Consider the following 50,144-nt stretch of genomic DNA (forward strand, 5'->3'; position numbering starts at 1 on the left):
GTCTCCTCCACCAGCCGCGCAATCGCGCCGAAGGGGATCTTCTCGTGCAGGAATGCGTCCACCGCAACCTCGTTCGCGCCGTTGAGCACGGCGCAGGCGGTGCCGCCCCGGGCCGCGGCGGCCTCCGCCAGGGCCAGGCAGGGAAAGGCCTCCCGGTCCGGCTGGGCGAAGGTCAGCGGCGGGCAGCCCAGCAGGTCCAGCGGCTCCGCCGGGCTCTCCGCCCGCTCCGGATACGTCAATGCGTAGCGGATGGGCAGGCGCATATCCGGCGTGCCCAATTGGGCCAGCACCGCCCCGTCCCGGTACTCCACCAGGGAGTGGACGATGCTCTGCCGGTGAATCACCACGTCCACCTGCCGAAGCGGCAGGCGGTAGAGCCGCATGGCCTCGATGACCTCCAGCCCCTTGTTCATCAGCGTGGCGCAGTCCACGGTGATCTTGGGCCCCATGGTCCAGTTGGGATGCCGCAGGGCATCCGCCTTCGTCATTTTGCCCACTTCGTCCCAACTCATGCCGTAAAAGGGTCCGCCGGAGCAGGTCAGGATCAGCCGCCTGATCTCCCGGCGGTGGGCGCAGCCCCGGAGGCACTGGAAGATGGCGGAGTGCTCGGAATCCACCGGCACAATCTCCGCCCCGCTCCGCTCCGCCGCGTCCATCACCAGCTCCCCGGCGCAGACCAGCGTCTCTTTGTTGGCCAGGGCGATCCGCTTTTTCTCCCCAATGGCGGCCAGCGTGGGCCGCAGCCCCACCATGCCCACCACGGCGGTCACCACGGTGTCCGCCTCCGGGGCCACAGCGGCCTCCGTCAGCGCCGCCGGGCCTCCCAGCACCTTCGTGCCGGTGTCCGCCAGGCGCACCGCCAGGTCCCTGGCCGCCGCCTCGTCGACCAGCACCGCCAGGCGGGGGGCAAACCGCCGCGCCTGGGCCTCCAGCCGCTCCGCGCCGGTGTTGGCCGTCAGGCACGCCACCCGCACCCCCAGCTGCTCCGCCACCTCCAGGGTCTGGCGGCCGATGGACCCGGTGGAGCCCAGTACTGCTATCGTATTCTTCATAGGCCCATCCTATCTCACAAAGCTTAAAACAATCTCAATGACCGGCGCCACGAACAGCACGCTGTCAAACCGGTCCAGCACGCCGCCGTGCTCCAGAAAGAGCCTGCCGTAGTCCTTGACGCCGAACTCCCGCTTGATGAGGGAGAAGCTCAGATCGCCGATCTGAGCCACCGCGCCGCACACCAGGGCCAGCAGCGCCATGGGGCCGTAGCCGATGCTGGCGCCGAACCACCGGTCCATCACAAAGGCGAAGGCCAGGCCGCAGGCCAGATTCCCCACCATGCCCCCCACGGAGCCCTCCACCGTCTTTTTCGGGCTGACCTTGGGGGCCAGCTTGTGCTTGCCGAAGAGGCGGCCACCAAAGTAGGCGAAGGTGTCGCAGGCGAAGCTGAGGAGGAAGGGCAGCAGCAGATACGCCCGGTGGACGCCCCCCTCCTCCATCCGCACGAAGGCGGCGAAGGAGTAGGGCACGCACACCACGGCGAAGAGTCCGGCCAGCAAGTGGAGCAGCCGGATCTCCCCCGCCTTCACAATGGCATAGAGGAAGGATACCAGGATGTAGAGAAACCACAAAATCACCACGTGCTCCGGCCGGTCGTAAAACCAGCTGACGGAGAACACGGCGCACAGGACGGTCCACCCGTAGAGGTAATTCCCCCGCTCCACGCCCACGCACTTCATCAGCTCCATGGCTCCGATGCCGGAGAGCACGCACAGCGCCGCCATCATCACCAGGGGCGGCGCCCCCAGCACCACGTACACCAGCAGGGGGACGCCCACGGCGGCAACCAGCAGTCTCGATTTCATAGCAGCCCTTCTTTCCTGTGAAGCGTTATTTCTTCACACCGCCGAAACGGCGGTCTCTTTTCTGATACTCCGCGATGGCCCGGTCCAGCTCCGCCTCGTCGAAGTCCGGCCACAGGGTGTCCGTGAAATAGAACTCCGAATAGGCGCACTGCCACAGCAGGAAGTTGCTCAACCGCAGCTCCCCGCTGGGGCGGATGATGAGCTCCGGGTCCGGGATGCCCCGGGAGTCCAGATACCCGGAGAAGCGCCCCTCGTCCAGGTCCTCCGGCCGGCAGGTCCCGGCGGTGCAGTCCGCGGCAAATTGCCGCACCGCCCGCAGGATCTCGTCCCGGCCGCCGTAGTTCAGGCAGACGTTGGCCTGGAAATCGTCGGCGGCCAGATGCTCCGTGATCTCGTCGGTCTCCCGGGCCAGGGCCCGCAGCTCCGGGGAAAGGGGCGTCAGGTCCCCAAAAAAGTGCAGGCGGATGTGGTCCCGCTCCATGGTGTCCACCGCCTCCAGGAGGTAGCGCTTCAAAAGGCCCATGATGACCCGCACCTCGTCGGCGCTGCGCCGCCAGTTCTCCGTGGAGAAGGCGTACACCGTCAGATAGCGGACCCCCCGGTTCTTGCAGTGGGTGGCGATGCGGCGGAAGGTCTCCGCCCCCGCCTTGTGCCCGGCGGTGCGGGGCAGGCCCCGCTGGGTGGCCCAGCGGCCGTTGCCGTCCATAATAATCGCAATATGGCGAGGCAGACACCCTGTCTGCCCCGCCGTATCGCCGTTTTTCCAACTATTTGCCATCAGACCGCCATCAGTTCCTTCTCTTTTTTGGCCAGCAGCTCATCCAGCTTCTTGCAGCTGTCATCGGTGAGCTTTTGCAGGTCCTTCTCCATCTGGGTCAGGTCGTCCTCAGTGATCTCGGAGGCCTTTTCCAGCTTCTTGAAGCGCTCCATGGCGTCCCGGCGGATGTTGCGCACCGCCACCTTGCCGTTTTCGGCGTACTTGTGAATCTGCTTGACCAGCTCCTTGCGGCGCTCCTCCGTCAGCTGGGGGAAGCTGAGGCGGATGTTCCGGCCGTCGTTCTGGGGATTGATGCCCAAGTCGGAGTTCTGGATGGCCTTCTCAATGGATTTCAGGGCGGAGCTGTCCCACGGGGCGATCAGCAGGGCCCGGGGATCGGGAGAGGAGATGGCGGCGATCTGCTGGATGGGGGTGGGGCTGCCGTAGTAGTCCACCATGATGCGGTCCAGCACGGCGGCGTTGGCCCGGCCCGCCCGCACGGAGGCAAAGTCCGCGGCAACGGAGTCGATGCTCTTTCTCATTTTCTCCTCGTATACCTTGTATTCATCCTTCAACATGTTGGGGTCCTTCCTTTCACTTGGTGTTTATGGGAGGTCGCTGACAAACTCAATCCTTGACAATGGTGCCCACCTTCTCGCCGCACAGGGCCCGGAGAATGTTCCGGGGGTCCTTCAGGGCAAAGAGCAGCACGGGGATACGGTTGTCCATGGACAGCGAGGTGGCGGTGGAATCCATCACCATCAGGTGCTGGGCGAGAATCTCATCGTAGCTGATGGTGTCGTACTTGACGGCGCCGGGGTCCTTCACCGGGTCGGCGGAGTAGACGCCGTCCACATTCTTGGCCAGCAGAATCACGTCCGCGTTGATCTCCGCCGCCCGCAGCACCGCGGCGGTGTCGGTGGAGAAATAGGGGTTGCCGGTGCCGGCGCCGAAGATGACCACCCGGCCCTTCTCCAAATGCCGGATGGCCCGGGAGCGGATGTAGGGCTCCGCCATGGCCCGCATCTCCACGGCGGTCTGGACCCGGACGGGGATGCCCTTTTGCTCGCACACGTCCGCCAGCGCCAGGCTGTTCATCACCGTGGCCAGCATGCCCATGTGGTCCGCCCGGGTGCGCTCCATGCGGCCGCCGCTGTTTTTGGCGCCCCGCCAGAAGTTGCCGCCGCCCACCACCAGGCCCACCTGCACGCCCATCTCCAGGCACTCCTTCAGCACGTCGCAGACCTGGCCGATGACCTCGAAATCCAGGCCGGTGTGCTTGTCCCCGGCCAGGGCCTCGCCGCTGATCTTCAGCAGCACCCGCTTATACACAGGCTTTGCCATGACAAAAACCTCCATTGTCTCCTCGGAATTTTCAACGTGTCTATTTTAGCGTATTTTTCCGGGTTTGCATAGAGGGTTCCGCAAGATTTTCCCGAAAAAAGCGGGAGAGGCCCCTTCCTCTCCCGTTTTTCCCCTCACTGCCCGCAGGCGGCGTTTAGCAGCCGCAGCAGGGTCTCCTTGCCGTCGCCCTTTTCGGCGGAGAAGGGCACCAGCGTGTCCTCCTCCCCCAGCTCCAGGGTCTCCCGGATCAGCGCCAGGGCCGGGTCCACCTGGCTGCGCTTCAGCTTGTCCAGCTTGTTGGCCACCACGATCTCCGGGCAGCCGGTCTCGCGGAACCAGGTGTGCATGGTCAGATCGTCCGCCGTGGGCTTGTGGCGGATGTCCACGATCAGCACACCGCAGGTGATGCGCGCCCCGCCCTCTTCGAAGTACTGCTCCATCAGGCGGCCCCAGCGCTCCTTCTCGGTCTTGGAGACCTTGGCGTAGCCGTAGCCCGGCAGATCCACCAGATAGGCCCGCCGGTCCACCAGAAAGTAGTTGATCTGGGTGGTCTTCCCCGGGGCGGCCCCCACGTAGGCCAGGTTCTTCCGCCCCAGCAGCCGGTTGATGACCGAGGACTTGCCCACGTTGGACCTGCCCGCGAAGGCAAACTGGGGCAGTCCGTCCCGCAGGAAGTGGTCCCGGGCGGAGGCGGAGCGGATAAACTCCGCCTTACCAAAATTCAATGCCATGTGTGCTCCTTTTCACTGCCGCAGGGCGGTCTCCCCGGCGCTCTCCCGGGGGATGGGGGCGAAGGCGGTGACCAGCTCCGCCACCTCCTCCCGGATGGGGTCGCTCTCCGGGCAGAGGATCTCGGCGAACACCTGGTCCACCGTCTCCACCGGCACAAACCGCAGCGCGGCGCGCACCGTCTGGTCGATCTCCTCCAAATCCCGCACGTTGTCCCTGGGGATCAGCACGGTGTGGAGGCCGTTGCGCCGGGCGGCCATGGTCTTCTCCTTCAAGCCGCCGATGGGCAGCACCCTGCCCCGTAAAGTGATTTCACCTGTCATGGCATAGCCCGCCTTGATCTTCCGGTCCGTCAGGGCGGAGAGCATGGCGGTGGCCATGGCGATGCCGGCGGAGGGGCCGTCCTTGGGCACCGCCCCCTCCGGGAAGTGCACGTGGATGTCCCGGGTCTTGTAGAAGTCCCCGGGGATGCCCAGAGCCGCCGCCCGGCTCCGCAGGCAGCTCAGGGCCGCCTGGGCGGACTCCTTCATCACGTCGCCCAGGTTGCCGGTGAGCTCCAGCTTGCCGGTGCCCTCCATGACGTTGACCTCCACCTCCAGAATCTCACCGCCGGCCTCCGTCCAGGCCAGGCCGTTCACCACGCCGATCTCCTCCCGCTCCGTGTGGAGGGCGGGGGGATAGGGCTGGCAGTCCAGCAGCTTCGGCAGCATCTCCTCTGTAACGGTCAATCTCTTTACACTTCCCTTCAGCAGGAGCATATCCGTCTTCCGGCAGAGGGCGGCCAGCCGCCGCTCCAGCAGGCGGACGCCGGACTCTCGGGTGTAATCCCGGATGACGGCGCGGAGCACCTCCTCGCTCACCCGGAGGGTACCCCTGGGCACGCCGTGCTCCGCCATCTGCTTGGGCAGCAGGTGGCGCCGGGCGATCTGCACCTTCTCCTCGTCGGTATAGCTGGAGAGGGACAAAACCTCCATCCGGTCCAGCAGAGGCCGGGGGATGGTGTCGGTGGTGTTGGCGGTGGTGATGAAGAGTACCTTGCTCAAATCCACCGGAATCTCCAAAAAGTGGTCCCGGAAGGAGCCGTTCTGCTCGCTGTCCAGCACCTCCAGCAGGGCGGAGGCCGGGTCTCCCCGGTAGTCGTTGCCCAGCTTGTCGATCTCGTCCAGCAGCAGCAGTGGATTCATAGACCCGCTGCGGCTGATGGCCTCGATGATGCGGCCGGGCATGGAGCCTATGTAGGTCTTCCGGTGGCCCCGGATGTCCGCCTCGTCCCGGACGCCGCCCAGGGAGAGCCTTGCCAGCTTCCGGTTCAGCGCCTTGGCCACGGAGATGGCGATGGAGGTCTTGCCCACGCCCGGCGGGCCCACCAGGCAGAGAATCTGCCCCTTGCCCTGGGGGTTCATCTGCCGGACGGCGATGGTCTCCAGAATCCGCTCCTTCACCTTTTCCAGGCCGAAGTGGTCCTTTTCCAGCACCTTCCGGGCGGCGTCCACGCTGACCCGCTCCCGGGTCTCCGTGTTCCAGGGCATCTCCAAGCACACGTCCAGGTAGTTGCGGATCACCGCCCCCTCGGCGCTGCCGAAGGGCTGCTTGGCCAGCTTGTTCACCTCTTTGAGGAGGTACTTCTCCGTGTCTTCCTCCAGGCCCAGGGCGACGATCCGCTGGCGGTAGCCGTCGATCTCGTCGTCGCCGTCCTCGCCCTCCCCCAGCTCGCTCTGGAGGACGCGGATCTGGGTGCGGAGAATCTGCTCCCGCTGGGTCCGCACCAGGTGGTCCCGGACCTTGCCCTCCATCTCGTGCTCAAAGCCCAGGACGTTGCATTCCCGGGCCAGGAAGCCGTTCAGCTTCCGCAGCCGGACGAAGGGGGCCATCTCCTCCAGAATCTCCTGCTTGTCCGAGTGGCGCAGGGCGATGTTCTGGGTGATGAAATCCGCCAGATATCCCACGTCCCGGCTGTCCATCACCGTGGCGACGACCTCCTCCGGGATGCCGCCGGCAAGCTCGGCGTACTCGCTGAACAGGTTCCAGGTCTGGCGCAGCAGGGCCTCCGTCCGGGGGCTGCGGCGGAAGGCCTCGGTGGGGGTCTCCTCCTCCAGCACCTCCACGTTGGCCTGGAGGAAGGGGGTGGTCTGCCACAGGCGGCGCAGGCGGGCCCGCTGCCGCCCCTCCACCACGCAGCGGATGGAGGTCTGGGAGATCCGCAGAATCTGGCTGATGTGGGACACGGTGCCCACGACGTACAGGTCCTTCTCCTCCGGCGCATTGACGCCGATCTCCCGCTGGGTCACCAGGAAGATGTCCTGGTCCGCCTCCATGGACCGCTCCAGGGCGGCGATGGAGATGGGGCGCTCCACGTCGAAGGTCAGGTCCATGTGGGGGAATACCGTCAGGCCCCGGAGGGCCAGGACGGGAATGTTCAGTGTGGTCGGTTCCATAGGAGACGATTCCTTTCTTGGAAGTACAAACAGGGAAAGGGAGACGCCTGCGGCGTCCCCCCTTCTCCCCTCTTAAGACGCCGGTTTGGGGGCGGAGCTGCCGGTGGCCGGCCGCTCACCCTTGCCGGTGTTCAATTTCACGGAATAGCTGACCTTTTCCGGATCCCGGGTCAGCACGGGCTGGGCCTTCCCCTCCACGCACGCCCGGGTGATGACCGCCTTGACGATGGTGGGATCGGAGGGAATGTCGTACATGATCTTGATGAGGATGCCCTCCATCACGGCCCGCAGGCCCCGGGCGCCGATGTTGCGCTCGATGGCCATGTCGGCGATGGCCTCCAGGGCCTCCGGCTCGAACACCAGGTCCACGTCGTCGTATTCCAGCAGCTTTTTGTACTGCTTCACCAGCGCGTTCTTGGGCTCCTGGAGAATGCGCACCAGGTCCTCCCGCCGCAGGGCGTCCAGCGGCGCGATGACCGGCAGGCGGCCCACCAGCTCCGGGATGATGCCGAACTTCAGGATGTCGTGGGGCTGGACCTCCCGCAGGATCTTGCTGGTGTCCTTCTCCTTCTTCCCCTGGACGTTGGCGCCGAAGCCGATGCTCTTCTGGTCCAGCCGGTGCTCGATAATCTTGTCCAGACCCTCGAAGGCGCCGCCGCAGATGAAGAGGATGTTCCGGGTGTTCACCTGGATGAACTCCTGGTGGGGATGCTTCCGCCCGCCCTGGGGCGGAACGTTGGCCACGGTCCCCTCCACAATCTTCAAAAGGGCCTGCTGCACGCCCTCGCCGGACACGTCCCGGGTGATGGAGGTGTTCTCGCTCTTCCGGGCGATCTTGTCGATCTCATCCACATAGATGATGCCGTGCTCCGCCCGCTCCACGTCGAAATCGGCGGCCTGGAGCAGCCGCAGCAGGATGTTCTCCACATCGTCGCCCACGTAGCCGGCCTCGGTGAGGGTGGTGGCGTCGGCGATGGCAAAGGGCACCTTCAAAATGCGGGCCAGGGTCTGGGCGAACAACGTCTTGCCGGAGCCGGTGGGGCCCAGCATCAAAATATTGCTCTTTTGCAGCTCCACATCCTCGCCGCCGCCGAAGAAAATGCGCTTGTAGTGGTTGTAAACCGCCACGGAGAGGGCCACCTTGGCCTCGTCCTGGCCGATCACATACTGGTCCAGTACGGCCTTGATCTCCTGGGGGGTGGGCAGCTGGTCGGGGATGTCCTCCAGAGGGAGGTCCTCCTCCTCGAAGCCGTCGCTCAAAATGCTCATGCAAAGCCGCACGCACTCGTCGCAGATGCGCACGCCCGGGCCCTGGATCATGCGGTTCACCTGGTTTTCATGCTTGCCGCAGAAGGAGCACCGCAGCGTCTTTTTGCCGTCGTCGTTCATGGTATTACCTCGGTTTCTGGGAATTTTACTTCTTGCCGGAGAGAATCTTGTCTACCAAACCGAATTCCTTGGCCTCCTCGGCGCTCATGAAGTTGTCCCGCTCGCAGGCGGCGGTAACCTCCTCCAGGGACTTGCCGGTGTTCTCCGCCAGGATGCGGTTCATCCGCTTTTTGATGATCTCCAGCCGCTTGAGGTGGATGGCCATATCGGTGATCTGCCCCTGGGTGCCGGCGGAGGGCTGGTGGATCATGATCTCCGCGTTGGGCAGGGCGATGCGCTTGCCCTTGGCGCCGGCGGAGAGGAGGAAGGCGCCCATGCTGGCCGCCATGCCCACGCAGATGGTGGACACGTCGCACTTGACGTACTGCATGGTGTCATAGATGGCCATGCCGTCGGTGACGGAGCCGCCGGGGCTGTTGATATAAAGCTGGATGTCCTTGTCCGGGTCCTGGGACTCCAGATACAAAAGCTGGGCAACCACCAGACTGGCGGTAGTGGCGTTGACCTCTTCCCCCAGGAAGATGATCCGGTCATTCAGCAGCCGGGAGAAGATGTCGTAGGACCGCTCTCCCCGGTTGGTCTGCTCCACAACATAAGGGACTAAACTCACTTTGATAACCTCCGTTCTTTTGTGGCTATAAACCATTCTCTCATGATACCACAGGCACCATGAGAGAATGTGTCGAATCTGTAAAAAGTGCCGGGATCGGCTGCCAAATTTTTACTCGGCGTCGGTTTCTGCGGCCTCTTCCGCCTTTTTGGCGGTCTTGCGGGTCCGCTTGGGCTTCTCTTCGCCCTCGGCCTTCTGGGACTCCTCCCCCTCCTCGGCCTTTTTGGCCTTGGCGGCGGTCTTCTTCTCGGGCTTGGTGGCGGTGGCGCTGTCCACCACCACGGCCAGGGCCTTGCGGCTCACCAGCTGGTCCCGCACCTGGTCGGCCTGGAGGTACTTCTTCACCGTCTCCAGATCCATGCCGTACTGCTCGGCCATCTTCTGGAACTCGGCCTCCACCTCTTCGTCGGTGGCCTCCACGTTCTCGGCCTTGATGATGGCGGCCAGGGCCAGGTCCATCCGCACCTGGCGGGCGGCGGGCTCCTTGGCGTCGGCCAGGAGCTTGGCCTCGTCCATGCCGGTGATCTGCATGTACTGCTCATAGGGGATGCCCTGCTGGGAAATCTGCATCTTGAAGTTGTCCAGGAACTGGCGGCACTGGGCCTCCACCATGGCGTCGGGCACGTCGGCGGTGAGGCCCTCGGCCACCTGCTCCATCAGCGCGTCCTCGAAGGCCCGGTCGGCGGCCTGCTGGCGCTCCTCGGTGAGCTTCTTCTTCAGGTCGGCCTTCAGGTCCTTCAGGGTGTCGAACTCGGAGACGTCCTTGGCAAACTCGTCGTCCAGCTCCGGCACTTCCTTCTCCTTCACCTCGTGGACCTTCACCTGGAACACCACGGCCTTGCCGGCCAGGTCCGCGTGATAGTCCTCGGGGAAGGTGATGTCGATGCTCTTCTCCTCGCCGGCCTTCATGCCCACGATCTGCTCTTCAAAACCGGGGACAAAGCTGTGGGACCCCAGCTCCAGGCTGTGGTTCTCCCCCTTGCCGCCGTCGAAGGGCTTGCCCTCCAGGAAGCCCTCGAAGTCGATCACCGCGGTGTCACCCTCCTTGGCCTCCCGCTCCACGGACACCAGGCGGGTGTTCCGGTCGCTCAGCTCCTTGAGCTTGGCGTCCACGTCGGCAGCGGAGACCTTCACCTCGTCCTTGGGGGCGGAGAGGCCCTTGTACGCGCCCAGGGTCACCTCGGGATATACGGGGGCGGTGGCCTTGAAGGTGAAGCCCTCCTTGGTGCACTCGCCCTCCATCTCCACGGAGGGGTAGCCCACCACCTGGAGCGCCTGCTCCTTCACAGCGGCCTCATACGCATCGGGGAACGCAATATTAATGGCCTCCTCGAAAAACACCTCTGCGCCGTACATGCCCTCAATGATCTTGCGGGGGGCCTTGCCGGGGCGGAAGCCCGGCACGTTGATCTTCTTGCGCATCTTCTGATATGCCTTTTCGACGGCGGCTTCAAACTCCGCCGCGCCGACTTCCACGGTCAGCGCGACCTGGCTCTTTTCAAGTTTTTCGCAGTTCTTCACAGTCATGATGTTTACTCCTCCGTTCAATCAGCGGCTAAACGCCGTTGCGAATCAATATTTTAACAGAAAAATCTAGAAAATGCTAGCTTTTTTTCACTTAATCGCAGATTTTTTTTGGAACAAAGCCCAGGTGGTCGGCGGAGATCAGGGAAAAGGCCGTCCGCCCCCAGCTCCCCTCCAGCCGGCGCTTGATGGCGGGGCCGTGGAGATGGCCGTAGCAGCAGCACGCCACGGGGTATTTTTCCAACACCGCCAGAATCTCCGGGCACTGGTAGCCCTGGTAGAGGGGCGGGTAGTGGAGAAAGCAGAAAATGGGCCGCCCCCCCGCCGCCTGAAGGGAGGCCTCCAGCCGCCCCACCTCCCGGCTGAGGACCTTGGCGTTGTGGGGCTTTTGCTCCTCCTCCAAAAACCAGCCCCGGGTACCGCACACGGCGTAATCCCCATAGGGGAAGCTGTTGTTGTGGAGAATGTCGAAGGTGGTGAGGCCCTTCTCCGCGAAGAAGCCCCGCATCTTGGAGGCGGTGGACCACCAGTAGTCGTGGTTGCCCTTCACCAGCAGCTTTTTGCAGGGGAACCGCTCCAAAAAGCGGAAATCCGCCTCCGCCTGCGGAAGGTCGATGCCCCAGGAGGTGTCCCCCGCCAGCACCAGCGTATCGCCGGCGGTGAGGGCGGAGAGGGACGCCTCGATCCGGTCCACATAGTGCTCCCAGGCGGGGCCGAAGACCTCCATGGACTTGTCCGCGCTCAGGGACAGATGCAGGTCCCCGATGGCATAGAGGGCCATGCAACCCCTCCTTTTCAGTCAGTGATTGGGACGGGGCCCCTCCTCCGTCCAGTCGAACCGGGTACCGCACACGGAGCAGAAGGAATTTTCCGCCGCCGTCCGCCAGAAGACCAGGCACCGCCCACAGCCGGGACAGCGCAGGTGGCGGGTCAGGCCCAGGAGCAGGACCGCCACCGCCGCGAAAAACAGCAGGAGGCACAGCACGCCCGCCGCCCCCGGAACCGCTCCGGCCAACACCGCCAAAACCAGCGCCGCCGCCCCGGCGGCCTGGGTCCGGCGGAGCCATTTCCGATCCATCCGCTTCATTCGATCTCCTCCTCGTCGTCGTAGACGAAGGGCTTTCCGCAGCAGGGGCAGTAATACCGCCGCCCAGGCCGCCACTGAGGCCGGGCCACGCCCTTGCCGCAGTTGGGGCAGCCCAGGTGCCGCAGGCGCGCCACCAGCAGGGCCAGCAGCCCCAGCACCGTGCCGCTCACGCCCAGCAGCACAAACACCGGGGACGTGAGCCCCACCAGTCCCGCTCCCCAGGGCAGCAGGGCGCACAGCACCGTCACCCCGGCGAGGACGGTGCACCGCCGGGCCCATTTCCGCTCCAGACGCTTCATTCGATCTCCTCCTCATCGCCGCAGACGAAGAGCTAGCCGCAGCCGGGGCAGTCATGCCGCCGCCCCGGCCATCACCGGGGCCGGGCGGCGCCCTTCCCGCGGTTGGGACGGCGCCGCCAGCATGGCCAGCAGCCCCGGTACCGCGCCGCCCTCGCCCAATCTCACGAACACCGGGGGACGCGAGCTCGACCACCCCCGCTCCCCGGGACGCACGGCACCGTCCCCACGGTGAGGGCGATGCGCTGCCGGGCTCACTTCCGCTCCGGAGTCCTCCGGCCGCTCCCGCGTCTCAGCGGTCCGGCGGCGCCGGAATCTCAGCGCAGGAAGTCCAGCACCACGCCGTCCATCTCCGGCTTTTCGCAGGTCCGGTCAAAGCGGCGGGCCTTGCCCTTCAGCGCCGCCAGGCGCCGGGGCACCGCCACGCCGCTCGCGGCATGGAGCCGGTCCAGCAGCTCCACGCCGTCTCCCGCCGCCGGTTCTCCGATGGCGGCGAGGACGTGGTTGCAGAACTTATAGGGGGAGGCGGTGGAGGCGAAGACCGTGAGGGTCTCGTCCCCGGTGGCGGCCCGGTACTGCTCCAGCACGCTGGCGGCCACGGCGGTGTGGGTGTCGATGAGGTAGCCGTACTCCCGGTAATACCGGGCGATGGCGGCGGCGGTGCCCGCCTCGTCGCAGAAGCCGCCCCAGTACTGCTCCGCCAGGGCCGCCTTCACGGCGGGGCTCACCTCGTACCGCCCCTCTTTCGCCAGGGCCTCCATGTAGCCCCGGACCTCCCTGTCGTTCTCCCCGGAGAGGTCGAAGAGCAGCCGCTCCAGGTTGGAGGACACCAGAATGTCCATGGAGGGGCTCATGGTGGTGTGGAAGGGCCGGTTCCGGTCGTAGACGCCGGTGCGGAGGAAGTCCGTCAGCACGTCGTTGCGGTTGGAGGCGCAGATCAGGCGGCCCACCGGCAGTCCCATGCGCTTGGCGTAATAGGCCGCCAGAATGTCGCCGAAGTTGCCCGTAGGGACGCAGAAGTTCACCTTCTCCCCCATGCGGACCACCCCCTGGCCCAGCAGGTCGCAGTAGGCGGAGATGTAATAGACCACCTGGGGCAGGATGCGGCCCCAGTTGATGGAGTTGGCGGAGGAGAGGAAGTACCCCCGGTCCGCCAGGGTCCTGCGGATGGCCGCGTCGGAGAAGATGCGCTTCACTCCGGCCTGGGCGTCGTCAAAATTGCCCGCCACGGCGCAGACCCCCACATTCTCCCCCTCCTGGGTGAGCATCTGGGCCTCCTGGACGGCGGAGACGCCGTCCTTGGGGTAGAAGACCAGGATTTTGGTCTGGGCCACGTCCGCAAAGCCCTCCATGGCGGCCTTGCCGGTGTCGCCGGAGGTAGCCACCAGGATGCAGGCGGTCTTGTCCTCCCCGGTCTTGCCCAGGGCGGCGGAGAGGAGCTGGGGCAGCATCTGGAGGGCCATATCCTTGAAGGCAGAGGTGGGGCCGTGCCACAGCTCCAGGCAGTAGGTCGCCGCGTCCACCTTCCGCAGCGGGGCTACGGCGGGGGTATCGAACTTCTCCGGGCCGTAGGCATTCTCCGCAAAGCCCAGCAGCTCCGCCTCCGTGTAATCCGTCAGGTACAGGGCCATGACCTTGGCGGCCCGCTCCTGGTACCGCGCGGGGATCAGGCCGGCCAAAAACGCCTCGTCGATCTGGGGAATGGTCTCCGGCGTCAGCAGCCCGCCGTCCCGGGAGAGGCCCATCTGAATGGCCTCCGCCGCCGTCATGCGCACCTGCTTGTCCCGCGTGCTGTAATACTTCATCTTCATTTCCTCCCTTTTCAGGAACAATTCTCTATTCAAAGGCATCCTCCAGATACTCCACCCGCAGGGCGCCGCTGCTCTCCGCGTAAACCTCCGCCACGTCGAACCGGGCGGGGGCGTCCAGCCCGTGGCAGGAGAGGTAGGCCGCCGCCGCGGCCCGGAGCCGCTCTTGCTTCCGCCGGTCCACAAACTCCCGGGGCAGGGCGATGGCGCCGCTCCCCCGGAGCTTCACCTCCACGAAGCACACCGTGCCCCGCCGGTCCCGGGCCACCAGGTCCAGCTCCCCGAAGCGGCAGCGCCACTGGCTGGCCAGGAGGGTGTAGCCCCTCTGGCGCAGGTATTTGGCCGTCTCCGCCTCGCCCCGGTCCCCGGCGCCCTTCGTCCCCCTCACGGCGTTCGCCCCGCCCATTTTTTCAGGAACGTGACCCGGTGGGCGGGACAGGGGCCGTAGGCGTCCAGGGCCTCGTAATGGGCCTTGGTGCCGTAGCCCTTGTGCCTGGCAAACTGGTACTGGGGATACTGCCGGTCCAGCTCGCCGGACATGTACCGGTCCCGGCTGACCTTGGCCAGGATGGAGGCCGCCGCAATGGAGGCGCTCTTCCCGTCGCCGCCCACCAGGCAGAGGTGGGGGGCGGTGACGGCGCAGCGGCTGCCGTGGTCCCGATTGCCGTCGATGAGACACAGGTCCGGCGCGACGGAAAGGCCGTCGATGGCCCGCTGCATGGCCAGCATCCGGGCGTTCAGAATATCCAGCTGGTCGATCTCCGCCGCCTCCACCCAGGCCACGCTCCAGGCGGCGGCCTGGGCGGTAATGAGACCGTAGAGGACCTCCCGCCGCCTCTCCGTCAGCTTCTTGGAGTCGTTCAGGCCGGGGAGATCGGCCTCCCGGGGCAAAATGACGGCGGCGGCATACACCGGCCCCGCCAGGGGGCCGGCCCCCGCCTCGTCCACACCGCAGAGGGTCTCCGCTCCGGCGGCCCACTGGGCGCTCTCAAAGGTCCAAAGGTCCATGCTCCGCTCCTCCCTCTTCGCCGCGCCGGCTGCCGCCGTCACGACGGCAGCTCCAGGGTGAAGCGCCCCAGCTTGCCCGCCCGGAACTCGTCCAGCAGGATCTTCGCCATCCGCTCCGTGTCCACCTCGCCGCCGGAGATCAGAAAGCCCCGCCGCCGCCCGGCGGCCTCCAGCAGCCGGTAGCCCCAGGCCACGTCGTTCTCCTCCGCCTCCCGCTCCGGCAGGGCGGAGAGCTTGTAGGCGCTCTCCAGCGCCCCGGGATACCGCTCCCCCAGGTAGGCCGTCAGGTGGCAGCCCAGGGTCTCCACGTCCAGGATGTCGTCTTTCACCGCGCCGGTGAAGGCCAGGTTCAGACCCACGCTCTGGTCCTCGAACTTGGGCCAGAGGATACCCGGGGTGTCCAGCAGCTCCAGCCCCCTGTCGATGGGCACCCACTGCTTGCTCCGGGTGACGCCGGGGCGGTCCTCGGTCTTGGCGGTCTTCCGCCCCGCCACCTTATTGATAAAGGTGGACTTGCCCACGTTGGGGATGCCCAGAATCATCACCCGGACCACCCGGCCCACCTGGCCCTTCTCCGCGTAGGCCCGGAGCTTGTCCGCCAGCAGCTCCCGGACGGCGGCGGCAAACTTCCCCGTGCCCGCGCCGCCCTTGGCGTCGGACTCCAGCACGGCGTAGCCCCTGGCGCGGAAATAGGCGGCCCAGGCCCGGGTCCCCTCCGGGTCCGCCTGGTCCACCCGGTTCAAAACCACCAGCCGGGGCTTCCCCGCCGTCAGCTCGTCCACGTCCGGATTCCGGCTGGACACCGGGATGCGGGCGTCCAGAATCTCGCACACCGCGTCCACGTGCCGGATCTGCTCGGCGATCATCCGGCGGGTCTTGGTCATGTGCCCGGGATACCATTGAATGTTCACGCAATCACCCCAATCCGGCCAAAGTTCCGCTTCTCAGTGGCCTCGTCCGGCCCGGGGAAGGCCAGGAACACCGCCTTGCCGATGACATAGCGGGTGTCCACCGTCCCCAGCCGGATGTCCCGGCTGTCGTTGGAGCGGTTGCGGTTGTCCCCCATGACGAAGATGCAGCCCTCCGGCACCGTCAGGGGGAACGCCGTCCCCTCCTCCAGGAAGGTCAGCTCGTTGATATAGCTCTCCTTCAGCAGTGCGCCGTCCACATAGACGCTGCCGGTCTCAAAGTCGATGTCCACCGTCTGCCCCGCCGTGGCGATGACCCGCTTGACGATGGGCTCCTCCAAAAAGGCCTCCTTGCGCAGCACCACGATGTCACCGTAGCGGTAATCGTCGTACAGCATGGAGTTGAGCACCAGCAGCCGGTCCCCGTCCTGAAGGGTGGGGACCATGGAGTGGCCGTCCACGCCGATGAGCCGGATGATGAAGGTGAACAGCACCACCACCGCCAGCACGGAGCACACCAGGGCCTGGACCCACTCGTAGAGGTCCCTTCCCGCCTGCTCCTGTTCCTTTTCCTGTTCGTTTTCCTGCATGGCTCCGCTCTCCTCAGCTCACTTCAAAATTCCGATCCGGCTCCACTCCCGGGCCTCCAGGTCCTCCGTCTGCCCCGGCAGGAGCAAAAACACCGCCCGGCCGATGATGGCGCGGGTATCCACCGGCCCCAGCACCGGGTCCCGGGAGTCCCGGCTGTCGTTGCGGTTGTCCCCCATGACGAACACGCAACCCTCCGGCACCGTCAGGGGGAACACCGTCCCCTCCTCCCGGTGGGTCTGCTGGCGGATGTAGGGCTCCTCCAGTGCCGCGCCGTCCACATAGACGGTGCCGCCGTCGAAGTCGATGTCCACCGTCTGTCCCGCCGTGGCGATGACCCGCTTGACAATCAGCTCCCGGTCCTCGAAGGCCCCGCCCACAATCACAATGTCCCCGGGGCGGTAGTCCCCGCACCAGAAGCGATTTACCACCACCAGCCGGTCCTGGTCCTGGAGGGTCTCCCGCATGGACCCGCCGGACACCCCCACCACCCGGACGGTGAAGGTGAACGCCAGCACCACCGCGATCACCGCGCACACCAGCGCCCGGAGCCATTCATACAGGCCGTTTCCACTTTTCCGCCGGGTCTCCGCTTCCATACGCAGCCGCTCCCATAATAATCTAATAGAGTATTATACCAAAAAGCGCCCCGTTCCACAAGGGAGCGGGGCGTTTTTTTGCCGTTTCAGCCCCGGGCGCCCGCCGCCGCCCGCCGCCGGGGCGGGGGAAGCTGGGCCAGCACCACCGCCGCCAGCATCAAAAGGCACCCGAAGTACTCCTTCCCGCTCATCCGGTCATGGAGCAGCAGCGCGCCCGCCAGGGTGGCGAACACGGACTCCAGGCTCAGCAACAGCGACACCACCGTGGGGTTGGAGTCCTTCTGGGCCAGAATCTGGAGGGTGTAGGCCACGCCGCTGGAGAAGATGCCCACGTACAAAATGGGGCCGATGCACGCGCCCACCGCCGCCAGGGAGGGCGTCTCCGTGGCCAGCATCCCCGCGGCGGAGAGCACCGTCGTCACCAGGAACTGGATGCAGGAGAGCTCCACCCCATCCACCCGCTGGGTGAAGTGGTCGATGATGAGGATGTGGGCGGAGAAGCAGAAGGCGCACAGCAAGATGTAGAAGTCCCCGGCGGAGACGGCGAAATCCTCTTTGATGCACAGGCAGTACAGCCCCGCCACCGCCAGCGCCACGCTGACCCAGATGACCCGGGGGGCCTTCTTGCGCAAGAAGATGCCCGCGATGGGCACAATGACGATGTACAGCGCGGTGATGAACCCCGCCTTGCCGGAGGTGGTGGTCTCCAGCCCCTTTTGCTGGAGGTTGGTGGCCACCGTCAGCGCCACGCCGCAACAGATGCCGCCCAGCACCAGGTCCCGGCGGGCGGCGGGGCGGGCCTCCGCCGCGCCGGAGAAGTCCCGCTGCCGGCGGCGGCGCAGCAGGGCGCACAGCCCCAGTAAAAACAAGAAGGCGATGGCGGACCGGGCGGCGTTGAAGGTAAAGGGCTCCACAAGCTCGGCGCCTACGCTCTGGGCCACGAAGGCGGTGCCCCAGATCAAGGCGGCCAGCATCGGGAAGACATTCTGGCGGATGCGATTCACTTTCATGGTACTTGCTCCAACTTTCATTCCGTGGTATACTAGCCGTCTAAAGACCGTAACAGAGTGGTATTTTAGCATCGAGGTGAGGAAATGGCAAGGCTTTCCCGGGAATTTTACAGCGGGGACACTGTGGAAACCGCCAAACGGCTCCTGGGCCGCTGCCTGGTCCGGCGGCTGGACGGGGTGCTGCTGGCGGGCCGCATCACGGAGACGGAGGCCTACGTGGGCCGGTGCGACAAGGCCTGCCACGCCTACGGCTACCGCAAAACGGAGCGGACGGCCCCTCTCTTCCTGGCCCCGGGCCACGCCTATATCTACCTCATCTACGGCATGCACCACTGCCTGAACCTGGTGACGGAGCCGGAGGGAGAGCCGGCGGCGGTGCTGATCCGGGCCGTGGAGCCGGTGGCGGGGGCGGAGGTCATGCGCCGCCTGCGCTTTGGGGAGGGCCCCCTCACCCCCTACCGGCAAAAGCACTTTCTGAACGGGCCTGGCAAGGTCTGCCAAGCCCTGGCCCTCACCCGGGCGGAGAACCGCCTGGACCTGACGGGCGGCACCCTCTTCGTGTGCGACTCCCCGGCGGACGTGGGGCTCTCCTGCCCCCCGCCCGGGCCGGAGCACATCTGCGCCGGTCCCCGGATCGGCGTGGACTACGCGGAGGAGGCCCGGGACTTCCCCTGGCGGTTTTGGCTGGAAAAGGAGGATGCATAGACGATGTTTCTCTTCGATATGGACGGCACCCTCATCGACTCCAACGGCGTTTGGAAGGAGGTGGACCGGGCGTTCCTGGCCCGGCGGGGCCTCCCCTACACCCACGCCTACTACGAGGGCGTGGCCCACACGATTCTGCCCCTGGCCGCCCAGTTTACCCGGGAGTTCTGCCACCTGGAGGAGTCCTGCGAGGCCATCATGGCCGAGTGGATGGACATGGCCCGGGACGCCTACGCCCACGTGGCGGTGAAACCCGGGGTCCGGGCCTATCTGAAGCAGTGCCGGGCCGAGGGCCGACGGATGGCGGTGGTGACCTCCAGCGTGCCGGAGCACTGCCACACCGCCCTGGAGCGGCTGGAGCTCTCCAAGTATTTTGAGAGCATCACCTTCGCCCAGCGCCTGGGCCTGGAGAAGAAGGATCCGGCGGTGTGGCTGGCGGCGGCCCGGGAAAACGGCGCCCGTCCGGAGGCGTGCACCGTGTTTGACGACAGTCTCTCCGCCTGCCGGGGCGCCCGGGGGGCGCGGATGCGGGTGGTGGGCGTGTACGACGGCTTTTTCGCCCAGGACGAGCGGGAGATGCGCAGCTACTGCGACGTGTATATCCGGAGTTTTGAAGAGCTTTTATGGCTTCCACAGCAAAAAGCCAAAAGAAAATAAGGAGTGACCAGATCATGAACCGCATCCAAGAGAAATTTTTGAACAAAGAGCTGTCCGTCGGCACCTTCACCCAGCTCGCCAGCCCCGTGGCCGTGGAGTGCCTGGGCCGCACGGGCCTGGACTACGTATTGATCGACACGGAGCACACCGCCGTGGGCATCGAATTCCTCACCGCCGCCATCACTGCCGCCGACGCCGCGGGCATCGTCCCCCTGGTCCGCATCAACGGTATCGCCCGGGACAAGGTCCTCCAGCCCCTGGACTACGGCGCCCAGGGCCTCATCATCCCCGCCGTGGAGACGGTGGAGGAGGTGCGCAGACTGGTGGAGTACGCCAAGTTCCCGCCCCTGGGCAGCCGGGGCTTCTGCCCCACCCGGGACGGCGGCTGGGGCTACGACGCCGAGTCCCTCCAGGGCACGGAGACCTACTTCGCCCGCTGCAACCGGGAGACGCTGCTCATCCCCCAGTGCGAGACCGCCGGGTGCCTGGCCCATATCGAGGAGATCACCGCTATGGACGGCGTGGACGGCATCTTCGTGGGCCCCTTCGACCTGTCCATCGCCCTGGGCCGCCCTCTGGAATTCGACTGCCCGGAGATGCGCGCCGCCATGGATCGCATCCTCACGGCCTGCCACGTCAACAACAAGATGGCCTTCATCTTCTGCGGCGACGCCCAGACCGCCCGGAAGCGGGCGGCGGAGGGCTACGACAGCGTCACCACCGGGCTGGACGCCCTGGCCCTGGTGGAGTCCTACCGCGCCATGGTCCGGGAAATCCGGGACTGACGTGGCGTCGCTGGAACAGGCGGCGGCGGAGGCCCGGGAGCAGGACGGCTGCCTGCCCCCGGCGGCTTTCCGCCGCCTTTTTTTCCGGGAGCTGGACCTGTCGGACCTGGAGTTCCGGGACACCGTGTTCGACCGCTGCACCTTCGCCGACTGCAATCTCACCCGGGCCGCCTTCTACGGCTGCACCTTTGAGAGCTGCCTCTTCCTCCGCAGCCCCCTGGCGGCGGCGTACTGGCGGGACACCCGCCTCGCCGGCACCAAGGCCGACGGCGCGGACCTGCGCCGGTGCCGCTTCAAGGGCTGCGCCCTGGAGCAGTGCCTTCTGCGCTATGCCAACCTCACCGAGGCGGCGCTGGAGCGCACCGCCCTGTCCGACTGCGACCTCTCCGGGGCGGCCCTGGCCTCCGCCCGGCTGACGCGGACCGTCTTTTGCCGGGTGGACCTCACCGGGGCGGAGCTGTTCCGCACCAGCTTCAAGGCCACGGACCTCTCCACCTGCACCCTGGACCAAATCTCTCTGTCGGAGACCTGCGCCGAACTGAAGGGCGCCCGGATCGACCCCTCCCAGGCCGCCGTGGTGGCCCGCATTCTGGGCATCGACGTGCTCTGACGACGGAAAGGAACCCCTGCCCATGGAAGCCTATTACCACCAGCGCCTCTCCCGTCCCCAGCAGGCGGCCTACCACGCCATGAAAACCGGCTTCGCCGCCCTCAGCCCCCGCTTCTCCGTGCCCCGGCTGGAAAACCAGGTCCTCAGCGACCTCTTCTTCCAGCTGCGGCTGGACTGCCCGGAGATCTTCTACGTCACCGGCTTCTCCTACCGCTTCGCCCCGGGGGCGGAGAGCGTGGAGCTGCTGCCGGAGTACCTCTTCGACAAGGGGAAGATCCGGGACCACCAGAGGGCCCTGGCCGCCCGGGTGGAGAAGCTCTGCCGCCCCGCCCGGGCACTGAGCGACTGGGACAAAGAGCGCTACATCCACGATTTCCTTTGCGAAAACGTCCGGTACGACAAGCTGAAAAAGCCCTACTCACACGAGATCATCGGCCCCCTGGGCCAGGGGGTGGGGGTGTGCGAGGGCATCGCCAAGACGGTGAAGCTGCTCTGCGACACCCTGGGGCTGTGGTGCGTCATCGCCGTCTCCGACGCCGCGCCGGAGGCGGGCGTCAAGTACCGCCACGCCTGGAACATCGTCCGGCTGGACGGGCAGTCCTACCACCTGGACGCCACCTTTGACAACTCCCTGGGCCAGGGCGGCGCCCTCCGGTACGACTACTTCAACCTGGACGACCAGCGCCTCTTCCGGGACCACCAGCCCGCCCTCTACCCCCTCCCCCCCTGCCGGGACGGCGGCCGCTTCTATTATAAGGAGAAGAAGCTGTCCCTCACCAAGGTGGAGGAGGTGTGCAAGCGGGCGCAGATGCCCCTGCGGAAGGGGCAGACGTTCGTGTTCCACTGGCGGGGCGGGCCTCTGACCCGAGAGGTGCTCGGGGAGCTGGTCCGGGCGCTGGAGGAGACGGCCCAAACCCGGGGCCGTCACGCCGCCCTGTCCTTCAACTACCCCCAGGCGGTGCTCTCCGTCCGCTTCCCCGCGGAGCTGCCCCGGGAGGAGCTGGTGGCCCAGGAGGCCAACGAGGGGGAATCTGAGTGAAGAGATGGTGACATCGTCTCCGCCGGAGAAGTCGTACTTGACAAGTTGGGAGTTCAAGCGGAGAGCGACTCAATCATTCGTCAACGCGCCATGTAGAAAAGAGAAGGAAAATTATGAAACATAAAGCATTGGTCGTCATTGATATTCAAAATGACATCACCAAAAATTATAAGGGAATTATCGAAAACATCAACAACGCGATTGATTGGGCATCCAGCAATGAGATTCATGTTGTATACATCAAACACAACAATCTCTCCGCTGGAACAAGGACATTTAAGCCAGGCACTCTTGGCGCTGAATTGGTCTCCGATATGAAAATAGTGTCCGAACATATTTTTACAAAAACCAAAGGGAATGCGTTAACAAGTGATGCCTTTGCCGCCTTTGTACGTGAAAATGGAATTACTGAATTTTACATTGCCGGTGCAGACGCCATCGCCTGTGTAAAATCCACCTGTTATAATATGTCAAAAACCGGGTACACCGTTCATGCGCTGTCTGATTGTATCACCAGTTACGATAAAAGGAAAATCGACGAGATGCTTCAATACTATGCAAGCAAAGGATGTATTGTTGAGACGCTGGGCGACGCGATGTAAGTCAGCAAAGAGGCTGGGGACATCCATCAAACATGCAAAGAGGGGCGGTATGGCGTTCGGCCATACCGCCCCTCCCTTTTACAGCTTTTTCATATGGCTCCCGGCGGATTTCAGCATCAGCTTCTTGGCGCCCACCTGGTCGAAGGCCACCTCCGCCAGGGCGTCGCCGCCCATGGGGCGGACGGAGAGCACCATGCCCTTTCCAAAGGCGGTGTGCTCCACCATGTCCCCCTTCTGGAGCTGGAGGAGCGCCGTCCCCTCCCCGGCGCCGCCCCGGACGGAGGCCAGGGGCCGCCGGGGGGCGGGACGGGCCTCCCGGTAGCTGTGGACGCTGCCGCTCTCCCGAGGGCCGCCGCTGGTGTAGCTGCCAGTGGCGGGCCTGGACACCGGGCCGCCGCCGAAGCCGCCGTAGGACGGCCCGCCCTCCCAGCGGCTGGCGGTATCCGCCTCCCCGCCGCCGAAGCGGGGCTCCGGCTTGCTCTCCCAGCGCATGTTCTCCTCCGGAATCTCGTCCAGGAACCGGGAGGGCCGGTTGGCGGTGGTGCGGCCGTAGAGCATCCGCTGGCGGGCGTTGGTGAGGGTCAGCTTCTCCTTGGCCCGGGTCATGGCCACGTAACACAGCCGCCGCTCCTCCTCCAGCTCCTCCTCGTCGTACTGGGCGGAGGCCCCGGGGAAGATGCCGTCCTCCATGCCCACCACGTAGACGCTGGGGAATTCCAGGCCCTTGGCGGAATGGATGGTCATCATCGTCACGCAGTCGTCGCCGCTCTCCACGCTGTCCAGGTCCGTGTACAGGGCGATCTCATTGAGGAAGCCGGAGAGGGTGGCATCCTCCGGGTCCTGCTCCAAAAAGCCCAGGATGTTGGATTTCAGCTCCTGGACGTTCTCGATGCGGCCCCGGCTCTCCACGTCGTCTTTCTCCTCCAGGGCCTTCACGTAGCCGCTTTTTTCGCACACGGCGTCGTAAAACTCCGGCAGGGCCAGCTCCCCGCCCTCCCGCCGCAGCCCGTCGATGAGGTCCGCGAATTTCAGCAGCTTGGCGGCGGCGCCCTTCAGCTCCGGGAAGAGGTCCGCGTTGCGGATGATCTCGTAAAGGGAGGCCCCCTGCCCCTCCGCCAGGAGGGCCACCTTGTCCAGCGTGGTAGCGCCGATGCCCCGTGGCGGGTTATTGACAATGCGGCGCAGCCGCAGGTCGTCCAGGGGGTTGTTCAGCACGCACAGATAGGCCAGCATGTCCTTCACCTCCGCCCGGTCGAAGAACTTCATGCCCCCCACCACCTTGTAGGGGATGCCGTTGCGTTTCATGGCGTATTCCAGGGCGTTGGACTGGGCGTTCATCCGGTAGAGCACGGCGGTGTCCCGGAAGGACCGCCCCCGGTTCACCCCCATCAGGATGTCCCCCACCACGTAGTTGGCCTCGTCGCTCTCGTTGAAGGTGGTCTTCACCGTCACCTGCTCGCCGCCGCCGTTGTCGGTCCAGAGGGTTTTGCCCTTGCGGCCCTGGTTGTTCTTGATGACGGCGTTGGCGGCGTCCAGAATGTTCTGGGTGGAGCGGTAGTTCTGCTCCAGGCGGATGGTCCGGGCGTCGGGGTACTGCTTCTCAAAGTTCAGGATGTTCTCGATGTTGGCCCCCCGGAAGCGGTAGATGGACTGGTCGTCGTCGCCCACCACGCAGAGGTTCTTCCGTCCCCCCGCAAGCAGGGAGGTCAGCAGGTACTGCAAATGGTTGGTGTCCTGGTACTCGTCCACCAGCACGTAGCGGAACTTCTGCTGGTAGTACGCCAGCACCTCCGGCTCCCGCTGCAAAAGGGTGACGGTGTGGTAGATGATGTCGTCGAAGTCCAGGGCGTTGGCGGAGCGGAGCTTTTGGGCGTACCGCTCGTACACCTTGGCGATGCGGCTCATCTTCCAGTCGTTCTCGCTCTCGTGCTTTTTGGCGAAGTCCGCCGGGCTCTCGTAGCGGTCCTTAGCGCTGCTGATGACGCCCAGGATCACCTTGGGCTGGAAGGCCTTCTCGTCCAGGTTCAGCTCCTTCACAATGTCCCGGATCACCCGCTTGGCGTCGTCGGTATCGTAGATGGTGAAGTCCTTTTCAAAGCCCAGGCGGTCGATGTCCCGCCGCAGAATGCGGACGCAGGCGGAGTGGAAGGTGGAGGCCCAGACGTCGCCCGCCTGGGGGCCCAACCGGGCGGCCAGGCGGTCCTTCAGCTCCCCCGCCGCCTTGTTGGTGAAGGTGATGGCGATGATCTCCCAGGGCCGGGGCACGTCCACGGCGCACAGGCGCCGGGCCCGGGCCAGATCCTCCGGCGCCGGGTGGGCGGGAAAGGTCTCCAGGAAGCGGAGGTCCTCCTCATCCGCCGTCTCCGGCACCGTGTCGCAGTCGCTGCCCCGGCCGTAGGTCAGGAGGTTGTACACCCGCTGAATCAGGACGGTGGTCTTGCCGCTGCCCGCCCCCGCCAGCAGCAGCAGCGGCCCCTCGGTGGCCATGGCGGCCTGGCGCTGCATGGGGTTCAGCCGCCGCAGGTCCCCTGCGATGACCGCCCGGCGGGCGGCGATGTAACGAGTTTGAAAGTCTGTCATATGTTCACCCGTTTTCTATAATCTCACGGGTTATTTTACGGCAAAAACCCGACGGGGTCAACCGTGGGTTTCCGCCGCCCCCACCGCGCGGGAGAAAAAGGCCGCCGGTTTCACCGGCGCGCCCGGTTGTGAAGCCGTCCATCCTATGGTAAGATGAAACCGGCAGGCCAAGCCTGACCACCAAAAAACGGAGGATATTGACCATGGCACTGAAGCTTGTGGGCTGGAACGCCGTTCTGGACTCCGACCATGCGGACGAACTGTCCGCGTTTTACGAAAAACTGCTGGGCTGGACCCGGTTCCCGGGCGCGGAGTACACGGTTCTGACCAATCTGGAGCAGGAGGGGCTTCCCACCTGGATCACCTTTCAGCAGGTAGACGGCTACACGCCGCCCGTCTGGCCTGCGGCCCGGGACGAACAGCAGCAGATGGCGCATCTGGACTTCCACGTGGAAAACGTGGAGGAGGCCGTGGCATACGCCCTGTCCTGCGGCGCCACCATGGCCGGGCAGCAGTTTGACGACCGCTGGCGCGTGATGCTGGACCCCGCGGGGCACCCCTTCTGCCTCCTGCCGCCCATCATGCCCTGGACCACGGAGGACTGACGCGCCGTTGGCGGGACTGCGGTCCCCGGCCCGCAGCCGGCACCTCTGCGGGCTGGGAAGGCCTTTTTCCCCGCGCCAGCCTGCTGGGCAAGCCAGAGCCGCGCCCGGTGCGGCGGAAACACGGCGCCGCCTCGCATAGAATTGCATATCTAAGTTTGAGGATCAGGCGCTTGCGCCCAAAAGCGGCGAGTGCCATGCCCGCCAGGCACCGCGGTACGCACACGCCGCCGGTGCGGTCCGAAAAACTTTTTCAACAGCCAGGGAGGGAGCCGCTCCAAAAGGAGCGGCTCCCTCCCTGTTCTGCGCCGCCCGTCACCATTTGTAACCATTTTGAGGTTGACAATTGTCTACCGACCTGTTAGGGTAATGGTAGACAATCGTATACCTTTGGAGGTGAAGACATGCAGATCAATCTGTCCGACAGCGAGTGGAAGCTGATGAACCGCCTGTGGGAGCAGGCGCCCCGCACCATCATGGAGCTGACCGCCGCGGTGCGGGAGGAGACCGGGTGGACGAAGAACACCGTCATCACCATGCTCTCCCGGCTGGAGGCCAAGGGCGCCGTCCGGCACGAGGAGGGCGGCCGGGCCAAGCGGTACTACCCCGCCATGGCCCGGGAGGACGCGGCGGCCCGGGAGACGGAGAGCTTTCTCTCCAAGGTCTATGGCGGGAGCCTGGGGCTGATGATGAGCGCCATGGTGGAGAGCCGGGCGCTGACGGAGGCGGAGATCGCGGAGCTGTCCGCCATTTTGGAACGGGCGGGAGGTGCGCAGACATGAAAGACGTGCTCTTGACATCCTCGGTGCTGATTCTCGCCCTGCTGGTCCTGCGGCGGCTGTTTCGCCGCACCATTCCCCGGCGGGCGCAGTACGCCCTGTGGGCGCTGGTTCTGGTGCGCCTTCTGGTGCCGGTGAGCCTGCCCGCCGTGGAGCACAACGTGCTCACCGCCGCCGCGCCGGTCCGGGAGACCATCTCCAGCACCCTGGAGACCCAGGCGCTGTACATCCCCATGGAGCGGGAACCGCTGGAGGAACACCCCACCGCCCCGGACCTGTCCCCGGAACGCGCCATGCCCCCCGCCGCCTCCAGCGTGTGGGTGGTGGGCGACGACGAGACCGCCGTCCGCTACCGGAGGCTGGACGCACCGGCGTTCCTCTTACAGGGCCTCTGGCTCTCCGGCGCCGCCGTGATGACGGCCCTGTTCCTGGCCGCCAACCTCCGCTTTTGGAAAATGCTCCGGCGGCGGAGAACACCCTGCCCCGTGGAGGGCTGCCGGTATCCCGTCTATCTGGTGGCGGAGGGCCTGCCCTCCCCCTGCCTGTTCGGCTTTCCCCGCCCCGCCATCTACCTCACCCCCGCCGCCTGCGCCTCCCCGGAGCGCCTGCGGCACGTGATCGCCCACGAGACCACCCACGCCCGGCACCTGGACCCTCTGTGGAGCCTGCTGCGGTGCGTGTGCCTGGCGGTGTACTGGTTCAACCCCCTGGTGTGGGCCGCCGCCGCGGCCTCCAAGGCGGACTGTGAGCTGGCCTGCGACGAGGGGGCCCTGCGGCGGCTGGGGGAGGCGGAGCGCATCCCCTACGGCCAGACCCTCCTCACCCTGATTCCGGTGCAGCGGGGGCCCGGCTCCCCCCTGCTCTCCGCCACCACCATGACGGCGGGCAAGCGGCAGCTCCGGGACCGCATCACCCGCATCGCCGGAAACCCGCAGACCGCCGCCGTGGCCCTCTTCGCCGCGGTGGCCCTGGCGGCGCTGGTGTGCATGGCCACCTTCACCGGCCCCAAGGCTCCCGGCGACCTCTCCGGCTTCACCCGGGATACTTCTGTCTCCCTGGCGGAGGCGGAACCCTGGACGGCGGAGGCGGTCCCCGTCATGGACATGGACGCCGGGGACGTCTCCTGGGTGCTGGACCGCACCACGCTGGCGGACGGCACCGTGGTGGGCTACGGGTATCTGGAGGACCGGAGCGTGGCCTACTGGTATGCCGACAGCGCCGAGGCGGAGACCCTGCACCGCTTTCTCCTCTGCCCGCCCACGGACTTCGGCGGCTATGCCGTGAAGCCGGTGTTCGACCTTCTGGGCCGCGACGGCTTCCGCGCCGCCTACGAGGCGGGAGAGGACCTGGAGCCCTACGCCGGGGAGGGCGGCGTCTACGAGGCCTGGCGCTACTACTATTTCGACGGCGGTAGGCTGTACCTCCTGGCCACCGCCCCCGGCACCGTGACGGAGAACCCCTGGCCGGGCACCCTGCTGGCCTGCACCGGCGTCGAACCGGGCGTCCTGCTCTACTTCCAGCGCGGCGGCAATCTGTACCGGGCGGAGCTGACGGCTCTGACGGCGGCGGCCTACCCCGGCTGGAAGAGCATCGGCATGGCCTGGGACGACGGCGCCCGCCTGCTCTGCGCCACCGGCTACCGCTCGGGCGACTACGCCATGTGCCGCCGGTACGGGGCGCTGGACGGGGCGGAGCTGGTGTTCTACCGGGATGCCCGCCCCCTGGACGACCACGTGCTGGGCACCACGGAAGTGCCGGACGACGTGCTGGACGCCGCCCGCAGGCTGGTGGCCCGGCGGTACGAGGACGCCGCCGCCTCTCAGGACTGGTTCAACGCCTATGACGACTGGCGCATTGAGCACCTGGAGGAGGCCTACACCTACTCCCCCGCCGACGGCTCGGACTTCTGGGGCCGGGAGATCGAGGTCTATCAACTAAACTATGAGTTCCACACTTCCGCACCGCTGGCGGACGTCCCCCTGGCCGGGGGAATGTACGTCACGGAGGACGGCTGGGTGTGCCCCACCTATCCAGATTGCACCTACCTCCTCTTCCAGGTGGAAAACGGCAAACGGACCTTCCTGTACGCCGTGATGGAGAACGACTGCTCCCCCGGAACGCCGCTGTTTACGGAGGATATGGAGCGCACCTTCCTGGAAAACGGCGAGCTCACCGTGGCGGGCATGACCCCGGAGAGCCTCTGGACCCTGTTTCGGCAGGAACCGGCCGCCGCCATTTCCCGGCTCTCCTCCTGCTACGACGACGAGCGGGACCTGGGGTGCCGCGCCCTCTCCTGGGAGGCGGCGGCCCTGGACGACGCGGGCAGGTCGAGCCTCTTTCAGTTCCTGAACGGACTCGGCCTCACCGGGCGGGACGCCCAGACCCTGGACCTGCTGCGCTACCACGCCGGAGACCTGTCCTACGACACCCTGCCCCAGGAGGTGCTGGGCCTCTACACGGAGGTGGCGGCGGCCTATGCCTGGGGGCGGCGGGCGGCTGCGCCCTACCTCTACTTCATCAGCGAGGAGCACCGGGACCTGGAGCTGAACAGCGGCGCCGACGTCCCCCAGTACCTGCAACTCGAGTACGGCCGCTGGATCAACCCCGGCCTCTACGCCGTGGTGGTGCGCGTCACAGACGCCGACGGCCGGCTCAAGCGAACCCCCCACAACTACTGCTTTGCCGCCCTCATCGACGGCCGGTGGCAGTGGGTGGGCAACGTGGACTACCTTCCGGCGGAGCTGCGCCAGGGCCTGGACGCCGCGCGGTACGACTATTTCGATCCCAGCTTCCTGGGCACCCTCGCGGACACCCACGCGGAGCTCACGGCCCCGGAGCAGCCTCCCACCGAGAGCGAGCTGCACCGCGCCATTCTCGCCAGCCGGCGGCGGGCCACCGGCCACACCTTCGATTTCTACGCCGAGGCCCACCGCGTTCTGGATGAAAAGACAGCCGGCGACACCTACACGGCGTATCTCATGGTCCACTACGCCGCCTACACCCTGTCAAACGGCGTTTGGACCGCCGACGTGGACGGCCAGTTCCCCGCCGCCGCCACCTTCACCGCCCGGGACGGCAAGTGGGCGCTGTCCGAATACTGGGAGCCGCGGGGCGGCGGACAGTATGGGCCGGACATCCAGGCAAACTTCACGGAAACGGCGGCGGACGCCCTGTTCTCCGACGGCGCCGGCGGCTGGTGGGACGGTCTTGCCGCCCAGTGCCGCGACGCGGCGGACCGGCACTTCTCCGAAATCGTGCCCCACACGGTTGCCTCCCTCTCCCCGGTGTACGCCGTTCCCGGCGACAAGGGCCGCTTCCCCGTCCTCCAGTTTGACTCCTACGGCGCGGCCCACGCCTATGTCCTGGGTCAATTGGACCGGACCATCGGCGTGGAGGAGAGCGTCTCCATGGAGGACGGGACCACCGTCTTCCGGGGCGCCGAGGCGCACAGCCTGGCCCCCGTGCTGTACCTGGTGGACCCAAGCGGCACGGCGGCACGCCTCCCCGCGCCGAAGACGGCGTCCTCCATCGCCCGGAATCTCCGGGTGGACGGCTATACCTTCACCTATCAATACTCTCTGGCGGACTATGACGACCGGGCCTGCTTCGCCGTGGAGCCCCGGAGCGGCACCTACTCCGTGACGGACGTCTCCCCCTGGACCCGGACCAAGGCCCTGCCGCTGCCGCAAAATCCCCCCTCCTACGAGGAGACCCTGGCCCAGCTCACCGCCTCCCACACCATCGTTCAGCAGTGGGAGGGGGAGGAGGCCCTGGTGGTGGAGGCCGCGGAGCAGGGCGCCCCCCATGCCGATTCCAGTCTGTACCTGGTGCTGAAAACCGGCGGAATCCTCAACCTGCCGGACCCGCCCAGGGTCGGCATGTGGGAGACCGCTGAATTGAGCGATATCACCTTCTCCGAAGGAAGGGTGGTGTACCTGGCCTCCTTCGACCACCGGGCGGGCACCTTCCTGGGCGGCCCGGAGGAGGACGTCTACCACGAGGCCGGCACCTATACCTACGACGTGAACTGGAAGGACGGCGTTCTCACGGAATCCTTCCTGGCCAACTAGTCCTTTTCTTTTCCTCCTGTTTCGGGTATACTCGAAACAGGAGGATTTTTCTATGAAACAGTTTTTTCTGCTGGCACTGCTGATCGTCTGCGCGGCGGCGGCGCTGAAGCTCTACACCGCCAAGGCCCCCGGCGGCGAAAAGCAAACCCTGACGGCGGCGGAGGCCAAGGCGCGCCTGGACTCCGGAGACCCGGTGGTGGTGCTGGACGTGCGGACCCAGGCGGAGTACGGCGAGGGCCACATCCCCGGCGCCCTGTGCCTCCCCAACGAGACCATCGGCGGCGAGGCCCCGGCGGCCCTGCCGGACAAGGACGCGGAGATTCTGGTGTACTGCCGCTCCGGCCGCCGCAGCGCGGAGGCCGCCCGAAAGCTGACGGAGCTGGGCTACACCCGGGTGTTCGACTTCGGCGGCATCCAGAGCTGGCCCTACGAGACCACCGCGGAGTGACCCGCGGGGACAAAAAAAAAGAGACAAGCTGCGGCTTGTCTCTTTTCTTATTCTCTCCGGCGGGATGGGCGTCACTGGGTCAGCAGCGCCAGATTCCGGTCGGAGATGAAATTGGGGATGCTGTACACCACGCAGATCTGATCCACGCCGTTTTCCGCCGCGTACCGGACCGCCGGGGCCCGGTAATACCGCAGGTCCAGCAGATGGACCTCGGAAAACCGCTGGGCCAGGAAGGGGGCCAGGGCGTCGGAGTAGGAGTCCCGGATCAGCAGGAGCTTCTCCCCTCCGGCCAGGGCCTCGTTCCGGATGACGCACAGAGGCTGGTTCCCCCCCAGGAAGGCGGCGTACTGGTCCTTCACCGCAAGGTAGGACCGCTCGTACAGCGGGGCCGGAGCCGCCGCTCCGGTGCGCCAGGAGGTGACGGTCAGGCCATCCTCCTCCACCCAGAACTCCATGGTGTCCGGCGGCAGCCAGTGGACGCCGGAGGTGGAGTACAGCGTGCCGCGGAAGCTCTCCGACGCGGTTTCCTGTGTAAAGTCCTCCGCCTTTAATGGCTCCTTCCCCAGGGCTTCCAGGAGGGCGTTGGCCCCGTAGAAGGCCCCCAGGGTGGTCCAGTGGTGGTCCGTGCGGTAGAAGATGGGCTCCCCGGCGTGGGCGGCCAGGGCGGAGCGGAAGTCCACCAGGGGCAGCCCCGTCTCCGCCGCGCCGCGCAGCAGCTGCGTCTGGTCCCAGCTCTCCGCCCCGGCGGGCAGTTTCTCCTGCCACACCTCCGCCGCGGAGGGGATCAGCCCCAGGGTCACGGGGACCTCCGCCCGCTCCGCCAGGGACGCGGCGTAGCCCAGGTTCTTCTCCGCCTGCTCCCCCTCCGGCGGCTCCACCTTGGCAATCAGGGTGTCGCCGCAGAGGTAGACGCCGTTGAACGCCGTCTTGCCCAGAACCTGCTCCGCCCGGGCCTTCAGGCCCGTCCAGCCGTCCCGCATGGGAAACTGGTCCGCGAAGTAGGTCTCCACCGCCGCTGTGTAGCTGCCGTCCGCCAGGGCGGACCAGGAGAACGCCGGCACCTGGGCCAGGGTCCGGTTCTCCGCGTCGGACCGCTCCCGGTCCGGCAGCGCCAGGTGCCACGCCAGCATGCCCCCCAAAAAGAGGCAGAAAAAGGCCGCGAGCGCGCGGCTGTATGCCTTTGTCATCAGCGGCCTCCTCTCAAAACCGGAAGTACAGGAAGGGATTGTAGCTACCGTCCACCAGATAGGCGGTGCAGGCCACCAGCCCCAGGCCCATCAGCACCGGGGTCAGAGCCTGCCGCGCCCGCTCCGGCAGGCGGGCCCAGCCGTCCCGGCCCAGGGTGGTGGAGGCCAGCGCCAGCACCAGCAGCGTGACGGCGTAGCTGCGCAGGCGGTAGCCGTCCGCCGCGCTCCACAGCGGGGCGTCGCCGAAACAGGCCGCCAGATACCGCCCGCACACCCCCAGGTCCTCCATGGCGAAGATGCCCCAGCCCAGAAAGACCACCACCAGGGTGTAGACGTGCTTCACGGCGGCTGGGACGTGCTCCAGAAGGCCCCGCAGCAAATACTTCTCCAGCATCAGCCAGCAGAAGAAGTACAGCCCCCACAGCACGAAGTTCCAGCTGGCGCCGTGCCAGAAGCCGGTGCAAAACCACACGATGAAGATGTTCCGGACGGTCCGCGCCGTGCCGCGGCGGTTGCCTCCCAGGGGAATGTAGAGATACTCCCGGAACCAGCCGGTGAGGGACATGTGCCACCGCCGCCAAAACTCCGTCACCGAGGCGGAGAGGTAGGGGTAGTCGAAGTTCTCCAAAAAGCGAAAGCCGAACATCCGCCCCAGGCCGATGGCCATGTCGGAGTAGCCGGAGAAGTCGAAGTAAATCTGGAAGCCGAAGGCCGCAAGGCCCATCCAGCCCCCCGCCGCCGTCAGCGTTCCGGCGGCCTGGGACGCCAGGCACTCCTCCCACAGGGCGCCCACGGCGTTGGCCAGCAGCACCTTCTTCGCCAGGCCCACGCAGAACCGGCGGGCGCCCAGGGCGAAATCCTCCGCCGTGTTCACCCGGTGGTCCAGCTCCCGGGCCACCGACTTGTACTGGACGATGGGCCCGGCGATCAGCTGGGGGAACATGGTGACGAAGGCGCCGAACTTCACCATGTTCCGCTGCACCGGGGCGTCCCCCCGGTAGACGTCGATGGTGTAGCTCATGGTCTGGAAGGTGAAAAAGGAGATGCCGATGGGCAGGGGAATGCCCATCTGGGGCAGGTTCACGCCGGGGAGCAGGCTCAGGTTGGCCGCCAGGAAGTCCCAATACTTGAAAAAGCCCAGCAGCAGCAGATTGAACACCACCGACTGCCCCACAAACCACCGGGCCTTTTTGTCGTCCGCCCGGTACTTCTCCACCAGCATCCCGTGGGTATAGTCGATGAGGATGGACAGCACCATGATGGACACATACACCGGCTCGCCCCAGCCGTAGAAAAACAGGCTCACCAGCAGCAGCACCCAGTTCCGCCACCGGAGGGGCGTCAAAAAGTACAGCGCCAGCGTCACCGGCAGATAGGCAAATAAAAAGGTCAGGCTGCTGAAAATCAAGGCGTCTCCTCCCCTTTCCGCAAGAATGCGGCCGCAGCGCTGCTGCGGCCGCGTGTTCCGGTTCCCGGCTCAGGCAAACAGGTCATTGAACTGGTCCGCAAGCTCCGTCTGGTGCTCCGCAGAGGCGATCATGGCCACGTAGGTCCCCTGCTGGATCACGGCGCCCTTGCCCCAGGCCTCCATGGACTCGGGATACCAGGCGCCGCCCTCGGCCTGGGTGTCGATCCGGTCTTGGAGAATGGCGGCGGCCTTGGAGGCGTCCTCCTCCGTCTTGCACTGGAGGAACACCACCTCATTCACCACAGCGCTCATCATGGGCATCTTGGCCACGAACTGCTCCGTCTCGATGTCGGAGAGGCCGGGATAGTAGGTCTCCAGCATCTCCCCCTCGATATCCGTCATATAGCCCCCGCCCCAGTCGTAGCGCTCCTCCAGGCCGCTGTAAAAGTCCGTCAGATCGGCGTCCGCCGTCTCGCCGCCCTTTCCGCCGCAGGCGGTCAGCAGTCCCACAACCAGCAGGGCCCCCAGGGCCAGTGTCATCCATTTCTTCATGCTTGTTTCCTCTCTGTTCCATTGTGATTTCCCGTATATAGACGGGCCCCCATGGGAAAAGGTTCCCTCTTAGCATTCCCAAAATGGGGCAATTTCTTTCTTTTGGCCGGAAACCGGCCCAGCGGCACGGGCGGCCAAGGACAAGTTTTTTTCCTCTGCTTGCATTTATACCCGAACCGCGCTATGATTGCAACATCAATTTCGTTACAGTTCGGCAATCCATTTTGTTACTTTTTCAGAAAGCAGGTCGAAACCCTATGTACAGCTTCCGCAACGATTACAGCGAGGGGGCCCATCCCCGGGTCCTCCAGGCCCTTCTGGACACCAATCTGGAGCAGACCTGCGGCTACGGTATGGACCGCCGGTGCACCGCCGCCGCAGACTTGATCCGGGGCCTGTGCCGGGCGCCGGAGGCCGCCGTCCACTTCCTCACCGGCGGCACCCAGGCCAATCTGGTGGTCATCGACGCCCTGCTCCACTCCTACGAGGCGGTGATCGCCGCCCACACCGGCCACGTGAACGTCCACGAGACCGGCGCCATTGAGGCCACCGGCCACAAAGTCTGCACCGCCCCCTCCCCCGACGGCAAGCTGACCCCCGCCCTGGTGGAGGCGGTAGTGGCCGCCCACAGCACAGAGCACATGGTCCATCCCCGCCTGGTGTACATCTCCGATTCCACGGAAACCGGCACCGTCTACTCCCGGGGAGAACTGACCGCCCTGCGCCGCTGCTGCGACGACAACGGCCTGCTGCTGTTTCTGGACGGCGCCCGGCTGGGTTCCGCCCTGACCTCCCCCGGCTGCGACGTGACGCTGCCGGACCTGGCGGCCCTCACCGACGCCTTCTATCTCGGCGGCACGAAAAACGGCGCCCTCTTCGGGGAGGCCCTGGTGCTCACCGTCCCCTGCCCCCACTTCCGCTGGCATATGAAACAGCGGGGTGCCGTCCTGGCCAAGGGCCGGCTGCTGGGCGTCCAGTTCCAGGCGCTGCTGGAGGACGGGCTGTACTTTGACCTGGCCCGCCACGCCAACGACATGGCCTTCCGCCTCCGGGACGGCGTCGCCGCCCTGGGCTATCCCTTCCCGGTGTCCTCCCCCTCCAACCAGCAGTTCCCCGTCCTGCCCAACGCCGTGGTGGAGGCCCTCCAGGCCAAGGGCTACGAATTTGAGATCGACCACCCGGCGGACCGGGACCACACCTGCATCCGCCTGGTCACCAGCTGGGCCACCCTGCCGGAGGCGGTGGATGCCTTTTTGCGGGACCTGGCCGCCTGCTGACCGCTTTGAAAAATCCCCGCTCTTTTTAGAAAAGAGCGGGGATTTTTCCGCCTTTTTTCCCGAAATCCCCTTGACACGAACGTTTGTTCGAGTTATAGTAGGTGTAGAACAAAAGTTCGAACTAGGAGGAATGGACCATGACAGGCTGGACTTTCTTTTTCATTCTGGTGGGCGTGGCGTTTCTGACCGCCCAGCTCTTCCGCATCATCGACGCCATTGAGCGTCCCGCCCGGCATCCCCGCCGCCGGGCCACGGCCCGGTGAGCTCCGGCCATGGACGTCCTGGAAAAGCTGACCATCCTCACCGACGCCGCCAAGTACGACGCCGCCTGCACCTCCAGCGGCGGAAACCGCACCGCCAAAAAGGGCTATATCGGCAACACCTCCTCTTCCGTGGCAGGGTGCTGCCACTCCTTTTCCGCCGACGGCCGGTGCGTCACGCTGCTGAAGGTGCTGCTGACCAACCGCTGCGTCTATGACTGCAAGTACTGCGTCAACCGCCGCAGCAACGGCGACATCCCCCGGGCCGCCTTCACGCCGGAGGAGCTGGCGGATTTGACCATCAGCTTCTACCGGCGGAATTATATCGAGGGCCTGTTCCTCTCCTCCGGCGTGTACCGCAGTCCGGACTACACCACGGAGCTGATGATCCGGGCGCTGCGGCTGCTGCGGGAGCAGCACCGCTTCAACGGCTATATCCACGCCAAGGCCATCCCCGGCACCGCGCCGGAGCTGGTGGAGCAGCTGGGGCTGCTGGCGGACCGGCTCAGCGTCAACATCGAGTTGCCCTCGGAGGCGGGGCTCCGGGCCTTGGCCCCGGAGAAGACCAAGCACGCCATTCTCTCCCCCATGCGGCAGATTCAAACCCGCGGCCGCCAGAGCCGGGAGGAGCTGACAAAGTACCGCCACGCCCCCAAGTTCGCCCCCGCCGGGCAGAGCACCCAGCTGATCGTGGGCGCCACGGCGGACAGCGACCTCCACATCCTCCGGCTGACCCAGGGGCTGTACGACCGCTACCGGCTCAAACGGGTGTTCTACTCTGCCTATGTGCCGGTGGTGGAACACGCCCTGCTGCCCGCCAAGGACGTGAAGCCGCCCCTGCTGCGGGAGCACCGGCTGTACCAGGCGGACTGGCTGCTGCGGTTTTACGGCTTCCGGGCGGAGGAGCTGCTGGACGAGGGCACGCCGGACTTCGACCCCCGGGTGGATCCCAAGTGCAGCTGGGCCCTGTCCCACCTGGACTTCTTCCCCGTGGAGGTGAACACCGCCGGCTACGAGACATTGCTCCGCGTCCCCGGCGTGGGCGTCACCTCCGCCAAGCGCATCCTCTCCGCCCGGCGGGCCGGCCGCCTGCATATCGACGATCTGCGCAAGCTGGGGGTGGTGATGAAGCGGGCCCAGTATTTTCTCACCGCCTCCGGCAAACTGGCGGAGGGACTGCGCTTCACCCCAGACAGCCTGCTCCGGGGGCTCATCGCCGCCGAGCGGCCCCAGCTGCCCCAGCAGGAGCTGGTACAGCTGTCCCTGTTCGACCCGGTGGGCGTCCCCGGATGACCCTTCCACACGCGGCCCCCGCCTCGGGGCGCCGCCCGCTTCGGAGAACTCGCCATGTCCACAGAAATGGTCTACCTCTACGACGGCAGCTTTGAGGGCTTCCTCTGCTGCGTCTTCGACAGCTATGCCAACAAAGAAGTCCTCACCGCGATCTGCCGCGATGAGGACTTTGTGCCCACCCTCTTTGCCACCCGGTCCATCCAGACGGATCGGGACCACGCAAATCGGGTTCTTCGTAAAGTTGTAAAGTGTTCCCCCTACACAGCAGAGCTGCTGCACAAGGGCTTTCTCACCTGTCTGGAAAACCGGGAGCTGTTCCTCTACCGCCTGGTGGTGAAGCTGCTGCGGGAGGGACCCGGCTTTCTGCGGAACTATGCCGACGAGACGCTGCATCCCGTCTTGAAGGCGGTGCGGCACCTGGAGGGCGAGGCCCACCTGCTGAAGGGCTTCGTCCGGTTTTCCGAGCTGGGGGGCGTCCTGGGCGGGGAAATCCAGCCCAAAAACCGGGTGCTCCCCCTCCTGCGCAGCCACTTCTGCGCCCGGTATCAGAACGAGCGCTTCTTCCTCTACGACCGCACCCACCAGGAGGCGCTGTTCTACGCCAACGGCAAGGCCCTTATCCGCCCCCTGGAGGCATTCCAGATGGCGCCGCCGGACGAGACGGAGGCCCATTACCGCCTGCTGTGGAAGCGGTTTTACGACACCATCGCCATCAAAGAGCGGTACAATCCCCGCTGCCGCAGGACCAACATGCCCATGCGGTATTGGTCCACCATGACGGAGTTCCAGGGGGAGGAGCACTTCAGGGCCCAAAGCTCTCCCGCAGCCGCTGCAATCCCCGGCGCTCCAGCCGGGATATCTGCACCTGGGACACCTTTAGAATCCGGGCCGTCTGCTCCTGGGTCATCCCCTTGAAATAGCGGAGGAGAATGGTCATCCGCTCTTTCTCCGGCAGGCGGTCGATGGCCTCCCGCAGGGCGATGCGCTCCACCAGTCCCTCCTCCGGCGCCTCGGTGCCCAGGGTGCCCTCCAGGGTCAGCCCGTCCGCCGTCTCCTGCTGGAGGGATTCCGGCGCGTCAGTGGCCAGGTCCGTCTGGGCGATCTCCTCCGCCGTCAGCCCCGTGGCCTCCGACAGCTCGGAGAGGGCCGGCTCCCGGCCCAGGCGGTGCCGCAGGCGCTCCCGGACACCGTAAAGCATTTGTGCTTGCTCCCGGATGCTGCGCCCCACTTTCAGCGCGCCGTCGTCCCGGAGAAACCGGCGGATCTCCCCCGCGATCTTGGGCACCGCATAGGTGGAAAAACAGGTGCCGTAGGAGAAGTCAAACCCCTGCACCGCCTTCAAAAACCCCAGGCACCCCAGCTGGTACAGGTCCTCCGGGTCCACCCCCCGGCCGTAATACCGCCGCACCACGCTCCAGATGAGGCCGTTGTTCTCCACCACCGCCTGCTCGCAGGCCTCCCGGTCCCCCTCCTGGGCCGCCCGCAGCAGCTCCAGCGTGGCGCTCATTTCCCGGTTTTCAGCCGGGGGGCCAGCTTCTTCTTCATCACCACGCTGGTGCCCCGGCCCGGCACGGAGCGGATGGCCAGCTTGTCCATGAAGCTCTCCATGATGGTGAAGCCCATGCCGCTGCGCTCCTCCCCGCCGGTGGTGAACATGGGCTGCCGGGCCTTGTCCACATCCGGGATGCCCCGCCCGTGGTCCTTCACCGTCAGCTCCAGGATGTTCCCCGGGCAGATGCGGGCCCGGACCACCACCTTGCCGATGGAGTCCGGATAGGCGTGGACGATGGCGTTGGTCACCGCCTCGCTGACGGCGGTTTTGATGTCCTCCAGCTCGTTGAGGGTGGGGTCCATCTGGGCCGCGAAGCAGGCCACGGCGGCCCGGGCAAAGCCCTCGTTGCTGCTGCGGCTGGGAAATTCCATGGTGACCTCGTTGGATGCCCTTGTTTTCATCGTTATGTAAACCTCCTCTTTTATCGGATCGTCACTAGACGGCCAATGCCCGCGGCGTCCAGCACCCGTCTGGCCTGGGCCGGGACGTTGCACACCAACAGGCTGCCGTCCAGCAGCTGCATCCGCTGTTGGGCCCGCAGGATCAGGGCAATGCCGGAGCTGTCCATAAAGGTGACGCCCGCCAGGTCCATGACCAGCTTGCGCGGCAGCGCCGCGTCGATGGCCTGCTCCACTTCCCGGAGCGCGTTGCGGGCGCCGTGGTGGTCCAGCTCCCCGCTGATCTCCAGCAGCAGGTTTCGGTCCGCGCTTTTGACTTGCAGTTCCATATGATTCGCCTCTTTTGTGGATAGTTTTCCCGGAAATGTGAGTTTTATCAACGGATGGCGGAGGGTCCGCCCCGGGGCGCCCCTCCGGAGGGGACGCAGCGGCCGCGCGCCGCGCAAAAAAATCACCGCAAGGCCTTTCGCCTTACGGTGATGATACCATGTCCTTTTTTTGCATTCTGTCGAAATCCTAGGGGTTTCCCGGGAAAGTGCCCCAATTTTTTCATTTCCCGCCGGTTTTTTTCCGCAGCTTCAAGACCACGCCCTGCCGCTCCGCGGCCTCCCCCAGCAGCGCCGCCGCCCGGGCGGCCCGCTCCTCCAGGGGCGCTTCCCCAACCTGCTCCAGCGTCTCCATCACGGAGCGCAGCGCCTCCAGCTCCAGCAGGTTCGCCGCCAGGGCAAACAGGGTTTTGCGCCGCCCGTCGTTGTGCTCCGCCAGCAGGCGGTCCAACATGGCGCGCCGCTCCCGCTGCTCCGCCCCGTAGGCCTCCGGGCCCATGCGGCGGGCTTTTTCCATGTCCGAACGGCGGTTGCGGGTGGTAATCAGCACGTCGTATGCGTCCCTCTCCGCATACCGGCCGCAGGGAAACGCCTCACACTGCCAGCAGTAGGCCACGCCGCCGTGGTCCAGGCTGCACCGGGCGACGGCGCAGCCCTGGTTCCCCGCCCCGCCGCCGCAGCCGGGGCAGTATCCGCCTAGGCGCATGGTGCAGAGGCCGCAGTTCAGCCCGCAGAGGGAAAACCACTGGTCTTCGCGTACAAACCCCTTCACGCCGCATCTCCTCTCCAGGCACCCGCAGACTGCGGGTGCCTTGCTCTTTTTGCCCTTGCCGGGGGACAGACGCCTTCCGCCCGCCGCAAGCCGCCGGACATCCACAGCGCCTCCGCCGCCTCTCACGGAATCCGTTTGCCGCACCGGGACTACCGCAAGCGCCGCTTGTCCTATAAGGTTATTTCCCATTACAGGTATTTCAAGCAGATCTTTTCCCGCGGAATCAGCGCCCTTCTCCGTCGGAGCGGCGGAAAACGGCGTTTGGGCGGCACGCAGAACAGCCGCCTTCCGGCGGCTGTTTGTTTACGGCAAACGCCCCGCCCCATTTTCGATGCCGCCGGGGACGGCGCCCTCTGGGCCACCCCGGACAGCATCTTTTCGCGCCGCCGGCTCCGGCGCCCCCAGCCGGGGGCGCCGGTCTGCGCTTACGCCTGCATCGCCTGGGCGGACTCCTCCAGCTTGGCGATCAGCTCCCGGTACTTGGCGGCCTTCTCCTTCTCGGCATTCACCACCGCCTCGGGGGCCCTGGAGACGAACTTCTCGTTGGAGAGCTTCTGCTCCACCATGCGCAGACCGTTCTCTGCCTTCTCCCGCTCCTTAGCGATGCGCTCCAGCTCCGCGGCGATGTCCACCAGCTCGCTGAGGGGCATATAGGCCGTGGCGTTGTGGGTGACCACCGTCACCATTCCGGTGACGTCGGCGGGGGCAGTCCGGGCAAACTTCACCTCGCTGGCGAAGGCCAGGCGCTGGATGAAGTGGACACCCTGGGCGTAGACGTCCGGCGCATCGGTGACCAGCAGGACCTCCGCCTTTTTGGAGGGGGGCACGTTCATCTCGGACCGGCGGGCCCGGATGGCCTTGATGGTATCCATCACCGCCTCCATGGCGGCCTCCTCCGCCGGGAAGCACAGCGCCTCCCGGTACTCCGGCCAGCGGGCGGTCATCAGATACGCCCCCTCGTGGGGCAGGGCCTGAAAAATCTCTTCGGTGATGAAGGGCATGAAGGGGTGCAGCAGCTTCAAAAGCTCCGTCAGCACGTAGCACAGCACCTGCTGCGCCGTCTCCTTGGCCCCCTCGTCCCCGCCGCTCAGGCGGCTCTTGGTCAGCTCGATATACCAGTCGCAGTAGGTGTCCCACAGGAAGTCGTAGACCTTGGCGGAGGCCACGCCGATCTCATAGCTGTCCAGGTTCTCCGTGACCTCCTTCACCAGGGTGTTCAGCTTGGAGAGCACCCACTTATCCTCCGGCGCCAGGTCCGCCGCCGGGGGCAAGACGCAGCGGGAAATGGTCAGGTTCATCATGACAAAGCGGCTGGCGTTCCAGATTTTGTTGGCGAAGTTCCGCATGGCCTCGCACCGCTCGGTATAAAACCGCATGTCGTTGCCCGGGGAGTTGCCGGTGATGAGGTTGAAGCGCAGGGCGTCGGCGCCGTACTTCTCCGCGATCTCCAGGGGGTCGATGCCGTTGCCCAGGGACTTGGACATCTTGCGTCCCTTGTCGTCCCGGACCAGACCGTGAATCAGCACGGTGTGGAAGGGGATTTTCTTCATCTGCTCGCAGCCGGAGAAGATCATCCGGGCCACCCAGAAGAAGATGATGTCATACCCCGTCACCATGACGGAGGTGGGATACCAGTAGTCCAAATCCGCCGTCTGCTCCGGCCAGCCCAGAGTGGAGAAGGGCCACAGGGCGCTGGAGAACCAGGTGTCCAGCACGTCCTCCTCCCGGGTCAGGTGGGTGGAGCCGCACTTGGCACACTTCACCGGGTCCTGGCGGTCCACGTTGATGTGGCCGCACTCGTCGCAGGTCCAGGCGGGAATCTGATGACCCCACCACAGCTGGCGGGAGATGCACCAGTCATGGACGTTCTCCATCCAATTGGTGTAGGTCTTGGAGAACCGTTCGGGGACGAACTTCACCTCGCCGTCCCGGACCACCCGCAGCGCCTCCTGGGCCAGGGGCTCCATCTTCACAAACCACTGGGCGGAGATCAGGGGCTCCACGTCGTTGTGGCAGCGGTAGCAGGTGCCCACGTTGTGGCTGTAGGGCTCGGTCTTCACCAGATACCCCTGCTCCTCCAGGTCCTTCACAATCTGCCGGCGGCACTCGTAGCGGTCCAGCCCGTGGTAGGGGCCGCCGTTTTCGTTGATCTTGCCGTCGTCCCCGATGCAGCGGATGACCTCCAGGTTGTGGCGCAGGCCCACCTCAAAGTCGTTGGGGTCGTGGGCGGGGGTCATCTTCACGGCGCCGGTGCCGAAGCCCAGCTCCACGTAGCTGTCCGCCACAATCGGAATCTCCCGGTTCATGATGGGCAGGATGCAGGTCTTCCCCACCAGGTCCCGGAACCGCTCGTCCTCCGGGTTCACGGCCACGCCGGTGTCGCCCATCATGGTCTCCGGGCGGGTGGTGGCCACCACCAGGTCCCCGGAGCCGTCCGCCAGGGGATAGCGGATGTGCCACAGGCGGCCGGGCTTGTCCTGGTACTCCACCTCCGCGTCGGAGAGGGCGGTGGTGCAGTGGGGGCACCAGTTGATGATGCGGCTGCCCTTATAGATGAGGCCCTTGTCGTACAGGTCGCAGAAGGTCTCCCGCACGGCCTTGGAGCAGCCCTCGTCCATGGTGAAGCGGGAGCGGCTCCAGTCGCAGGAGACGCCCAGCTTCTTCTGCTGGGCCACGATGCGGTCGCCGTACTTCTCCTTCCACTGCCACACCCGCTGGAGGAACTTCTCCCGCCCCAGGTCGTAGCGGGTCTTGCCCTCGTTGACCCGCAGGTCCTCCTCCACCTTGATCTGGGTGGCGATGCCGGCGTGGTCCGTGCCGGGCAGCCACAGCGCGGCGTAGCCCTGCATCCGCTTGAAGCGGGTGAGGATATCCTGGAGGGTGGAGTCCAGGGCATGGCCCATGTGCAGCTGGCCGGTGACGTTGGGGGGCGGCATCACAATGGAAAAGGGCTGTTTCTCCGGGTCCGGGCGGCCCTTGAAGCAGTCGCCGTCCATCCACATCTGGTAGATGCGGGACTCCACCTGCTGGGGCTCATACACCTTCGGCAATTCTCTGTTCATCTGGCTTCTCCTTTTCTTTCCATGGTCTCAGGCGCGCTGATAGGCCTTGCCGCACCGCTCCTCCAGGAAGCGGCGCAGCTCCTCCGGGTCCCTTCCGGGCAGCTTGTCCAGTTCGACGGAGAGGCTGGCCAGGGGGTCCAGGAAGATAAAGTCGTATCCCCGGTAGTATACCAGGGCGTATACCTTGTCATAACTGTGGCGGATTTTCTGGTCGCCGATGACCTCGTAAAAGCAGCCGTTTTCAAACTGCACCTTGCCCTTGTACAGCACCCGCAGCCGGGCAAAGGCGGCGCTGACCTGGTTGGGAATCAGGCCCGCGATCAAAAACAGCAGGCCGATCAGCAGGTGGCTCACCCGCCGAAAGGAGGGTCCCTCCGCCGCGATGGCCGTCCACATGCCCCAGGTCCGCCAGACGCCCACCGCCAGACACACCACCCGGAACAGCAGCATCTGCTTGCGCCGGAACAGCTTTTCGGACACGTCGTACAGCGCCAAAAGCTGCCGGTAGGTCAAATTCATCTCCGCTTCAAATCTCATCTGTCTTCTCCCTTTATCTGATCTGTTCCACCGGCCTCCCGGCGGCTTGGCTGATAAACTCCCGGAATTCCCCGGGGCTTCCCCCGGTGAAATCCGCCTTTCGCAGGGGAAACCGCATCTCCCCCTGCAAAAAGAGGTAGAAGCGCTCCCCGTCCTCCCAAACGTCCGTCAAGGCGGCGTAGCGGTAGCTGCCGCCCCCGCCGGGTTCCCACAGGGAGAAGCCCTCCCCGTCGAAGGAGAGGCGCAGGCGGCGGTCCGGGTACTCCGCCCGGAGGGCCGCCTCCTCCCGCCGGGAGGCCAGGAACGCCCGGGGGTCCTTTTGCCGCAGTGCCGGCACGCCGTACAGCAGGCACAGCGCCCCCAGCAGCGTCAGCAGGTTGAAAAGGCCCCCCAACGCCCCCGCCAGGCACAGCGCGGCGCCCAGCACCGCCATGCCCAGGCCCCAGAGCCGCTGGAGGCCCGCCGCCGCCCGCACCCCCGTGCCCAGGACCTTTCCATGGAGGGCGAAGGCCTTCCGCCACGCGTCCCAATCCCGCCATGTCACCGTCGTCTCCACCTGGAACACCGGCGATCCCCCCTTCGCAAAAAACGCCCTGAGCCTTTCGGCTCAGGGCGAACAGCAGTCCGTGGTACCACCTGAATTCGGGAAACTCCCGCACTCACCGGCGCACAGGCGCCGCTCCCCGGTAACGGCGGGTCACCGTTGCGGCTTACTGCTCCTTCAGCCCAATGCTCCGGGACGACTTCCCCGCCGCGGTCACGGGAGCTTCCACCAAACCGCTCCCTCTCTTGGCTTTCCACCGGCGGGTACTGCTTCCCTTCCTCGCAGTTCCCATATTCTGTCCTAGTATAGTATACCCGGTTTGGATTGTCAAGCTCAGGATAGCCGCAGAATCTCCTTTTTCAGACGGGAGATGATCCGCTTCTCCAGCCGGGAGATGTAGGACTGGGAGATGCCCAGTTGGTCCGCCACCTCCTTTTGGGTCTGCTCCTTGGTGCCCCCCAGGCCGAAGCGCATGGTGATGATCTGCTTTTCCCGGGGGGAGAGAATCCGGATGGCCGCCGCCAGCAGGCTCCGGTCCACGTCCTCCTCGATGGGGCGCATCACCGTGTCGGCCTCGGTGCCCAGCACGTCGGAGAGCAGCAGCTCATTGCCGTCCCAGTCGGTGTTCAGCGGCTCGTCGAAGGACACCTCCCCCTTCCGGCTGGCGTTTTTCCGCAGGTACATCAAAATCTCGTTTTCAATGCACCGGGAGGCGTAGGTGGCCAGCTTGATGTTCTTGTCCGTCCGGTAGGTGCCCACCGCCTTAATCAGGCCGATGGTTCCGATGGAGATCAAGTCCTCAATGCCCACGCCGGTGTTCTCAAACCGCCGGGCGATGTACACCACCAGCCGCAGATTGTGCTCGATCAGCTCCTTCCGGGCGTCCTCCTCGTCCAGCCGGGCCAGCAGCGCCGCCTCCCGCTCCTTGCTCAGCGGCGGCGGCAGGGTCTCGCTGCCGCCGATGTAGTGGACGCCCTCATCCGGCAGCAGTCCCAGCCGGATCAGCAGCCGCCGCCATGCCCTCTTCCAGTCCATCCCGTCCTCCTTTTCTCACCTCGCCGCCCCACAGGGCGGTATACCCGTTCCCCAGCGCCGTGGGGGACAGGGCCAGCCGCAGCGCGGAATGCCTCGCGCCGCCGATCTCCGTCCAATCGCTTCGCACCGTCAGCAGCAGTCCCCCCGCCACCCCCACCGCGTGGTAGGGCACCAGCCGGGGGCGCAGGGCCGGGGCCGCCCGCAGTACCGGCTCCAGCAGCTCCGCCGGGCGGCGCAGCCCCTCCGCCGTGCACAGCCGCGCCACCGGCCCCGGCAGCACCCCCGCCAGGCTCCCCGGCGCCGCCACCAGCACCAGCCGCCCGTCCGCCGGGTCCCGGAGGGTGTTGCCGCTGTCCCACAGGGCCGTCAGCTCCGCCGTCCTGCCCCCGATGGACACCCGCACCGGCAGCAGCCGCCCGGCCATGCCCTGGCGGGCGGAGGCCCGGAACACCACCGACACCACCAGATACCCCGCCGTGGCCGCAACCGCCAGCACCCGGCCGTCCACATCCGTGTAGAACACGCCGTTCACCATGGGGAGGCCCCCCGCCAGCAGCCCCAGCGCCAGCACTGCCCCCGCCATGCCGCAGGAGAGGAGGAAGAGCAGCAGCGTCAGCCGCAGCAGCCGCGCCTCCCCGCCGAAGGCCAGCAGGGCCAGCAGCACCCCCGCCGCCGCCTTGGCGGGTCCGGCGGCCAAAAACTCCAGCCCCGGCAGAAACACCGCCGCCGCGTACAGCCCGCCCGCCAGGGCCGCCAGGAGATACCGCCTCCGCCGCAGGGGGATGCCTGCCAGCCGGGCCGTGGCCAGCACCAGCAGATAGTCCATGATCCCGTTGAGAAAAAACACGCTGTCGATGTACACCACCGTCATGGCATCCCCTCCTCTGCCGGCGGCCCCCGGCGGCTCAGTACGCACATTATAGGCCGGTCCCCCCGTAAAACCGGTCGCAAAAAGAAACCGGACGGCCTGGGCCGTCCGGTTTCTTTTGTCGATTGGGGCGCTTATACGTAAGGGATGACCATGGACGCCACCAGGGCCACGATCATCACCACCACCAGCGTCAATGCGATGGCCCGCGTGGTTTTCTTGTTCATGTGGATGCCTCCTTCGTCACGATCTTCCGGATGCTCTTCTCCGCCTTGCTGCGGGGGAGCATCAGCTCGTGCCCGCACCCCAGGCAGCGGAGCTTGATGTCCATGCCCACCCGCAGGATCTCCCACTGGGTGCTGCCGCAGGGATGGGCTTTTTTCAATTCCACTCTGTCGTGGAGATGCAGGTCCATACGCGCCTCCTGTCAATCCGGTCTCCCGTTCTGCATATCATACGTTGTCAAACATCACGCCGCACGCCGCGGCAGATAGGATGCGATCAAACATGCCGTTGAATCATCTCTTCCCGCCGGAGGGCCTGCGCCCTCCCGCTCCCTGCTCCCTGGCGGAGCTGAAGGAGGCCCTGGCCTCCGGCGCCGTGCTGGAGGGCCCCGTCCAGCGGTGCGACACCGCCCACACCCTCCACATCCCCCTGGGGGGCGTAGAGGGCCGGATGCCCCGCGCGGAGGTCACCGCCCCCTGGATCAGCGGCTCCGACCGGGACATCGCCGTGCTGTCCCGGGTGGGCAAGTCCGCCTGCTTTACCGTCACGGACCTCCGCGCCGACGAAAAGGGGGCGCCGGTGGCCCTGCTCTCCCGCCGGGCCGCCCAAGAGGCGGCCATGGACTTTCTGCTGCCCCGGCTGGCGCCGGGGACGGTCCTCACCTGCCGGGTGACCCGGCTGGAGTCCTTCGGCGCCTTCTTGGACATCGGCTGCGGCATCGTGGCCATGCTGCCCATCGAGCACATCTCCGTCTCCCGCATCGCCCACCCCCGGGAGCGCTTCCAGCCGGGGCAGAAAATCCTGGCGGCGGTGTGGGCCGTGGACCGGGAGACCCGGCGCATCACCATGACCCACCGGGAGCTACTGGGCACCTGGATGGAAAACGCCAGCCGCTTCCGCCCCGGGGAGACGGTGCGGGGCACCGTTCGCAGCGTCAAGGAGTACGGCAGCTTCATCGAGCTTTCCCCCAACCTCTCCGGCCTGGCGGACACCCGGGAGGGCCTCCGCCCCGGCGACGGGGTCTCCGTCTTCATCAAGAGCATCCGCCCGGAGCGGATGAAAATCAAGCTCCACATCATCGAGACCCTGCCCCCCGCCCCGGAGCCGGAGCCGCTGCGCTATCAGATCACCGACGGGCGGGTGGAGCGGTGGATCTACTCCCCGCCCGGGTACGAAAGGCCGCCGGTGGAGACGGACTTCACAGCTCTTTGCCCTTGATCTTCTCCCAGTATGCCTTGGCGGCCTGCTCGGTCTTGTTGTCGCCCCACTGGTAGTAGTGCACGTCCTTTAGAACGTCCGGCAGGTACTGCTGCTCCACCCAGCGGTGGGGGAAGTCGTGGGGGTAGAGGTAGTGCTGGCGGTTGTCAAAGCCGGTGGTGTCGGCGTGGACGTTCTGGAGCTGCCGGGGGATGTCCCCGCTCCGCCCCTTGCGCACGTCCTCCATGGCGGCGATGATGGCGTTGTGGGCCGTGTTGGACTTGGGGGCAGTGGCCAGCAGCACGGCGGCCTCCGCCAGGGGCAGCCGTGCCTCCGGCAGTCCCACCTGCACCGCCGCGTCCACGCAGGCCTTGGTCACGGCGATGGCCATGGGATAGGCCAGCCCCACGTCCTCCGCCGCGATGACCAGCAGCCGCCGGCAGGGGGAGAGCAGATCCCCCGCCTCCAGCAGCCGGGCCAGATAGTGCACCGCCGCGTCGGGGTCGCTGCCTCGGATGGACTTTTGCAGGGCGGAGAGGATGTCGTAGTGGGCGTCTCCGTCCCGGTCGTAGCGCATGGCGCTGCGCTGGGCCACCTGGGCGGCGTCCTCCGCCGTCAGCACCAACTCCCCCTCCCGGGGGGACGCCGCCTGGCACAGCAGCTCCACCGCGTTGATGGCCTTGCGCACGTCGCCGCCGCAGGCGGTGGCGATCTGGAGGGGCACCCCCTCCTCCCAGCGCAGGGGCAGCTGGCTGCGCCCCTGCGCGATCTCCAGGGCCCGGCGGACGGCGGGCTCCGCCTCCTCCGCCGTCACCGCCTTGAACTCAAACACCGTGCTCCGGGAGAGCAGGGCGCTGTACACATAGAAATAGGGGTTTTCCGTGGTGGAGGCGATCAGCGTCAGCTTGCCGTTTTCCATGAATTCCAGCAGGCTCTGCTGCTGCTTTTTGTTGAAGTACTGGATCTCGTCCAGGTACAGCAGCACGCCCCCGGGCGCCAGCAGCGTCCCCACGTCCGCAATGATGTCCTTGATGTCCTGCAGGGACGCCGTGGTGGCGTTGAGCCGGTACAGGGTCTTCTGGGTTTTGGCGGCGATGATGTTGGCAAGGGTGGTCTTGCCGGTGCCGGAGGGACCGTAGAAGACCATGTTGGCGTCGGTTCCGCTTTCAATCAGCCGCCGGAGCACCGCACCGGGCCCCAGCAGGTGCCGCTGGCCTACCACTTCCTCCAGCGTCTTGGGGCGGATTTCATCCGCAAGAGGCCGCTGCATGGCGTCCCCTCCCTTCCTCATGTCTAACTTTGTATTATATCAGATTCCCCTGGAAATTGCCACGGTTTTTTCCCTGGCCTTTTGTCGAATTCTGTGGTATACTCGCCTCATCTAAAACGTGAGGTGAACCGCCATGAAATCGAAAGCCGCCATCGGCCGCATCATCGCCGTGCTGAAGGAGCTGTACCCCGACAGCCTGTGCTCGCTGCAGTATGAAAAGGACTATGAGCTGCTCTTCGCCGTGCGGCTGGCCGCCCAGTGCACCGACGAACGGGTGAACAAGGTGACTCCGGCACTATACGCCCGCTTCCCCACCCTGGAGAGCTTCGCCGAGGCGGACCCCCAGGAGGTGGGGGAGTACATCCACTCCTGCGGCTTTTTCAACGGCAAGGCCCGGGACATTGTCGCCTGCGCGCAAAAGCTGCTGATGGAGCACGGCGGCAAGGTCCCCGGCACCATGGAGGAGCTGACGGCCCTCCCCGGCGTGGGGCGGAAGACCGCCAACCTCATCCTGGGGGACGTGTTCGGCCAGCCCGCCTACGTCTGCGACACCCACTGTATCCGCATCACCGGGCGGCTGGGCATCACCGACGGGTCCAAAGACCCCCTCCAGGTGGAGCGGCAGCTCCGGGAGAAAATCCCCCCCAAGGAGTCCAACAACTTCTGCCACCGCATGGTGCTCTTCGGCCGGGACACCTGCACCGCCCGCAGTCCCAAGTGCACCGGCTGCCCCCTGCGGCAGGACTGCGACATGGGAAAAATCAACTGAGCATGCCGCCTGTCCCAGGCGCCTCCCGGCGTTTCGCCGTCGGAGTGTCACTAAAAACGCAAGCGTGTTCTGACGCGGCATGTCCGTGACCGTGCAGCCCTCCCGGTCCGCACGTGGGCAAGCGGTGCGCCTTCGGTGCACGGCACATGCCCACAGCGGGCCCAGCCTTCTCCCCAACGTGCCTGCGGCACTTTTTCGATCACACGCCGTGCCTGCGCGAAAGCGCAGGCACTTTTTTGCCTCCGGCCTCATATACTGGTTTGGAACCGACCAACCAAGACTCCAAGGAGGTATTATGGACGACAAAACCACCCGGCTGGTAGAACAGCTGAGAAGCAACCCCGCCATGCTCCAATCCCTCATGCGCTCCCGGGACGGGCAGGCCCTCATGCAGATGCTGACCCGGGGCGACCAGGGCGCGGGACTGCAGCGGGCGGTCCAGTCCGCGGCCCGCGGCAACCCGGCGGACATGGTGAAGCTGGTGAGCCAGGTCATGCAGAGCCCCGACGGCGCGGAACTGGTGGAGCGCATCAACAGAGCGGTCCAGAAATAACCCCGGGAAAGGCGGGTGGCGGATTTGGCCGAATTTGACGAAAAACTGAACAACATCCTGGCCAATCCCGACGCCATGGCCCAGATCATGCAGCTGGCCCAGTCCCTGGGCGGCGGCCAGCCCTCCGAGGCGGCGCCGCCCCCCGCCCAGCCGGCGCAGGCGCCGGTCTCTCCGCCGTCTCCGGCGGGGGCCGCGCCGGGGCCGGACCTGCTGTCCTCCCTGGCCGGCGGG

General features: G+C 66.0%; 52 protein-coding genes and 1 pseudogene. 18 read left to right on the top strand and 35 right to left on the bottom strand.

The features are described from left to right. The 20 genes from dxr to QZS21_RS05075 form a co-directional block, all read right to left on the bottom strand. The coding region (gene dxr / locus QZS21_RS04980) for a 1-deoxy-D-xylulose-5-phosphate reductoisomerase (protein ID WP_295580921.1) at positions 1–1,052 on the bottom strand (1,052 nt) is incomplete at its 3' end. 9 nt (positions 1,053–1,061) lie between these two features. Further along, positions 1,062–1,859: a phosphatidate cytidylyltransferase gene (locus QZS21_RS04985; RefSeq protein WP_295580923.1), complete on the bottom strand. Its 798-nt coding sequence runs from the start codon at positions 1,857–1,859 to the stop codon at positions 1,062–1,064. 25 nt (positions 1,860–1,884) lie between these two features. Further along, a complete protein-coding gene (gene uppS / locus QZS21_RS04990; RefSeq protein ID WP_295580925.1) occupies positions 1,885–2,565 on the bottom strand; it encodes a polyprenyl diphosphate synthase in 681 nt (226 codons plus the stop codon). Positions 2,566–2,636: 71 nt separating this feature from the next. Then, on the bottom strand, positions 2,637–3,194 hold the full coding sequence (frr, locus tag QZS21_RS04995; protein ID WP_295580927.1) for a ribosome recycling factor: 558 nt from the start codon (positions 3,192–3,194) through the stop codon (positions 2,637–2,639). Between the two features lie 49 nt (positions 3,195–3,243). Beyond that, positions 3,244–3,960, bottom strand: coding sequence for a UMP kinase (gene pyrH, locus QZS21_RS05000; protein WP_295580929.1), 717 nt, complete (start codon positions 3,958–3,960; stop codon positions 3,244–3,246). 134 nt (positions 3,961–4,094) lie between these two features. After that, on the bottom strand, positions 4,095–4,691 hold the full coding sequence (yihA, locus tag QZS21_RS05005; protein ID WP_295580931.1) for a ribosome biogenesis GTP-binding protein YihA/YsxC: 597 nt from the start codon (positions 4,689–4,691) through the stop codon (positions 4,095–4,097). A 12-nt stretch (positions 4,692–4,703) separates the two neighbouring features. Beyond that, entirely contained in the window at positions 4,704–7,124 is a 2,421-nt protein-coding gene (gene lon / locus QZS21_RS05010) for an endopeptidase La (RefSeq protein ID WP_295580934.1), read from the bottom strand. A 72-nt stretch (positions 7,125–7,196) separates the two neighbouring features. Further along, entirely contained in the window at positions 7,197–8,513 is a 1,317-nt protein-coding gene (gene clpX, locus QZS21_RS05015; RefSeq protein WP_295580936.1) for an ATP-dependent Clp protease ATP-binding subunit ClpX, read from the bottom strand. Between the two features lie 25 nt (positions 8,514–8,538). Continuing rightward, complete coding sequence (gene clpP / locus QZS21_RS05020) at positions 8,539–9,123, bottom strand: ATP-dependent Clp endopeptidase proteolytic subunit ClpP (RefSeq protein ID WP_295580938.1); 585 nt, start codon at positions 9,121–9,123, stop codon at positions 8,539–8,541. Positions 9,124–9,234: 111 nt separating this feature from the next. Further along, on the bottom strand, positions 9,235–10,650 hold the full coding sequence (tig, locus tag QZS21_RS05025; protein ID WP_295580940.1) for a trigger factor: 1,416 nt from the start codon (positions 10,648–10,650) through the stop codon (positions 9,235–9,237). Positions 10,651–10,741: 91 nt separating this feature from the next. Next, positions 10,742–11,428: a metallophosphoesterase gene (locus QZS21_RS05030; protein WP_295580942.1), complete on the bottom strand. Its 687-nt coding sequence runs from the start codon at positions 11,426–11,428 to the stop codon at positions 10,742–10,744. 18 nt (positions 11,429–11,446) lie between these two features. After that, a complete protein-coding gene (locus QZS21_RS05035) occupies positions 11,447–11,734 on the bottom strand; it encodes a hypothetical protein (protein ID WP_295580944.1) in 288 nt (95 codons plus the stop codon). After that, a complete protein-coding gene (locus QZS21_RS05040; RefSeq protein ID WP_295580946.1) occupies positions 11,731–12,033 on the bottom strand; it encodes a hypothetical protein in 303 nt (100 codons plus the stop codon). The genes QZS21_RS05035 and QZS21_RS05040 overlap by 4 nt, the downstream gene beginning before the upstream one ends. 314 nt (positions 12,034–12,347) lie before the next feature. Then, positions 12,348–13,835: a threonine synthase gene (gene thrC / locus QZS21_RS05045; RefSeq protein ID WP_295580948.1), complete on the bottom strand. Its 1,488-nt coding sequence runs from the start codon at positions 13,833–13,835 to the stop codon at positions 12,348–12,350. Between the two features lie 31 nt (positions 13,836–13,866). After that, the gene (locus tag QZS21_RS05050) at positions 13,867–14,226 is read right to left on the bottom strand and encodes a YraN family protein (protein WP_366557575.1); all 360 of its coding nucleotides are present in this window, start codon (positions 14,224–14,226) and stop codon (positions 13,867–13,869) included. After that, the gene (locus tag QZS21_RS05055; protein ID WP_295580952.1) at positions 14,223–14,888 is read right to left on the bottom strand and encodes a ribonuclease HII; all 666 of its coding nucleotides are present in this window, start codon (positions 14,886–14,888) and stop codon (positions 14,223–14,225) included. Before QZS21_RS05055 ends, QZS21_RS05050 begins: the two co-directional genes overlap by 4 nt. Further along, entirely contained in the window at positions 14,885–15,757 is an 873-nt protein-coding gene (ylqF, locus tag QZS21_RS05060; RefSeq protein ID WP_295580954.1) for a ribosome biogenesis GTPase YlqF, read from the bottom strand. Before ylqF ends, QZS21_RS05055 begins: the two co-directional genes overlap by 4 nt. Continuing rightward, positions 15,754–16,344, bottom strand: coding sequence for a signal peptidase I (lepB, locus tag QZS21_RS05065; protein ID WP_295580956.1), 591 nt, complete (start codon positions 16,342–16,344; stop codon positions 15,754–15,756). The genes ylqF and lepB (QZS21_RS05065) overlap by 4 nt, the downstream gene beginning before the upstream one ends. An 18-nt stretch (positions 16,345–16,362) precedes the next feature. Continuing rightward, the gene (gene lepB / locus QZS21_RS05070; RefSeq protein ID WP_295580958.1) at positions 16,363–16,941 is read right to left on the bottom strand and encodes a signal peptidase I; all 579 of its coding nucleotides are present in this window, start codon (positions 16,939–16,941) and stop codon (positions 16,363–16,365) included. 86 nt (positions 16,942–17,027) lie between these two features. Beyond that, complete coding sequence (locus QZS21_RS05075) at positions 17,028–17,951, bottom strand: DMT family transporter (RefSeq protein WP_295580960.1); 924 nt, start codon at positions 17,949–17,951, stop codon at positions 17,028–17,030. An 84-nt stretch (positions 17,952–18,035) separates the two neighbouring features. Here QZS21_RS05075 and QZS21_RS05080 point away from each other — a divergent pair, with 84 nt between their 5' ends. The 6 genes from QZS21_RS05080 (at position 18,036) to QZS21_RS05105 (ending at position 22,349) form a co-directional block, all read left to right on the top strand. Then, on the top strand, positions 18,036–18,656 hold the full coding sequence (locus QZS21_RS05080; RefSeq protein WP_295580962.1) for a DNA-3-methyladenine glycosylase: 621 nt from the start codon (positions 18,036–18,038) through the stop codon (positions 18,654–18,656). A 3-nt stretch (positions 18,657–18,659) separates the two neighbouring features. Further along, positions 18,660–19,313, top strand: coding sequence for an HAD family phosphatase (locus QZS21_RS05085; RefSeq protein WP_295580964.1), 654 nt, complete (start codon positions 18,660–18,662; stop codon positions 19,311–19,313). A gap of 14 nt (positions 19,314–19,327) precedes the next feature. Then, positions 19,328–20,098 (top strand): HpcH/HpaI aldolase/citrate lyase family protein, encoded by a 771-nt coding sequence (locus tag QZS21_RS05090; protein WP_295580965.1) that lies wholly within the window; start codon positions 19,328–19,330, stop codon positions 20,096–20,098. A gap of 1 nt (position 20,099) precedes the next feature. Then, positions 20,100–20,708 (top strand): pentapeptide repeat-containing protein, encoded by a 609-nt coding sequence (locus QZS21_RS05095; protein WP_295580968.1) that lies wholly within the window; start codon positions 20,100–20,102, stop codon positions 20,706–20,708. A gap of 22 nt (positions 20,709–20,730) precedes the next feature. Then, positions 20,731–21,747 carry a transglutaminase domain-containing protein gene (locus QZS21_RS05100; protein WP_295580970.1) on the top strand — a complete coding sequence of 339 codons (1,017 nt, stop codon included), beginning with the start codon at positions 20,731–20,733 and terminating at the stop codon, positions 21,745–21,747. Positions 21,748–21,860: 113 nt separating this feature from the next. Continuing rightward, the gene (locus QZS21_RS05105) at positions 21,861–22,349 is read left to right on the top strand and encodes a cysteine hydrolase family protein (RefSeq protein ID WP_295580972.1); all 489 of its coding nucleotides are present in this window, start codon (positions 21,861–21,863) and stop codon (positions 22,347–22,349) included. 78 nt (positions 22,350–22,427) lie between these two features. Here the strand turns inward: QZS21_RS05105 and QZS21_RS05110 are convergent, their stop codons facing one another. Next, positions 22,428–24,929 (bottom strand): ATP-dependent helicase, encoded by a 2,502-nt coding sequence (locus QZS21_RS05110; RefSeq protein WP_295580974.1) that lies wholly within the window; start codon positions 24,927–24,929, stop codon positions 22,428–22,430. Positions 24,930–25,132: 203 nt separating this feature from the next. Between QZS21_RS05110 and QZS21_RS05115 the strand changes: the two genes are divergently transcribed. The 4 genes from QZS21_RS05115 (at position 25,133) to QZS21_RS05130 (ending at position 30,828) form a co-directional block, all read left to right on the top strand. Further along, complete coding sequence (locus QZS21_RS05115) at positions 25,133–25,534, top strand: VOC family protein (protein WP_295580976.1); 402 nt, start codon at positions 25,133–25,135, stop codon at positions 25,532–25,534. A 401-nt stretch (positions 25,535–25,935) separates the two neighbouring features. Continuing rightward, the gene (locus QZS21_RS05120) at positions 25,936–26,313 is read left to right on the top strand and encodes a BlaI/MecI/CopY family transcriptional regulator (RefSeq protein ID WP_295580978.1); all 378 of its coding nucleotides are present in this window, start codon (positions 25,936–25,938) and stop codon (positions 26,311–26,313) included. Then, positions 26,310–30,380, top strand: coding sequence for a M56 family metallopeptidase (locus tag QZS21_RS05125; RefSeq protein WP_295580981.1), 4,071 nt, complete (start codon positions 26,310–26,312; stop codon positions 30,378–30,380). The genes QZS21_RS05120 and QZS21_RS05125 overlap by 4 nt, the downstream gene beginning before the upstream one ends. 52 nt (positions 30,381–30,432) lie before the next feature. Then, entirely contained in the window at positions 30,433–30,828 is a 396-nt protein-coding gene (locus QZS21_RS05130; protein WP_295580984.1) for a rhodanese-like domain-containing protein, read from the top strand. Positions 30,829–30,899: 71 nt separating this feature from the next. Here QZS21_RS05130 and QZS21_RS05135 read toward each other — a convergent pair whose 3' ends face one another. From QZS21_RS05135 to QZS21_RS05145, 3 genes are all read right to left on the bottom strand, one after another. Further along, positions 30,900–32,015 carry a DHHW family protein gene (locus tag QZS21_RS05135; RefSeq protein WP_295580986.1) on the bottom strand — a complete coding sequence of 372 codons (1,116 nt, stop codon included), beginning with the start codon at positions 32,013–32,015 and terminating at the stop codon, positions 30,900–30,902. Between the two features lie 13 nt (positions 32,016–32,028). Further along, the gene (locus QZS21_RS05140) at positions 32,029–33,423 is read right to left on the bottom strand and encodes an MBOAT family protein (protein ID WP_295580987.1); all 1,395 of its coding nucleotides are present in this window, start codon (positions 33,421–33,423) and stop codon (positions 32,029–32,031) included. Positions 33,424–33,492: 69 nt separating this feature from the next. Continuing rightward, on the bottom strand, positions 33,493–33,975 hold the full coding sequence (locus QZS21_RS05145) for a DUF4358 domain-containing protein (protein ID WP_295580989.1): 483 nt from the start codon (positions 33,973–33,975) through the stop codon (positions 33,493–33,495). A gap of 257 nt (positions 33,976–34,232) precedes the next feature. Between QZS21_RS05145 and QZS21_RS05150 the strand changes: the two genes are divergently transcribed. From QZS21_RS05150 to QZS21_RS05165, 4 genes are all read left to right on the top strand, one after another. Next, positions 34,233–35,252 (top strand): low specificity L-threonine aldolase, encoded by a 1,020-nt coding sequence (locus tag QZS21_RS05150; RefSeq protein ID WP_295580991.1) that lies wholly within the window; start codon positions 34,233–34,235, stop codon positions 35,250–35,252. A 137-nt stretch (positions 35,253–35,389) separates the two neighbouring features. Beyond that, positions 35,390–35,515 (top strand): hypothetical protein, encoded by a 126-nt coding sequence (locus QZS21_RS05155; protein ID WP_295580993.1) that lies wholly within the window; start codon positions 35,390–35,392, stop codon positions 35,513–35,515. A 9-nt stretch (positions 35,516–35,524) separates the two neighbouring features. Further along, positions 35,525–36,805 carry a putative DNA modification/repair radical SAM protein gene (locus QZS21_RS05160; protein ID WP_295580994.1) on the top strand — a complete coding sequence of 427 codons (1,281 nt, stop codon included), beginning with the start codon at positions 35,525–35,527 and terminating at the stop codon, positions 36,803–36,805. Positions 36,806–36,859: 54 nt separating this feature from the next. Further along, entirely contained in the window at positions 36,860–37,720 is an 861-nt protein-coding gene (locus tag QZS21_RS05165; protein WP_295580997.1) for a TIGR03915 family putative DNA repair protein, read from the top strand. Here the strand turns inward: QZS21_RS05165 and QZS21_RS05170 are convergent. The 10 genes from QZS21_RS05170 to QZS21_RS05215 all read right to left on the bottom strand — a co-directional run bounded on the left by QZS21_RS05170 (position 37,608) and on the right by QZS21_RS05215 (position 46,314). Further along, entirely contained in the window at positions 37,608–38,312 is a 705-nt protein-coding gene (locus tag QZS21_RS05170; RefSeq protein WP_295580999.1) for a sigma-70 family RNA polymerase sigma factor, read from the bottom strand. The two genes, QZS21_RS05165 and QZS21_RS05170, sit on opposite strands and share 113 nt — an antisense overlap. Beyond that, positions 38,309–38,758 (bottom strand): anti-sigma F factor, encoded by a 450-nt coding sequence (gene spoIIAB / locus QZS21_RS05175; protein ID WP_295581000.1) that lies wholly within the window; start codon positions 38,756–38,758, stop codon positions 38,309–38,311. Before spoIIAB ends, QZS21_RS05170 begins: the two co-directional genes overlap by 4 nt. Positions 38,759–38,778: 20 nt before the next feature. Next, the gene (locus tag QZS21_RS05180; protein ID WP_295581002.1) at positions 38,779–39,084 is read right to left on the bottom strand and encodes an anti-sigma factor antagonist; all 306 of its coding nucleotides are present in this window, start codon (positions 39,082–39,084) and stop codon (positions 38,779–38,781) included. A gap of 220 nt (positions 39,085–39,304) precedes the next feature. Continuing rightward, entirely contained in the window at positions 39,305–39,853 is a 549-nt protein-coding gene (locus QZS21_RS05185) for a DUF3795 domain-containing protein (RefSeq protein ID WP_295581004.1), read from the bottom strand. Between the two features lie 425 nt (positions 39,854–40,278). Continuing rightward, positions 40,279–42,915 carry a valine--tRNA ligase gene (locus QZS21_RS05190; RefSeq protein WP_295581006.1) on the bottom strand — a complete coding sequence of 879 codons (2,637 nt, stop codon included), beginning with the start codon at positions 42,913–42,915 and terminating at the stop codon, positions 40,279–40,281. A gap of 27 nt (positions 42,916–42,942) precedes the next feature. Continuing rightward, a complete protein-coding gene (locus tag QZS21_RS05195; RefSeq protein WP_295581008.1) occupies positions 42,943–43,452 on the bottom strand; it encodes a hypothetical protein in 510 nt (169 codons plus the stop codon). Between the two features lie 13 nt (positions 43,453–43,465). Further along, positions 43,466–43,996 carry a YcxB family protein gene (locus QZS21_RS05200; RefSeq protein WP_295581010.1) on the bottom strand — a complete coding sequence of 177 codons (531 nt, stop codon included), beginning with the start codon at positions 43,994–43,996 and terminating at the stop codon, positions 43,466–43,468. Positions 43,997–44,329: 333 nt separating this feature from the next. Further along, positions 44,330–45,031 (bottom strand): RNA polymerase sporulation sigma factor SigE, encoded by a 702-nt coding sequence (gene sigE, locus QZS21_RS05205; protein ID WP_295581012.1) that lies wholly within the window; start codon positions 45,029–45,031, stop codon positions 44,330–44,332. Beyond that, positions 44,973–45,902 carry a sigma-E processing peptidase SpoIIGA gene (locus tag QZS21_RS05210; protein ID WP_295581014.1) on the bottom strand — a complete coding sequence of 310 codons (930 nt, stop codon included), beginning with the start codon at positions 45,900–45,902 and terminating at the stop codon, positions 44,973–44,975. The genes sigE and QZS21_RS05210 overlap by 59 nt, the downstream gene beginning before the upstream one ends. 220 nt (positions 45,903–46,122) lie before the next feature. Further along, positions 46,123–46,314 (bottom strand): DUF951 domain-containing protein, encoded by a 192-nt coding sequence (locus QZS21_RS05215; RefSeq protein WP_295581016.1) that lies wholly within the window; start codon positions 46,312–46,314, stop codon positions 46,123–46,125. Between the two features lie 92 nt (positions 46,315–46,406). Between QZS21_RS05215 and QZS21_RS05220 the strand changes: the two genes are divergently transcribed. Further along, the gene (locus tag QZS21_RS05220) at positions 46,407–47,342 is read left to right on the top strand and encodes a S1 RNA-binding domain-containing protein (protein ID WP_295581018.1); all 936 of its coding nucleotides are present in this window, start codon (positions 46,407–46,409) and stop codon (positions 47,340–47,342) included. Here QZS21_RS05220 and QZS21_RS05225 read toward each other — a convergent pair. Next, a complete protein-coding gene (locus tag QZS21_RS05225; protein WP_295581020.1) occupies positions 47,323–48,591 on the bottom strand; it encodes a replication-associated recombination protein A in 1,269 nt (422 codons plus the stop codon). The genes QZS21_RS05220 and QZS21_RS05225 overlap by 20 nt on opposite strands. Positions 48,592–48,724: 133 nt before the next feature. Between QZS21_RS05225 and nth the strand changes: the two genes are divergently transcribed. The 3 genes and pseudogenes from nth to QZS21_RS05240 all read left to right on the top strand — a co-directional run. Beyond that, entirely contained in the window at positions 48,725–49,360 is a 636-nt protein-coding gene (gene nth, locus QZS21_RS05230; RefSeq protein ID WP_295581022.1) for an endonuclease III, read from the top strand. A 295-nt stretch (positions 49,361–49,655) separates the two neighbouring features. Then, positions 49,656–49,913, top strand: coding sequence for a hypothetical protein (locus tag QZS21_RS05235; protein ID WP_295581024.1), 258 nt, complete (start codon positions 49,656–49,658; stop codon positions 49,911–49,913). Positions 49,914–49,937: 24 nt separating this feature from the next. Further along, positions 49,938–50,144, top strand: a pseudogene (locus tag QZS21_RS05240) (hypothetical protein); the annotation flags it as partial.

The organism is uncultured Oscillibacter sp. (assembly GCF_900544955.1).
In the GTDB taxonomy this organism is placed as follows: Bacteria; Bacillota; Clostridia; order Oscillospirales; family Oscillospiraceae; genus Oscillibacter.

Coding starts and splice junctions, on each gene's coding strand:
- QZS21_RS04985 (WP_295580923.1), bottom strand. CDS start 1,859: ATGAAATCGAGACTGCTGGTTGCCGCCGTGGGCGTCCCCCTGCTGGTG.
- uppS (WP_295580925.1), bottom strand. CDS start 2,565: ATGGACGGCAACGGCCGCTGGGCCACCCAGCGGGGCCTGCCCCGCACC.
- frr (WP_295580927.1), bottom strand. CDS start 3,194: ATGTTGAAGGATGAATACAAGGTATACGAGGAGAAAATGAGAAAGAGC.
- pyrH (WP_295580929.1), bottom strand. CDS start 3,960: ATGGCAAAGCCTGTGTATAAGCGGGTGCTGCTGAAGATCAGCGGCGAG.
- yihA (WP_295580931.1), bottom strand. CDS start 4,691: ATGGCATTGAATTTTGGTAAGGCGGAGTTTATCCGCTCCGCCTCCGCC.
- lon (WP_295580934.1), bottom strand. CDS start 7,124: ATGGAACCGACCACACTGAACATTCCCGTCCTGGCCCTCCGGGGCCTG.
- clpX (WP_295580936.1), bottom strand. CDS start 8,513: ATGAACGACGACGGCAAAAAGACGCTGCGGTGCTCCTTCTGCGGCAAG.
- tig (WP_295580940.1), bottom strand. CDS start 10,650: ATGACTGTGAAGAACTGCGAAAAACTTGAAAAGAGCCAGGTCGCGCTG.
- QZS21_RS05030 (WP_295580942.1), bottom strand. CDS start 11,428: ATGGCCCTCTATGCCATCGGGGACCTGCATCTGTCCCTGAGCGCGGAC.
- QZS21_RS05035 (WP_295580944.1), bottom strand. CDS start 11,734: ATGAAGCGGATGGATCGGAAATGGCTCCGCCGGACCCAGGCCGCCGGG.
- QZS21_RS05040 (WP_295580946.1), bottom strand. CDS start 12,033: ATGAAGCGTCTGGAGCGGAAATGGGCCCGGCGGTGCACCGTCCTCGCC.
- thrC (WP_295580948.1), bottom strand. CDS start 13,835: ATGAAGTATTACAGCACGCGGGACAAGCAGGTGCGCATGACGGCGGCG.
- lepB (WP_295580956.1), bottom strand. CDS start 16,344: ATGCAGGAAAACGAACAGGAAAAGGAACAGGAGCAGGCGGGAAGGGAC.
- lepB (WP_295580958.1), bottom strand. CDS start 16,941: ATGGAAGCGGAGACCCGGCGGAAAAGTGGAAACGGCCTGTATGAATGG.
- QZS21_RS05075 (WP_295580960.1), bottom strand. CDS start 17,951: ATGAAAGTGAATCGCATCCGCCAGAATGTCTTCCCGATGCTGGCCGCC.
- QZS21_RS05080 (WP_295580962.1), top strand. CDS start 18,036: ATGGCAAGGCTTTCCCGGGAATTTTACAGCGGGGACACTGTGGAAACC.
- QZS21_RS05085 (WP_295580964.1), top strand. CDS start 18,660: ATGTTTCTCTTCGATATGGACGGCACCCTCATCGACTCCAACGGCGTT.
- QZS21_RS05090 (WP_295580965.1), top strand. CDS start 19,328: ATGAACCGCATCCAAGAGAAATTTTTGAACAAAGAGCTGTCCGTCGGC.
- QZS21_RS05100 (WP_295580970.1), top strand. CDS start 20,731: ATGGAAGCCTATTACCACCAGCGCCTCTCCCGTCCCCAGCAGGCGGCC.
- QZS21_RS05105 (WP_295580972.1), top strand. CDS start 21,861: ATGAAACATAAAGCATTGGTCGTCATTGATATTCAAAATGACATCACC.
- QZS21_RS05110 (WP_295580974.1), bottom strand. CDS start 24,929: ATGACAGACTTTCAAACTCGTTACATCGCCGCCCGCCGGGCGGTCATC.
- QZS21_RS05115 (WP_295580976.1), top strand. CDS start 25,133: ATGGCACTGAAGCTTGTGGGCTGGAACGCCGTTCTGGACTCCGACCAT.
- QZS21_RS05120 (WP_295580978.1), top strand. CDS start 25,936: ATGCAGATCAATCTGTCCGACAGCGAGTGGAAGCTGATGAACCGCCTG.
- QZS21_RS05125 (WP_295580981.1), top strand. CDS start 26,310: ATGAAAGACGTGCTCTTGACATCCTCGGTGCTGATTCTCGCCCTGCTG.
- QZS21_RS05130 (WP_295580984.1), top strand. CDS start 30,433: ATGAAACAGTTTTTTCTGCTGGCACTGCTGATCGTCTGCGCGGCGGCG.
- QZS21_RS05135 (WP_295580986.1), bottom strand. CDS start 32,015: ATGACAAAGGCATACAGCCGCGCGCTCGCGGCCTTTTTCTGCCTCTTT.
- QZS21_RS05145 (WP_295580989.1), bottom strand. CDS start 33,975: ATGAAGAAATGGATGACACTGGCCCTGGGGGCCCTGCTGGTTGTGGGA.
- QZS21_RS05150 (WP_295580991.1), top strand. CDS start 34,233: ATGTACAGCTTCCGCAACGATTACAGCGAGGGGGCCCATCCCCGGGTC.
- QZS21_RS05155 (WP_295580993.1), top strand. CDS start 35,390: ATGACAGGCTGGACTTTCTTTTTCATTCTGGTGGGCGTGGCGTTTCTG.
- QZS21_RS05160 (WP_295580994.1), top strand. CDS start 35,525: ATGGACGTCCTGGAAAAGCTGACCATCCTCACCGACGCCGCCAAGTAC.
- QZS21_RS05165 (WP_295580997.1), top strand. CDS start 36,860: ATGTCCACAGAAATGGTCTACCTCTACGACGGCAGCTTTGAGGGCTTC.
- QZS21_RS05170 (WP_295580999.1), bottom strand. CDS start 38,312: ATGAGCGCCACGCTGGAGCTGCTGCGGGCGGCCCAGGAGGGGGACCGG.
- spoIIAB (WP_295581000.1), bottom strand. CDS start 38,758: ATGAAAACAAGGGCATCCAACGAGGTCACCATGGAATTTCCCAGCCGC.
- QZS21_RS05180 (WP_295581002.1), bottom strand. CDS start 39,084: ATGGAACTGCAAGTCAAAAGCGCGGACCGAAACCTGCTGCTGGAGATC.
- QZS21_RS05190 (WP_295581006.1), bottom strand. CDS start 42,915: ATGAACAGAGAATTGCCGAAGGTGTATGAGCCCCAGCAGGTGGAGTCC.
- QZS21_RS05195 (WP_295581008.1), bottom strand. CDS start 43,452: ATGAGATTTGAAGCGGAGATGAATTTGACCTACCGGCAGCTTTTGGCG.
- sigE (WP_295581012.1), bottom strand. CDS start 45,031: ATGGACTGGAAGAGGGCATGGCGGCGGCTGCTGATCCGGCTGGGACTG.
- QZS21_RS05210 (WP_295581014.1), bottom strand. CDS start 45,902: ATGACGGTGGTGTACATCGACAGCGTGTTTTTTCTCAACGGGATCATG.
- QZS21_RS05215 (WP_295581016.1), bottom strand. CDS start 46,314: ATGGACCTGCATCTCCACGACAGAGTGGAATTGAAAAAAGCCCATCCC.
- QZS21_RS05220 (WP_295581018.1), top strand. CDS start 46,407: ATGCCGTTGAATCATCTCTTCCCGCCGGAGGGCCTGCGCCCTCCCGCT.
- QZS21_RS05225 (WP_295581020.1), bottom strand. CDS start 48,591: ATGCAGCGGCCTCTTGCGGATGAAATCCGCCCCAAGACGCTGGAGGAA.
- nth (WP_295581022.1), top strand. CDS start 48,725: ATGAAATCGAAAGCCGCCATCGGCCGCATCATCGCCGTGCTGAAGGAG.
- QZS21_RS05235 (WP_295581024.1), top strand. CDS start 49,656: ATGGACGACAAAACCACCCGGCTGGTAGAACAGCTGAGAAGCAACCCC.